37 protein-coding genes (2 of these 37 running past the window's edge) are annotated in these 57,671 nt (G+C 41.4%); 10 read left to right on the top strand and 27 right to left on the bottom strand.

All coding sequences use genetic code 11. The features are described from left to right. Positions 1 to 944, bottom strand: partial view of a SusD/RagB family nutrient-binding outer membrane lipoprotein gene (locus tag BLR84_RS17230; RefSeq protein ID WP_090470606.1) — the 5' portion only. The gene continues 442 nt to the left of window position 1, outside the view; the window shows 944 of its 1,386 coding nt (coding positions 1-944); its start codon is at positions 942 to 944; its stop codon lies off the left edge, out of view. Positions 945 to 970: 26 nt separating this feature from the next. Next, positions 971 to 4,006, bottom strand: coding sequence for a SusC/RagA family TonB-linked outer membrane protein (locus BLR84_RS17225; RefSeq protein WP_090470604.1), 3,036 nt, complete (start codon positions 4,004 to 4,006; stop codon positions 971 to 973). Positions 4,007 to 4,369: 363 nt separating this feature from the next. Here BLR84_RS17225 and BLR84_RS17220 point away from each other — a divergent pair, with 363 nt between their 5' ends. Further along, a complete protein-coding gene (locus BLR84_RS17220; RefSeq protein WP_090470602.1) occupies positions 4,370 to 6,721 on the top strand; it encodes a glycoside hydrolase family 127 protein in 2,352 nt (783 codons plus the stop codon). A gap of 26 nt (positions 6,722 to 6,747) precedes the next feature. After that, a complete protein-coding gene (locus BLR84_RS17215; RefSeq protein WP_090470599.1) occupies positions 6,748 to 9,150 on the top strand; it encodes a glycoside hydrolase family 127 protein in 2,403 nt (800 codons plus the stop codon). A gap of 43 nt (positions 9,151 to 9,193) precedes the next feature. On the opposite strand, the gene BLR84_RS17210 is transcribed toward BLR84_RS17215, so the two are convergent. Beyond that, positions 9,194 to 10,411 carry an amidase gene (locus BLR84_RS17210; protein WP_090470596.1) on the bottom strand — a complete coding sequence of 406 codons (1,218 nt, stop codon included), beginning with the start codon at positions 10,409 to 10,411 and terminating at the stop codon, positions 9,194 to 9,196. Positions 10,412 to 10,560: 149 nt separating this feature from the next. Between BLR84_RS17210 and BLR84_RS17205 the strand changes: the two genes are divergently transcribed. Further along, positions 10,561 to 12,117, top strand: coding sequence for an MFS transporter (locus BLR84_RS17205; RefSeq protein ID WP_090470594.1), 1,557 nt, complete (start codon positions 10,561 to 10,563; stop codon positions 12,115 to 12,117). A gap of 253 nt (positions 12,118 to 12,370) precedes the next feature. Here the strand turns inward: BLR84_RS17205 and BLR84_RS17200 are convergent, their stop codons facing one another. Next, the gene (locus BLR84_RS17200; RefSeq protein ID WP_090470592.1) at positions 12,371 to 14,938 is read right to left on the bottom strand and encodes a M1 family metallopeptidase; all 2,568 of its coding nucleotides are present in this window, start codon (positions 14,936 to 14,938) and stop codon (positions 12,371 to 12,373) included. A 64-nt stretch (positions 14,939 to 15,002) separates the two neighbouring features. Then, positions 15,003 to 15,857, bottom strand: a complete 855-nt coding sequence (locus BLR84_RS17195; RefSeq protein WP_090470590.1) for a LysR family transcriptional regulator — start codon at positions 15,855 to 15,857, stop codon at positions 15,003 to 15,005. 74 nt (positions 15,858 to 15,931) lie between these two features. Between BLR84_RS17195 and BLR84_RS17190 the strand changes: the two genes are divergently transcribed. Continuing rightward, positions 15,932 to 16,906 carry an alpha/beta fold hydrolase gene (locus BLR84_RS17190; protein WP_090470589.1) on the top strand — a complete coding sequence of 325 codons (975 nt, stop codon included), beginning with the start codon at positions 15,932 to 15,934 and terminating at the stop codon, positions 16,904 to 16,906. A gap of 61 nt (positions 16,907 to 16,967) precedes the next feature. Here the strand turns inward: BLR84_RS17190 and BLR84_RS17185 are convergent, their stop codons facing one another. Beyond that, a complete protein-coding gene (locus BLR84_RS17185) occupies positions 16,968 to 18,026 on the bottom strand; it encodes a proline iminopeptidase-family hydrolase (protein WP_090470587.1) in 1,059 nt (352 codons plus the stop codon). Between the two features lie 158 nt (positions 18,027 to 18,184). Here BLR84_RS17185 and BLR84_RS17180 point away from each other — a divergent pair, with 158 nt between their 5' ends. The 3 genes from BLR84_RS17180 to BLR84_RS17170 all read left to right on the top strand — a co-directional run bounded on the left by BLR84_RS17180 (position 18,185) and on the right by BLR84_RS17170 (position 19,714). Further along, complete coding sequence (locus BLR84_RS17180; protein ID WP_143013927.1) at positions 18,185 to 18,406, top strand: hypothetical protein; 222 nt, start codon at positions 18,185 to 18,187, stop codon at positions 18,404 to 18,406. A gap of 409 nt (positions 18,407 to 18,815) precedes the next feature. After that, on the top strand, positions 18,816 to 19,292 hold the full coding sequence (locus tag BLR84_RS17175) for a VOC family protein (RefSeq protein WP_090470583.1): 477 nt from the start codon (positions 18,816 to 18,818) through the stop codon (positions 19,290 to 19,292). Between the two features lie 29 nt (positions 19,293 to 19,321). Beyond that, positions 19,322 to 19,714: an iron chaperone gene (locus tag BLR84_RS17170; RefSeq protein ID WP_090470581.1), complete on the top strand. Its 393-nt coding sequence runs from the start codon at positions 19,322 to 19,324 to the stop codon at positions 19,712 to 19,714. 51 nt (positions 19,715 to 19,765) lie between these two features. Here BLR84_RS17170 and BLR84_RS17165 read toward each other — a convergent pair whose 3' ends face one another. Continuing rightward, positions 19,766 to 19,954 (bottom strand): hypothetical protein, encoded by a 189-nt coding sequence (locus BLR84_RS17165; RefSeq protein WP_090470579.1) that lies wholly within the window; start codon positions 19,952 to 19,954, stop codon positions 19,766 to 19,768. Between the two features lie 157 nt (positions 19,955 to 20,111). Then, the gene (locus BLR84_RS17160; RefSeq protein WP_218128372.1) at positions 20,112 to 21,827 is read right to left on the bottom strand and encodes a glycoside hydrolase family 9 protein; all 1,716 of its coding nucleotides are present in this window, start codon (positions 21,825 to 21,827) and stop codon (positions 20,112 to 20,114) included. Between the two features lie 452 nt (positions 21,828 to 22,279). Here BLR84_RS17160 and BLR84_RS17155 point away from each other — a divergent pair, with 452 nt between their 5' ends. Then, on the top strand, positions 22,280 to 22,621 hold the full coding sequence (locus BLR84_RS17155; RefSeq protein WP_076369346.1) for a hypothetical protein: 342 nt from the start codon (positions 22,280 to 22,282) through the stop codon (positions 22,619 to 22,621). Between the two features lie 34 nt (positions 22,622 to 22,655). On the opposite strand, the gene BLR84_RS17150 is transcribed toward BLR84_RS17155, so the two are convergent. From BLR84_RS17150 to BLR84_RS17110, 9 genes are all read right to left on the bottom strand, one after another. After that, positions 22,656 to 24,371 (bottom strand): beta-N-acetylhexosaminidase, encoded by a 1,716-nt coding sequence (locus tag BLR84_RS17150; protein ID WP_090470575.1) that lies wholly within the window; start codon positions 24,369 to 24,371, stop codon positions 22,656 to 22,658. A gap of 328 nt (positions 24,372 to 24,699) precedes the next feature. Next, complete coding sequence (locus BLR84_RS17145) at positions 24,700 to 26,118, bottom strand: efflux transporter outer membrane subunit (RefSeq protein WP_090470573.1); 1,419 nt, start codon at positions 26,116 to 26,118, stop codon at positions 24,700 to 24,702. 30 nt (positions 26,119 to 26,148) lie between these two features. Further along, positions 26,149 to 29,346: an efflux RND transporter permease subunit gene (locus tag BLR84_RS17140; protein ID WP_090470571.1), complete on the bottom strand. Its 3,198-nt coding sequence runs from the start codon at positions 29,344 to 29,346 to the stop codon at positions 26,149 to 26,151. 24 nt (positions 29,347 to 29,370) lie between these two features. After that, the gene (locus BLR84_RS17135; protein WP_090470569.1) at positions 29,371 to 30,510 is read right to left on the bottom strand and encodes an efflux RND transporter periplasmic adaptor subunit; all 1,140 of its coding nucleotides are present in this window, start codon (positions 30,508 to 30,510) and stop codon (positions 29,371 to 29,373) included. Positions 30,511 to 30,803: 293 nt separating this feature from the next. Next, positions 30,804 to 31,409, bottom strand: a complete 606-nt coding sequence (locus tag BLR84_RS17130) for a TetR/AcrR family transcriptional regulator (RefSeq protein ID WP_090470567.1) — start codon at positions 31,407 to 31,409, stop codon at positions 30,804 to 30,806. A 191-nt stretch (positions 31,410 to 31,600) separates the two neighbouring features. Then, a complete protein-coding gene (locus tag BLR84_RS17125; RefSeq protein ID WP_090470565.1) occupies positions 31,601 to 32,125 on the bottom strand; it encodes a DinB family protein in 525 nt (174 codons plus the stop codon). 62 nt (positions 32,126 to 32,187) lie between these two features. Further along, a complete protein-coding gene (locus BLR84_RS17120; RefSeq protein WP_090470563.1) occupies positions 32,188 to 33,051 on the bottom strand; it encodes an SDR family oxidoreductase in 864 nt (287 codons plus the stop codon). 97 nt (positions 33,052 to 33,148) lie between these two features. Continuing rightward, entirely contained in the window at positions 33,149 to 34,324 is a 1,176-nt protein-coding gene (locus BLR84_RS17115) for an MFS transporter (RefSeq protein WP_090470560.1), read from the bottom strand. A 50-nt stretch (positions 34,325 to 34,374) separates the two neighbouring features. Further along, the gene (locus BLR84_RS17110) at positions 34,375 to 34,959 is read right to left on the bottom strand and encodes a Crp/Fnr family transcriptional regulator (RefSeq protein WP_090470558.1); all 585 of its coding nucleotides are present in this window, start codon (positions 34,957 to 34,959) and stop codon (positions 34,375 to 34,377) included. Between the two features lie 164 nt (positions 34,960 to 35,123). Between BLR84_RS17110 and BLR84_RS17105 the strand changes: the two genes are divergently transcribed. Further along, positions 35,124 to 36,284: a putative sensor domain DACNV-containing protein gene (locus BLR84_RS17105; protein ID WP_255366970.1), complete on the top strand. Its 1,161-nt coding sequence runs from the start codon at positions 35,124 to 35,126 to the stop codon at positions 36,282 to 36,284. Positions 36,285 to 36,436: 152 nt separating this feature from the next. Here the strand turns inward: BLR84_RS17105 and BLR84_RS17100 are convergent, their stop codons facing one another. From BLR84_RS17100 to BLR84_RS17065, 8 genes are all read right to left on the bottom strand, one after another. Beyond that, positions 36,437 to 39,025 (bottom strand): BamA/TamA family outer membrane protein, encoded by a 2,589-nt coding sequence (locus BLR84_RS17100; RefSeq protein WP_090470556.1) that lies wholly within the window; start codon positions 39,023 to 39,025, stop codon positions 36,437 to 36,439. Positions 39,026 to 39,077: 52 nt separating this feature from the next. Then, positions 39,078 to 41,432: a hypothetical protein gene (locus tag BLR84_RS17095; RefSeq protein ID WP_090470554.1), complete on the bottom strand. Its 2,355-nt coding sequence runs from the start codon at positions 41,430 to 41,432 to the stop codon at positions 39,078 to 39,080. 218 nt (positions 41,433 to 41,650) lie between these two features. Further along, positions 41,651 to 42,274, bottom strand: a complete 624-nt coding sequence (locus BLR84_RS17090) for a phosphatase PAP2 family protein (protein WP_090470553.1) — start codon at positions 42,272 to 42,274, stop codon at positions 41,651 to 41,653. Between the two features lie 4 nt (positions 42,275 to 42,278). Beyond that, positions 42,279 to 43,172 carry an SdiA-regulated domain-containing protein gene (locus BLR84_RS17085; protein ID WP_090470551.1) on the bottom strand — a complete coding sequence of 298 codons (894 nt, stop codon included), beginning with the start codon at positions 43,170 to 43,172 and terminating at the stop codon, positions 42,279 to 42,281. Next, the gene (gene ppk1 / locus BLR84_RS17080) at positions 43,159 to 45,204 is read right to left on the bottom strand and encodes a polyphosphate kinase 1 (RefSeq protein ID WP_090470549.1); all 2,046 of its coding nucleotides are present in this window, start codon (positions 45,202 to 45,204) and stop codon (positions 43,159 to 43,161) included. The genes BLR84_RS17085 and ppk1 overlap by 14 nt, the downstream gene beginning before the upstream one ends. A gap of 25 nt (positions 45,205 to 45,229) precedes the next feature. After that, positions 45,230 to 46,465, bottom strand: coding sequence for a Pycsar system effector family protein (locus BLR84_RS17075; protein ID WP_090470548.1), 1,236 nt, complete (start codon positions 46,463 to 46,465; stop codon positions 45,230 to 45,232). Positions 46,466 to 46,916: 451 nt separating this feature from the next. After that, entirely contained in the window at positions 46,917 to 49,517 is a 2,601-nt protein-coding gene (locus BLR84_RS17070; protein WP_090470546.1) for a DUF3857 domain-containing protein, read from the bottom strand. A 120-nt stretch (positions 49,518 to 49,637) separates the two neighbouring features. After that, complete coding sequence (locus BLR84_RS17065) at positions 49,638 to 52,655, bottom strand: glycosyltransferase family 117 protein (RefSeq protein ID WP_090470545.1); 3,018 nt, start codon at positions 52,653 to 52,655, stop codon at positions 49,638 to 49,640. A 210-nt stretch (positions 52,656 to 52,865) separates the two neighbouring features. Here BLR84_RS17065 and BLR84_RS30265 point away from each other — a divergent pair, with 210 nt between their 5' ends. Continuing rightward, complete coding sequence (locus BLR84_RS30265) at positions 52,866 to 54,491, top strand: SGNH/GDSL hydrolase family protein (RefSeq protein ID WP_090470543.1); 1,626 nt, start codon at positions 52,866 to 52,868, stop codon at positions 54,489 to 54,491. 84 nt (positions 54,492 to 54,575) lie between these two features. Here BLR84_RS30265 and BLR84_RS17055 read toward each other — a convergent pair whose 3' ends face one another. Continuing rightward, complete coding sequence (locus BLR84_RS17055) at positions 54,576 to 56,705, bottom strand: hybrid sensor histidine kinase/response regulator (protein WP_090470542.1); 2,130 nt, start codon at positions 56,703 to 56,705, stop codon at positions 54,576 to 54,578. Between the two features lie 378 nt (positions 56,706 to 57,083). Then, positions 57,084 to 57,671: the 3' portion of an aquaporin Z gene (gene aqpZ / locus BLR84_RS17050; RefSeq protein ID WP_076369376.1), read on the bottom strand. It continues 120 nt past the right edge of the window; the window shows 588 of its 708 coding nt (coding positions 121-708); its start codon lies beyond the right edge, outside the window; it ends in the stop codon at positions 57,084 to 57,086.

Here is a 57,671-nt window from a genome sequence, read left to right as displayed (position 1 = left end):
GAGTATTCTTCCAGCTGGCCAATAGTACTCAAGCCTTGATCTAATCCCGTATATAAGCTCGTAGCAGTTGCCGGGGCCACCATGATGGTTAAACGTGGATCATTACGTGTTTTAAAACCATTAACCGCGGTGCTAGCCATTACAATAGTGCTAGCTGATATAAAATTCTGTTGCCACGGATTTTCTGCACCAGCAGCGCCGCCGTAGGCCATTTTCAAATCATCGTCATTTGATTGCATACCATTTGTAAGCGCTGTAAGTGCCAACTGCGCCTGTGCGGCAGCTGTATATCCAGGCGCTTTGGTCAGGTGCAGATAGTAACGGGCTTTTAAGGTATAAGCCAGCTTGGTCCATTTGCTCATATCGCCAGCGTAAAAGAAATCATCCCCACCCGGAGTTATAGTGCCGTTTTTGGCAATGTCGGCAATACCAGCATCCAGCAAGCTTTGTATTGTAGTATAAATATCTTTTTGGGCATCATATACTGGTGTAAAATTAGCAGTTCCCTTAAAAGCCTGCGAGTACGGAATATCACCCCAAAGATCTGTTCCGGTGCCCAGGCAATAGGCGGTCAGGATCTTGGCAATGCCGGCATAGTTTGTTTTCCCATCGGCAACGGCCTTTGCATTTAGCGTTACCAGGTTATTTAAGCAGTTTACATAAAGCGTCCTCCAGTCATCATTCATATCGGTATTATACATTAAATAAGTGCCTGCATTAGGCGCAACCTGATTTAGCGCCGCCACCTGCATATATTCCTGTACAATTACAGCTACGTTGCCTGCATATAGTTTTGATGATAGCGCTACTTCAACCGGGGCAAGTATCTGGGCTTCCGCCACATCAAGGGGCTGATTGGGGTTGGTATTTACGTCAATATATTTTTTACAACCTGAAACACTTATCAGGATACATGACATTAAAATCATTGATATTTTTTTCATGATATTTTTTAATTGATAAATGATGATTAAAGGGTAAGCTTCATGCTAAAATCGATAGACCTGGATGTGGGTACAGAAAAGGAATAAATACCCTGCGAGCCATTTGATGAACCGAACGAACTTACTTCTGGGTCGCCACCGGTAAAATGCGGAGCATAGATCCACAGGTTACGCCCGGTTACGCTAAAATTAACGGATTTGAAAGGACTACCCCTCAACCATGATGGTTTTACGGTATAACCCAGGCTTACATTTCGTAACTTAATGTAGGTACCATCCTGTATTACAGATTCGGTTACGCCGTTTATACGCTGATAATAAGCCTGTCCGTTAACAGCAACGGTATTAGCTTGTCCTGTTGCATCGCTCACTCCCGGAACTACCCTTAGCCCCCTATTTTCGGTTACTTTAGGTGTTCCGTAAAAATATCCGTACCCATCCACGTTATTCTGAATATCGCCGCCTTTTTTAACGTCAAAGAAGAAACTGAAATTAAACTGCTTATACCTGATATTATTGGCAATTCCACCCGTCCAATCGGGATTAATATTACCTATAACACCCTGATCGGCATCAGCATAAGGTAATCCGCTGGCATCAATACGTAACTGTCCTTGTGCGGTGCGTGCATAGCGTGTACCATATATGGTTCCGTAAGGCTGACCTACAATAATTGTAGTAAAGCCATTTCCGATCTGTTGCAGATCGCCATCAATTGCCAGAACCTTATTCCGGATACGGCTGTAGTTGATAGTCATGTTCCAGGTAAAGTCCTTTGTTTTCACTGGTACCACGTTCAATAATAGTTCAATACCCCGGTTTTGCATTATCCCGGTGTTTACCGTAGTACCGTCATAACCTGTTGATGGTGCAATACTCACACCCGGAATTAAGCCATCTGTCGTCTTTTTAGCAAAATAAGAAGCCTCTAAACTTATCCTGTTATTAAAAAACCCGGTTTCAAACCCTGCTTCAAATTCATTTATCCGCTCATTTTTCAAGTTAGGATTACCCAGTGTAGGGCTCAGTAAAAATCCTGCCTGGCCGTTGTAAGGGAATGAAATATTACGAATAATGTTATCTTTACTTTGAGTAAGATACGGAGTACTAAGTGAATAAGGAACCACATTACTACCGCCAACTGTAGCATAGGATATTCTGAATTTACCCAGGTTCATGATATCCTGAAATTCTTTGGAGAAAAACTCGGAGAATATAAAGCTGGTAGCTACAGACCCATAAGGATAAAAATTATGCGCTGTTGATAGTACAGAGCTTCCGTCATACCTGCCGGTTAGTGACAGGATCAGGAATTTTTTATACTCAATATTGGATTGCGCGTAAAAGCCGATCCTTCGTGTATTGTATTGATTTTCAATAAAAGTGACAGTCGAAGCCGAACTGATATTATTAAGATCCGCTACCGAAAGCCCAACACCATTGGCATAAGCAGTTTCTGAATATTGAGAATAAATATTGTTCCCAATAACGCCATCAATATTAAAATCACCAAACTGATGATTAGCACTTACAATCAAGTCGTTATTGAATTGCCTGAAATTGATATTGTTAACTACAATACGCCCGGTAGGGTTAGATACTGACTCGGCCGATTCATGATATCTATCCTGTTCGGTATATACATCAGCGCCAAATCTTTCAGTTACGGTAAGCCATTTTAATGGTTTATAATCGGCCGTAAAGGTTGGCAAAAAACGGTTTACGCCTGATTTATTGGAAATATTATCCAATACCCAGTAAGGATTGTTTCTGGAATAACGATACAAGCGCTGGGTGCCATCTGCATTTTCATAAGGTAGCAGGTTGTATGATATCGGGGCTGTAAAAATAGTCCATACAGGGCTCTCCAGTGCATAACCTTCGGGCAAGCGGTTGTTTTGTGAATTGGTATAATTTAACTGGAATGTTGTAGTTAAATTTGGAAGGATCTGAGCGCTGTATTTGGCAAATACCGCGTTTCGCAGAAACTTGGTATTTGGCACAGTACCTTGCTGATTAAAATTAGAATAAGATATATAATAGTTAGAAGCAGCCCCACCACCGTTTACACTAAACACATTATTATAAGTATGTCCGGTTTTAAAAAACAAGTCGGACTGGTTGTATTTTTTTGCCGGCTGACCATTTATTTTTAAGGTGTCCATCAATGGGCCCCAGGAAGTGCTGGTTTTCATATCATCACCATTATAATAAATACCATTTGTACCCTGGGCATATTTGCTTTGTATCTGCGGCAGCAACGGGTTTTCGAAGGAGAAATCAGAAGTAAAATTAATGGTCGGTTTTTTATTGGCTGATCCTGTTTTGGTAGTAATGATAATAACACCATTTGCACCCAACGAACCATATAAAGCCGTAGCCGCGGCACCTTTTAACACGTTGATATTTTCAATTATGGAAGGGTCAATGTCGGCTACCCTGCTGGAGCCAGGCCCTGAATTGAGGTTCCCGGTTTCACTGTTATCTATCGGGATACCGTCAACAACCATTAAAGCATCGTTATTTCCGTAAAACGATGATGCACCACGAACAACTATACGCGTTGAACTACCGGGGCTGCCTGATGAGCTGGTGATCTGTACACCGGATACTTTTCCGGCGATATCATTAACCAGGTTAGGGTCTTTACCCTGCACCAGGTCTGAGCCTTTGATTTCCTGGCTGCTGTAGGTTAATACTTTTTTGTCGCGCTTAATACCCAACGCAGTAACCACTACCTCGCTGAGTGTTTTGCTGTCTTCGGCTAAAATAATATTAACGTTGTTGGTATTGCTAACCTTAACTTCCTTCTCGGTATAACCAATAGCTGATACACTGAGACTAACAGGACCATTACATTCAATAGTAAATATACCTTCGGTATTGGTGATGGTGCCTTTACGTGTACCTTTTATCTTAACAGACGCGCCTGGTATAGACAGGCCTTTTTCGTCTGATACTTTCCCTTTTAATGTAATTATTTGTGCTTTGGCATAATAACCAAATACAAAAATGCCTAAAAAGAGCAAAACAAGCCTTTTGAGTAATCGTTTTAGCTTCATAAATTAATTTTTGGGGTTAAAAATTATTAATTAAGTCTGATTCTTCAGATCATGTAAAAATATTTACCACAATAGCTAATTTTTTAGCAAAAATTCACCACAACTACCCACATATTATCATTATTAAAATAAAACCCTATAAAAATCACAACATTTTAAATAGAACAACACCGGAAGATCAGTTTACAACCTTAAATACGGCGCTTATTATTAAATAGTCCGTTAACTAACAGTATAGTATCCCAAACCGGTTAAAATCCGGCTATCACCAGCAAAATATCATCAATAATTCTTCAGGATATCCGGGTAACTTTACTTTATATGTTTAATTGTTATAATCACACAAATTCTGCAGCTTTGTTAATGAAATGGAGTTTATCCTTTATCATTTGCTTTACAACTGCAATAAGCGTAAAGGCTCAATCATATGTGCCTGAGTGGAAGGATAGCCGGATAAAAATAAAACCCGTTGTAGCGATACAGGCTTATTCATTTGATTTAAAAGATGTTCAACTACTGGAAGGCCCCTTTAAACAGGCGATGCAAGTTGATGCCGCTTACCTGTTATCTATTGAGCCGGATCGTTTATTATCCGGATTTCGCTCTCATTCTGGCTTAAAACCTAAGGGTAAATTGTATGAAGGCTGGGAATCATCAGGTTTGGCAGGCCACACTTTGGGGCATTACCTGTCGGCCATTTCCATGCATTACGCGTCAACCCGCGACCCTCAATTTTTAAAGCGGATAAACTATATTGTTACCGAGCTTAATGAATGCCAAACCACACGTAAAACAGGTTACGTTGGCGCTATCCCGAAAGAAGACACGATATGGGCCGAAGTTGCCAAAGGCGATATCCGCTCCAGGGGCTTTGATCTGAATGGTGGCTGGTCGCCCTGGTATACGGTGCATAAAGTAATGGCCGGGCTTTTGGACGCCTATTTATATGGCCATAATGCCCAGGCCCTTAAAATATGCCAGGGCATGGCCGATTGGACTGGCGAAACCATTAAAAACCTGGACGATGATAAATTGCAGAAAATGTTATTGTGCGAATATGGAGGCATGGCAGAAACCCTTACCAATTTATATGCTATTACCGGCAATAAGAAATATCTTGATCTATCGTACAAATTTTATGACAAACGCATTTTAGATCCGTTGGCCCAACAGCAGGATGTTTTGCCGGGCAAGCACTCCAATACACAAATACCTAAGATAATTGCCAGTGCCAGGCGGTACGAGCTTACCGGCGATAAAAAAGACAAAACCATTGCCGATTTCTTTTGGGAAACGGTTACAGGCCATCACTCCTATGCCACCGGCGGAAACAGCAACTATGAGTACCTGAGCGATCCGGATAAGCTGAATGATAAACTGACAGATAATACCACTGAAACCTGTAATACCTATAATATGCTTAAGCTCACCCGTCATCTGTTCGCGGTTGCGCCATCGGCGGCATTGATGGATTATTATGAGAAGGCATTGTATAACCACATCCTTGCTTCGCAAAATCATGCTGATGGCATGATGTGCTATTTTGTACCGCTTAGAATGGGCGGAACAAAACACTACAGCACCCCCTTTGATGATTTTACCTGCTGTGTGGGCTCGGGTATGGAAAACCATGTAAAGTATAACGAAAGTATTTACTTCAGAGGCGCAGATGGTAGTCTTTATGTTAACTTGTTTATTCCATCGGTACTAAATTGGAAAGATAAAGGCTTATCAGTGAAACAGGAAAGCAATTTCCCTAACGATGATCATATCACTTTTACTGTTAATACCCAAAAGCCGGTTATCATGACCATCCGTATCCGCAAACCCAAATGGACCAGCAATGCTAGCATCAGCATCAATGGCAAACTACAGCAGCTTAGCCCCGATGCGCAAGGCTATTTTGTTTTAAGCCGTAAATGGAGTAATAACGATAAAATTAAATTTACAACACCCGAAAAACTTTATACCGAAGCCATGCCCGATAACGCTAACAGGCGTGCCGTATTTTATGGCCCGGTGTTGCTTGCAGGCGTTTTGGGCAATACTGAGCCCGATCCGTTGAAAGGTGTACCTGTTTTTGTAACCAGCGAGACGGATCCTAACCAGTGGTTGCAAATGGTTGATAAAAAACAGTTAAGCTTCCGTACGGTAAACATTTCAAAACCTGAAGAAGTTACTTTGATCCCTTTCAATCAAACCAAAAACGAATATTATTCGGTTTACTGGGATGTATTTACACCGCAAGCCTGGGTTGTACAACAAAAAGCTTACGACGAGCAAAAGAAAAAACAACAGGAACTGGAAGCCCGCACCACGGATATCTTACGTGTAGGCGAAATGCAGCCCGAGCGTGATCATAATTTCATCAGCGAGAATGCTACTACAGGCGAAGACCATCAGAAAAAATGGCGGTCGACCGAAAACGGCGGTTATCTTCAATATGAGATGAAAGTTGATGCCAATACCCAAAACACCTTGATTAATACCTATTGGGGAATGGACAACCGGGGCCGTACTTTTGACATATTGATTGATGGCGTGAAACTGACCACAGAAGATCTGAACCAGTATAAAGAAAGCCGTTTTTATGATATCAGCTATAACATTCCGATTGAGCTAACCAAAGGCAAACAAAAAATAACGATTAAATTATTGCCCAAAAAAGATAATAGCGCGGGCCCGGTTTATGGTAGCAGGATGGTAAAAAATTAAACTAACCAATTACAAGAACTAAGCACATGATCAATAAAAGAAAAGCAGCCTGCGTGCTATCATTATCCATGATGGCATTTACGGGTCAGCTATTTTCACAGCAAAAAGATTATCCTATACAGCCTGTGGCGTTTACCAGTGTTCACGTGAACGATAATTTCTGGCAACCTAAAATGGAGGTGAACGCCAATGTGACCATCCCTTATGTATTGGCACAATGTAAGGCAAATGGCCGCATGGATAACTTTTTAAGAGCCGCCAAAAAATTGGATGGTGATAAGCTAAGCGAATTTCCGTTTGATGATACCGATGTTTATAAAGCTATTGAAGGGGCCTCCTACTCTATGCAAAACAAGGCTAATCCTAAGCTGGATAAATATATTGATACGCTGATCAGTATCATTGGCGCCGCCCAGGAACCCGATGGTTACCTCTACACATTTCGTACCGTACATGCCAAAAAACCGCATGAATGGATAGGTGCCAAACGCTGGGAACAAGAAGAAGTGCTGAGCCATGAGCTGTACGATTGCGGCCATTTGTATGAAGCTGCCGTTGCCCATTACCAGGCTACAGGTAAACGTACCTTGCTTAACATCGCCATAAAAAATGCCGACCTGCTGGTTAAAGTTTTCGGTCCGGGTAAGCTGGAAGAGTATCCAGGTCATCAGATCGTGGAGATTGGCTTATCGAAAATGTACCGGGTTACAGGTAATAAGCAATACCTTGATCTGGCCAAATTTTTCCTGGATGTTCGTGGCCCTAAGGGCGACGCCTACAACCAGGCCAACAAAAAAGTAGTCGACCAGCACGAGGCCGAAGGGCACGCCGTAAGGGCGGCCTACATGTATACCGGCATGGCAGATATTGCCGCCTTAACCGGCGATACCAAATATTTAACCGCTATTGATGATATATGGGGCGATGTGGTTAACAAAAAACTCTACATCACGGGTGGTATAGGCGCAACCGGTAATGGCGAAGCTTTTGGGGATGCTTACCAGCTTCCGAATATGTCGGCCTATGCTGAAACCTGCGCGGCCATTGGTAATGTGTACTGGAACAACCGGATGTTTTTGCTGCATGGCGATTCAAAATATATCGACGTACTGGAGAGAACGCTTTATAATGGCCTGCTTTCGGGCGTTTCTTTAAGTGGTGACCGCTTCTTTTATCCCAATCCGCTGGCATCTATGTCACAGCATCAGCGTAGCGCGTGGATAAGCTGTGCCTGCTGTATCAGCAATATGACCCGTTTTTTACCATCGTTGCCGGGCTACGTTTATGCCAAAAATAAAAATGATCTGTATATCAACCTGTTCATGGGTAACTCCAGCAATATTAAATTGGCTTTGGGTAATGTGAACATTGTGCAAACCACCGATTATCCATGGAAAGGTAAAGTTGATATAACAGTTAATCCAGAGAAAAGCCTTGAATTTACCTTAAGGGTACGTATACCAGGCTGGGCCAAACAACAACCGGTACCGGGTAACCTATACACTTTTATGGATAAAAAAGCATTGCCGGTTATGTTATCCATCAATGGTCAGCCTCAATCATTTGTTACCGAAAAAGGCTATGCCGTATTAAAACGGACCTGGAAAAAAGGCGATCAGGTTTCCTTGCTGCTGCCAATGAAAACAGAAAAGGTATTAGCTAATCCGTTGGTAAAAGACGACAAAAGCCGTTTTGCTTTTGAACGCGGCCCGGTTGTATACTGTTTGGAAGGTCCTGATAATAAAGACAGCCTGGTACAAAATATCATGGTTGATACAAACGCCATTGCCAATGCAAATTATCATGCTGATCTGTTAAACGGTGTTGATGTGATAAGCGCTGAGGGTAAAAGCACCAAACGCCAGTTAAACAGCGACCAACTCATTGAGGCCAACCAACAGGTAAAAGCTATCCCTTACTATGCCTGGGCAAACCGCGGACCAAGTGAAATGACCGTATGGATCCCTTACGAGGCTTCGGCTGCGCGACCCAAACCTGCACCAACCATAGCAAGTACCAGCAAGGTAACATCATCCTTAAAAAACACCAGGATGTACGCAGCAATCAAAGATCAATATGAACCTGCCGACTCTAAGGATACCAACTACCCTTACCTGCATTGGTGGCCAGCCAAAAATACCAGCGAGTATGTTCAATACGATTTTGATACAACGCATACAGTCAGCGAATCAAAAGTTTATTGGTTTGATGATGGGCCATGGGGTGGCTGCCGCATACCGGCATCGTACAAAATATTGTATCTGAAAGATGGTCAATGGGTACCGGTAAAAAACACCATACCATACACCATCAGCAAAGACGGCTTTAATACCGTGACCTTTGAACCGGTTAACACCACAGCCTTAAGAATGGAAATTCAACTACCAGTTGATAATTCTTCCGGCATACATGAATGGGCGATTAAATAGCGAAAGCAAAAATCCCGTAGCATATGCTACGGGATTTTTGCTTTTATAATAATGGATGTTTTTCATTCCATTGAGCCGCTTGCTCATACACATGGGCAACTTTCAACACCTGATCATCTCCTCCCCATGGACCAGCTACCTGCAAGCCTTGCGGCATACCATTTCCATCAAAACCACAAGGGATACTGATAGCCGGTAAACCATAGTAATTAAAGAAAAAAGTATTGTCCGCCGAAAGAGTCATTGGCCCCTTTGCCTGTGCCGATTGAATATCCGGAACCTGACCGGTAAGTGTCGGCAAAACCACCACATCGACATTTTTAAATAGCTGCTCAGAAATAGTTTTACGATCCTGGTCAATTGTAGCTGTGCTAAATGAGGCTAATTCAAAAGGGAGCGATATATCAGCAATACGATAACCCAGCGAGCTAAACTTTTCCTTAGCCTGAAAGTATACTGCATTTACCCCATCACTTGCCTTGTAGTTTGATACAAATCCTATTGTTATCTTTTTGTGATCGCTTAAGTCTGTAGCCTGCTGCTGATCGGAAAAGATATCCAACAAAATGGCAGCGTCCTCCGCGTAGCGGGTAGTAATACCCACGTGGCTCAATTTAATAATGGTTTCGTCAGCTTGCTCACCTTCCAGGATCCCCTTGCCACTAATGAGACCGTAGGTTGACTTAAATCCGGTAACGCCACAGCACGCCGCCGGTAACCTGCATGAACCAACCGCGTCGGTATCAATGGTAGCATAACAAAACCCTGCCGCAACCGCTGCTGCCGAACCTCCAGATGATCCACCGGCAATAAATTCGGTATTCCAGGGATTGTGGACCGGACCAAAATAGCTCACCAGCGAGGTAGTACCCATACCCAGCTCATGCATGTTGGTTTTACCTATCAATATAGCGCCTGCTTCTTTGAGTTTCTGCACCACTTCCGCATCTTTTTCGGGTATACGGTCCTTAAAATGTACAAAACCTGCTGTTGTTCTGATACCCGCCGTATCGTAAAAATCTTTAACAGCTACCGGAATGCCGTGAAGTGGCCCTTTCCATTCGCCACGATTAATTTCCTCCTCTGTTATTTGAGCTTGTTTCCTGGCTTCGTCAGCCAAAACGGTTATAAAAGTATTCAGTTGGGTATCATACTCTTCTATTCGCTGCAAACAAGCGTCGACAAGATCCACCGGCGATACTTTTTTAGCCTTTATCAATTTACTTACGGCTGCAATGCTTGCATTATGGTAATTTTCCATATCCTTACTATTTAGCTATCTGTTCAGTAAAATTCCACATAAAAGCTATAACATACAGGGTGTCTTTGCGCCATAATTAGGGGCCGATTGCAACAATACGCAATCATTTTGTGGTTACTGTTTGTTACATTTACATATAACCTATTTCTATGACAACAGTAGCATTGGGCAGTTCTGCCGGCAAATGGATCATGGTTTCCTCCATCATGGCCTCGGCTATGGCTTTTATTGATAGCACGGCCCTTAATGTGGTGTTACCATCCTTGCAACAAAGCCTGAATGCCACTGGTACTGACTTATTTTGGATCCTGAATGCTTATCTGTTGATGCTGGCCGCCCTGATCATGATAGGCGGCGCCCTGGGTGACAAGCTCGGCCGGAAAAAGATCTTTATGGCCGGGATATTTATATTCATCGCAGGCTCCGCAACCTGCGGCTTTGCCCCCGATGTTAAAATACTCATTACCTGCCGGATGTTGCAGGGCATTGGAGGTGCCTTAATGATACCGGGTAGCTTATCATTGATCTCTTCTTCTATTAACGAAAAAGAACGGGGCAAAGCTATCGGCACCTGGTCGGCTTTTACCACGGTGGTTACTTTGGGCGGTCCTATTTTGGGTGGTGCCTTTGGCGATGCCGGATTATGGCGTTATATATTTTTTATTAATGTCCCGATAGGTGTCATCGCTCTTTTGATCCTTGGGTTTAAAGTGAAAGAGAGTCGCGATGAAGAAGCAGATCAGGCCCTTGATTTTCCGGGGGCTATCGCTATTGTATTAGGTCTTGCTGCACTTACGTTTGGTTTTTTACGAGCGCCTGCAATGGGTTTTGGTCACTGGCAGGTATATATTTCCTTAACATCTGGCATCACATTGCTGGCCGCTTTTATCCTTATTGAAAGTAAAAGCAAGCACCCTATGATGCCCTTAAAATTGTTTACTAACATGACTTTTAGTGGTGTTAACCTGCTTACTTTTTTCCTGTATGCCGGGCTTAGCGCAGGTATGCTGTTTCTTTCGCTCAACCTGGTGCAGGTACAGGGTTATAGCCAGTTACAATCTGGTCTTACCTTTCTGCCTTTTACTATACTGATGATCGGGATGGCGCGTTTTGCAGGAGGTCTCGCAGATAAACATGGACCGCGATTGTTATTAATAGGCGGCCCGGCAGCGGCCGGTGTTGGCTTGCTGATCCTATCCTTCGTCAAACAAACCAATGGCCCTTCTGATTACTGGACTACCTTTTTCCCGGGGATTATTGTTTTCGGTTCGGGTATGTCATTCACGGTGGCGCCGCTTACTGCCGCGGTTATGGGTTCGGTCAGTGATCATTTTTCGGGAACGGCTTCCGGCGTGAACAATGCCCTTACACGTATTGCCAATGTTTTCGCCAACGCTATTTTAGGCGCCTTAGCCGTTCTGTTTTTCACCGGGGCACTGCAACAGGAAATTCAACGCATCCCCTTAAATGAAAAACAAAAACAAGTGGTAATGGCGCAAGCCACTAACCTGGGTGATGCCAAAGTCCCGGCAGACTTCAATGCCCATGAGCAACAGGCTATTAAAAAGCTGTATCATTCCGGATTTATTGGTGTTTATGCCCGGGTGATGCAACTATCCGCTTCACTTGCTTTTTTAGGTGCATTGATGTCCTTTCTGTTTATCAGGAACAGTACTCTTAAAAAGGGTACCCCACCCGATCCGTAATAAGAGTAACACATCTAAGTAAATAACAAAGACGAATTTAGGAGGCTCCCCGGGAGCCAAAGTATATTTTTTACTTTTCTATAAACAGGATGCTCCTCCGGAGCTGAGGTAAGCAGAAGCTCCAGAGGAGCATTCTATTTATAGCCGATATAAGGCGTCTTTTGGGGCTCCGGAGGTGCCTCCTGCATCGCTATTTCAATTACAAAAGATTTAATTAATCCCAATAAATTTAGATGCATTTGCCGTAGATTCTTTATAACAACTTTTGCGCCCTAAGCAAGTTATCCGTATTCTGTAGTATTTTGGCTTTGAGCTTTGGATTGTAATGAGGATGAGCGCTTAAAAAATCATTAACAGTTTTAGCGGCCTGCTTGTCCTGGTAATAACCCAAAACAGCTTGTAACCATGATTGCGGGAAGAAGATATCTCCGGTTCTTTGTATCTCTTCAACCATTTCCAGGCTTTTGGCCAGGTATTTTTCTGATGTTTTTTGTCTTAATGGATGATGCAGGTAAACCAAAGCCGTGGTAACCCATGCTTCTTTTTGCCGGTTCTTCGCATCCTGAAGGCTGTTAAAAAACGCTTCACGCTCCTGTTCATTTGAAGATAAGGCGGGTATTAAAAACTCCAACCGCTTTTTACGATCTGCGTTGGTTATCCTTGTCTCTTGCATCTGTAATACGCCGGTCGGCGAGTCATCTTTTAGGGCTATACTCAGCGCCAGGGAGGTGTAATCATCCTCATTTAACTTTACACCCACCGGTGGTTTTTGCAACTGCCAGATGGTATAGATATTCTTTTTAGCAGCCTCTGTTAAATAAACATCCTGATAGGCCCGGAATAGTACTTTTTTATTATTGGGCTTCTCCTGCTGCTGTAATGCCGTCCATAAACTTTCCTCTAAGTCAGATGCTATCTTATTTCTATCCGCAGGTGTAATAAATTCCCAATAAATATTGCCGATATAGCCGGTTAATAACCTCAGGTTAGTTTCTTCTTTTTCTAAAGCTAATCCTTTCGAAAAAATGTTCAGCAGCTCCTGTGGTTTAAAATAACGCCCCTCTAACATATTTTCGTAAGCTGATATATAAAGTGAGGCCCTTTGTAATGGGTTATTGATCCGAAATAAACTATCTGTACTACCTTTATCTACCGGGAACAAGCCATAACCTATCCCGTTTGAATTAAATATCATGTACAAAGGTTTATCAAGGCCCACCGTTTCTTTCAGATCGATACTGGCGCCTTTCATATTCACCGCGATGTTTTTAGTATATAACGGGTAAACCATGGTTACGCTGAACGATTGTGGCCAAACACGCATGGCGCCAAACTCCGGGTGTTGCGTGATGGTAAAATCACTGATCTTACCACCGGTATAAATGATCTTTTCGTCAAATACCGGTCGACCGGGTTGGTTCACCCAAACTTTATTCCAGGCGTACAGGTCGGTAGTGGTATGTTTACTCAAAATAGCGATCAGATCATTCCAGGTAGCGTTGCCGTAGGCATATTTCTTTAGATACTCCTGTATCCCTTGTCTGAATTTTTCTTTCCCCATGAGCAGTTCCAGTTGTTGCATCATGATGGGTGCTTTGTGATAAATGATATTACCATAAAGCGAGCCCGCGTCTTTCAGATTATCCAAATCTTGTCGTATCGGATTGGCACCTTGGGTACGATCGATATTATAAGCCGCCGGGTAATGATCCTGCAGAAACTTCAGATCAAAGGTTTCGCTACCCATGAGTTTTTCGGTTATTTTATCGGCCATAAAATTGGCAAACACCTCTTTCATCCATACATCGTTGAACCATTGCATGGTTACCATATCGCCAAACCACATGTGCGCGGTTTCATGCGAAAACAGGTTCGACCGGGATATGATCATGTCTTTTGTAGCTCCATCATCCAAAAACACGGCTGAGGCCTTATACTGCACCTCGCCCGGGTGCTCCATACCGCCAAACTGAAAATCGGGTATGGCTATAAAACCTATTTTCTGAAAAGGAAACGGGATGCCTGTCCATTGTTGTAAAAAGTCAATCGCATCTTTATGAGCAGTAAAAGTTGGGTTAATACTTAATTTGATTTTGGTGGTATCTGTCTCGCGGTATAAAAACTCTGCCTTTCTATTACCTATAAGTTGTTTAACAGCATTGAATTTACCCGCCGCAAATGAAAACAGATAAGTGCTCAATTTATCCGACTTGTTAAATCTAAATGTTGTTCTCCCACCCTGGCTTAGGGAATCAATAATAACCCCATTGGCCAATGCCTTCCATCCTGCCGGTACGGTGAGCGTGAGCAGGTAATTAGCTTTCAGATCGGGCTGATCAAAGCAGGCAAAAACCGTTCGGGCCCTGTCAGGTACAAATAAAGCGTACAAATAATCGTCGTTGCGGTTCAATGATTGATCGCCGGTGGTAAACTGAAGGGAAATCATATTCTTACCCTTACGCAGGAATCCTGGCGCTATCAGTAAATGCTCCTGCTCCCATTTAACCGGGATCTGTTTGTTATTTACCTGTATAGCATGAACTTTACCCGGGCTTTGTTTCAGATCGAGCTGTAAAGGTTGATCGATATGCTTTAAAACCAGGCTGATCGATTCCCTGGCTTCAATACCTTTATTTTTATCGGCCGGGATATCAAAATTAAGGGTGTATTGAAGGTCACTAATCACCGAGCGGCGATAGCGGGCCAGCACCAGCGATACACCAGGTTCAACTGCAGGGGCACTTACCTGTGCATAAGCTGTTACCGCATTAAAAATTACAAGAAATAAGATGATACCGCGTGTATATATTTTAAAGATCATAGGAAAATGTAACAGCCTGATAACAGTGTCACCAAATTTATAAAAATGAACCCAGTGTTTACGATCAAAACAAGCTCATAAATACTTTCATAGCATTTGATTGGGGCAGATCATTACGATAGGCCATCAATGTAGTCAACATGCCTTGCTCCCCTTCAATGGGATATGTTTTTATTTTCCGGTTATAATACATCTGACTGAACAGATCCTCGGGCATGATGGTTATACCTATTCCTGCTTCTACAAAATTCACTATTCCCTCCAGCGTGTTCAACACGGTGCACTGGTAATTAAAGATCCCCTGGGTTTTTAACCATTCCTCCAGTTTGGGGCGATAGCTACAGCCCACATCAAAAACAACAATTTTAACCTGACCTTTTTTAATATACTCCGGCAGATCGGGATAATTTTCGGCGGTCGCGATAGCCAGTTTTTCTTCTTTTATCAGGTGTACGCCCAATTCCGCCGAGGTAATGGGTGCGGCTACAAAAGCGGCATCAAGCCTGTAATTCAACACATCATTGATCAAATTCATAGAATTATCAGCCCTGAAACTCAACATCACATCGGGATATTTATCCGTAAATTCCTGTATTACCCCAGGCACTTTAAGCGCCATAGTGGTTTCAATACAGCCAATTTTAAGTGAGCCGGATAGTTTATGAACATCTGATAACTCCTGTTTTAAAGTTTCGGTGAGGTAGTTTAGTTTTTTACAGTACTGGATAAATATCTCTCCTGCCGATGTGAGCTCTACCGCGCGTGATGTTCTTTTAAATAACTGTACATTCAATTCCTCTTCCAGATTTTTTATTCGCGCGGTCACGTTTGATTGCACGGTGAACATCGCCTCAGCGGCTTTGGTAAAATTACCATGAGCAGCCACTGCCTCAAATATTTTAAGATCATTACCATTCATAAATCACTTTTTATGATTACATATATTATTATTAATCGTTTTTAATAATCAAATATACAATATAGATTTGAACTATGAAATCAATCACAAAAACAAAATGGCAGATAATATTACTGCTTATCCTGGGTAGAGTTTTACCCCTGCATGCCCAACAAATCAATCCTACAAAAAACAATCAAATGAAAACTACAGCCATCCATTACAACAATATTAAAGTAAACGATCTGAATATTTTTTACCGCGAGGCAGGTCCTAAAGACGCCCCCGTTATCCTGCTGCTGCACGGATACCCAACATCATCATTTATGTTTCGTAAGCTGATACCTATATTGGCTACCCAATATCGCGTGATAGCTCCCGATCTTCCGGGCTTTGGTTTTTCAGACGCGCCCGATCATACCAAATACAGTTATACCTTTGATAACCTGGCCAAAGCTATGCAGGGCTTTATTGATAATTTAAAGCTCAAACGTTTCGCTGTTTACATTTTTGATTATGGCGCTCCTACGGGTCTTCGCCTGGCCCTGGCCAATCCTGAAAAAATAACCGGTATCATATCACAAAACGGCAATGCTTATGAGGAAGGATTAAGCACCGCCTGGAACCCAATCCAAAAAGCATGGAACGATCCTTCGCAGGAGAACAAGGATGCATTGAAAGCGTTTGTATCGTTGGATATGGTGAAGTTTCAGTATGAAACCGGTGTGACCGATAAATCATTGATCGAGCCGGAAGCTTATACATTTGACAAACATATTCTCGACTTGCCCGGTCACGCGGACATCCAGGTCGACCTGATGGTTGATTACAAAAGTAATGTGGTGTTGTACCCAAAATTCCAGGCTTATTTCCGGGATAAAAAGCCAAAACTACTGGCCGTATGGGGCAAAAATGACCCTTTCTTTTTACCAGCCGGAGCCGAAGCTTATAAAAGAGATAACCCAAATGCCAAAGTAAAATTTTATGACACCGGCCATTTTGCACTGGAAACCCATGCACAGGAAATTGGTGCCGATATCCTGGATTTCATGAAAGATCTGCCTAAATAAATGCCGCATCAAATAAAAAAGCCAGGTATCTTATACCTGGCTTTTTTGTTTGATTAAAAACTTACAACTTCACTTTCTTCTCGCCCTCATCCACACCTTTAATAAACTTTACTAAACCGTTCATATAAGTTTGCTGATCGTCGTACATGCTCATGTGACTGCCGTTAGCGCAATACAGATAACTGCCATTTTGAAACTGGGTAGCCATCCACTGCATATGCGCAGGATCCATCGTATCATATTTTCCGCCTATACTTAAGGCTGGAACAGAAATTTCAGGAAGATCAGCTTTACGATCCCAATGCGTTAATTTGCCAGCAATGCCAAATTCGCTTGGCCCCTGCATGGTTACATATAAGGATTGATTGATTTTGTTGAAAGCCCGCAAAAGAGGCTCAGGCCATTGCTCAAACGGGAAACGGCATATATGTTTTGAATAGAAATTGGGTATAAGCAATTGCATATATTCCGGGTTTTCGAAATCACCTTTTGCCTCAATTGCCCTGATGCGGGCCAATACCTTAGGATCAAATTGTTTAGCCAAAACGTTATCGGCATATTTACCATAATCCGGACAGCTTGCCATCATGTTGGAAATGATGAGTCCTTTTAAATGTTGCTGGTATTTAAGCGCATATTCCAAAGCCAGGATGCCACCCCATGAATGGCCCAACAGGTAAAAATTATCTTTATCTAATTTAAGTGCCTGCCTTACTTGCTCCACCTCTTCTACATAGCGGGGTAAGCTCCACATCGCTGTATCTTTAGGATTGTCGGAATTTCCTGTACCCAGTTGGTCGTAATAGATCAGCTCAATGCCCTCGGCCGGTAAAAAGCTTTCCATACACTCAAAATACTCATGAGTAGCACCCGGCCCTCCGTTCAGCAGCAACACTTTAATTTTAGGGTTATTACCAATTTTCTTTGTCCATACGTTAAACTTTCCCTTGGGCGTATTGATGCGAACCACCTGTACCCCTCCCGATTGTACTCCTTTTGTGGTATCTTTTAAAAAAGTATGTAAGCCCAATTCTGTTTTCTGCGTTGCACTGGGGTCTTTGCATGCGGCTAACCAGGTTAGCGCGATAAAAAAAGCGATCTTTAAATGTTTTATTTTCATATGTAGTGTTTGGTATAACAACAGGATATGACCAATTACATGGTTTGCTATATAAAGTCCTAATTTATCAACTTTAAGTTAGTTTTTTAAGCGAAGTGATGTTTGTTGATTGCATTAAAGTTTATACATTTGCTGCATTACAGTTTCACATCAAAAACATGAAAAGAATATTAGGGCTTTTAATCACAACAATAGGCATATTATTAATAGGTAGTTTTTTTATTTTCACGCCAAATCACGCGTTTAACCCGGCTGATTCTGTCAGCGGAGTTCAGGCATCTGCGGGAATCGTTTATGGCGGCTTTATTACTTTTGGTGTTGGCATGGTTATCTTTATATCAACCTTACCATTCGCCGGAGAGAAATCAAAAAACTCCTAAGTGATATAATCTTAAAGAAAATTTCATTTTCGATATACAAAGGGCGATCTGTTAACAGATCGCCCTTTGCTTTTTTTAAACATTTTGGCATGAAATACTTTGTGCTAAGCTGATCAATGTAAACCCAGTACATGATGGTTTACACAATTCATGGAATTAATCATATTAATCAATTGATTATGAGATAATTAACTCCATGTTAACCATAAATTGTGTAAACCATGTAAACCCACTTTTAGGTATTCGCCGTATACATGATTTCGGAGAAATATTTTGCCCCCCTACTACGCAATCGCCCCCTTATATTGTCATATTCACCCCCTTTTTAATAGGATAGCTTCGGGTAACTTTGGTATATCAAAACAAGTTGATAGCAAATCATATTAAAACAAATTAAGGAGAATACATTATGCAAAAGATCACCACATGCCTTTGGTTCAACGGTAAAGTTCAGGAGGCCCTCGATTTTTATACTTCGATATTCAAAAACTCAAAAATTTTAGATATTACCTATTATGGTGAAACACACCCACAGTTAGCCGGGGAGATCCTGGTAGCCCGGTTTGAACTGGACGGACAGGGGCTCATGATATTAAATGGCGGCCCGGGGTTTCCGTTCACTGAAGCGATATCACTATCGATTGATTGCAAAACGCAGGAAGAGATCGATTTTTACTGGAACGCCTTACTTGCCGACGGCGGGAAAGAGAACCAATGCGGCTGGCTGAAAGACAAATTTGGCCTGTCATGGCAGATAGCCACATCAGAATTAGAGCAAATGCTGAAAGACAAGGACACCAAAAAAGCAAACGCTGTAATGATGGCCATGATGCAAATGGTTAAAATTGATATTCACAAACTAAAGGATGCCTACGCCCAAGCCTGAGCATAATTAATTCGTTATATTTAGCTGATATGAGAGGCTCTGATTTTCCGCCACCACGCGATGCTGATGAATATATTGGGCAGCAACCTGTAGCATTCAGGCCTACGCTTGAAGAGCTAAGGCATATTATATTAACTACTGCTCCACAGGCAACAGAATTGATAAGCTACCAGTTGCCTTGTTACAAGTATCATTATATGCTGGTGGGGATTGGAGCGAATAAAAAGTTTTGCAGTTTTTATACTATGAGCCCCGGTCTGGTAAAATCAATGAAAGAAGATCTTAAAGACATCAGGGTGTCCGGATCTACACTACATTTTGCCCCCGGAGAACCATTGCCTATTGAACTCATCAAAAAGATCATATCAGAAAGGATGATCCAGAACGAAATTCTGGATCTATCCAAGAAAAGTAAAAAGTAATTTTCATCTCTCAAATTTTGAAAACAAAGTTTGAGAGATGTTTTTATTCTTTCAACCGGGTTGAATATGATCATCAGTTTCGATCACTTCTAAACCTCCACGTTCATTTACACCATACTTCGAAAAAACCTGGTTACTTTGAGGCTGATCTAGTGTGTTTTCCCGTCGCCTGGAAGGGCCCCGGAATGGTAATATCAGGATACATAGAAAAATACAGACCTTCATTATGGCTATCAGCATAATATTGATTTTGGTACGACTCAAACAGCCGCATTACAGCATAATAAAGCACATGATTGGTTGGGCTTTGCAGATATTTAGCCGCGGTTGATTAGTCCTGGCTAATGAATGCTAAGATAAAGAAATGATCAATAATTCTGAAATTTGAGCCTGAATGTTACTCCGGTTGGGCCGTAGCAGTAATAGCTTGCAGGAACCATGCGGCATGAGGCAGCCACTGTTCTGTCCAACGCCATTCGTTTCCCTTGTCCTCGGTCTTAAAATCAATACCGCTGCCGTCGGCGTTACCCTCTTTACCGGTGATACCGTTTGATATTCCCCCTTTGCCAGATCCATGTCCAAAGCTTGAACTCATGTAGGGTACATTATTTTTACCAAACTGATACATAAAACACATGGAGTATGGGTTACAGCCCAGGATCCAGGATAATTGATTGGATGCGTAAACAGCAAGATCTTTTTTTACTCCCCAGCCGCCCTTTTGCGGGTAGACCAGGCGACCGCCTACTATCGCGGCCGTAGCCAGTGATCCTAACCGGGCATTTTCGCCCTGCCACCACCAGCCGGTTTCATTTTCATGCGGTATAAAAAAGCCATCTTTTATCTGATCGCCCAGGCGAAAAGTTTGCCGGGCATAGCCAAAAGGATTACTGACCTTGTTGGTCACCCGCAGGTTATAATCAAGCGCTTTTTTAATAACGGTTAATGCTGCTGTTCTTTCCACCAGCTCTTTTTCTTTACTTAAATACCGGCATAAAGCAACAATGGGTAAACCGGCATCGGAGGCATGCCAGAATGGGCGTCCCTCATCATTACTGATAAAATAACCGGCAGGACTCATCCGCTTCTCGATATTTTTTGCCCGTTTACGGGCCTCTTCATGATAAAATGAGCTGTCGGTAGCTATCCAAAGTTCGGTAGCCGCCATCAAAGCACAATAATCGTCAATGATGTTTTCCTTACCATCATCATCGTACTTGGTATTATTTATGAGCAGATGAGCAAAAGCACGTTTGGCAGCGGCAAGATATTCGGCCGATTTAAAATCTCCATCTTTTTTCAAAGTGGAGATACGGGCCAATGCAGCTATACCCATCCCACCACCTTCGCGAAAAGCGCATTGATATTCATCGGTTGTTACACTGTTAGCCCTTAACCCTACTATCCGGCGTGCTTTGGGGTCTTTACTGAAGTAACTAAAAACGGTCATATAAAAATACCCCTCTTTTGATAGCGAACGCATGATGTAATCAGCACCCCATAAAGCCTCATTGGCCATACTCTCATCCGCATGCAGCTGATGAAGCAAGCCAGGTACGGCTTGCACCGCGTTCACCATTGACCAGGTAACCAGCGGAATTTGCTGCGGCGACATATAATTAGCATAAGCCAGGTGCGAAAAGTATTTACTTACGTCGCCCGAAGCATCACACCAGCCCCCATGTACATCTGCCGTTTTATTGCTACCATAAAGTATTACGACTTTATCAACTTCAAGCTCGGTAGGTGTATTAGCTCTTTGCTTATTATAATAACTAATGATAGACGGCAGCGTACTCACAGCAAGCGCGTTCTCGCTTACCTCAAAATCGTCAGAAAGATAAGATTTACCATTTATACTGATGCTCAGTTTATACTTACCGCTTTGTTTAAAGGATGAAAAATCTGCCTGATAAAAAAAGGCATTCTTAACCCAATCATTTATTTGTTCGGGTCCTTTTAGTGTACCCGTAAAAACAGATTTACCTGATGAATTGATCAATCTAAAAGATAAGTCGCCTAGTTTAATATCGTTACGAATAACCGCCGTTTTTGCTCCCCGAACATCAAAAGCAACCTGGTTAATGTAAATTATGGGTGCTGCTTGAGTCATAAAGGCAAGCATAATTAAAAAGCAGGTTAGGAAGATTTTGAATTTGGAGATGTGGTTCATTTTTCTGCTGGCAAAATTTGGTGAGTGCAAATTACTAATTAATATGCCCCTGATTTTTAAATGGGGCATCATTTGCCCCTATATTACCTCTACAGCACACGAATTAACACCGGCACAACTCATCAAATAACTGATCACCCTGAATTTTCTTAATGAGAAATATTGAGACGGAAGTTTATTGAATAATATAGTCCCTTTACACATTAATTTACTTAGCTTTGAAAAATCATGCGGTAACATCATGGAGAGCCTGCAGCTCACCGTTACCTTTAATTTAACAAACAATAATTTTCAATAAATAAGATCAGGAAATATCGCCGGTTCTTATAATCGTTTTAATGCCCTTGTAGAATAATACCTCACAAGGGCTTCATTTTTTATAGAAGCATAGTATGGAAGAAAGAAAGTTTTTAGCTACCTGGCAAAGGTATATGCCGGTTATTCGTTTGCATTTGAAAAAGAGCCTGAATGAAGATCAGCAATTTAAATTGAATATAACAGATTTTGAATCGGCGGGTGGCCGCAGCAAAACAGGATATACCTTTAACATCAGTATGGAAAATGGCAAGGTGACCAATAATATCAGCGGCTCGCCTGTAGCCCGTGACCTTTATGAAGCTATCAGAACCGACGAAGCTGTAAAAGCTTTGCTACTGGACAAAAACGTTAAAATAAGTGTAGGCAAATCATTTATGCTGACCATAAAAACAACCCATCTTTCTACTTACAGATAGGTTTAAAACATAAAAAAAGGAAATAACCAATTGGTTATTTCCTTTTTTTATGGGATCTTTTTGAGCTTTTGTGATCCTTTTTCGAGCTTGTATGTTTCCTGTTTATTTTCCCGTGTCCTCTTTTTGAAGCATGACGAACATACGACCTTGCTTTAACCAACTTAATTCGTGGTACAAAGTCAACAACCTCGGGATGAAAGGATGGATCGAACGGGTTATAATAATAAATACCGGCAGCATCGTAATTCTTAAAGTCAGCTTTTAATTTGTCGGTAAAAGCTATTTCATTTTTCAATTCAGGTGCAGTCCATGCAGCTTCAGCCAACCCGGCTATTCGCGGAAAAAGCATAAAATCAAGTCGTTTTTCTGATTCTATGGTTTCTGTCCAGATATTAGCCTGTACACCCACAATAAGCTTTGAGTTTAATTCATCAGCAGGCACTTGCCTGTCTGGAAAATTATAAACATCTGTCACCCGGTTAAATACCCCATTCCAATTCCTGCCGCCTACAAGCCCTGTATCCTGCAAAAAATCAAAATAAAGCGGTAAACGCGGGCAAAGCACCACCTGGTAGTTTTTCTGAAGTGCCAGGTGCAGCTGACCAGGGAGATTTTGTCTCCACCAAAAAATGATCGTTTTATCAGTAGGTAAATTTCCACCTGTAGCCTCATCCCAGGCCAGTATTTTGCTGTTCAAGCTGGTAACGGTGTCCGCCATCCGCTTAAAAAAGTACTGCTCCAATTGGTTTACACCATCAAAATTCTTTTTCTGCATCATACGTGCAATAGCTGTATCCAACGACCAGGCTTTAATACCAAAAGAAACTTCATCCCCCCCTAGGTGGATCATATGTGCCGGAAATAATGAATTTGTTTCTTTGATGATATCAGCCAGATATTGATACGTATTTTCATTGGCAGGGTTAAAGGTAAAATTAGGATATCCGGCAACACTTCCACCGGTAAATTCCGGATATGCCTTGTTGGCGGCGGTTGCATGACCGGGCATATCAATTTCAGGTATTACTATTATAAACCGTTGCGCTGCATAAGCTACAATTTCACGGATCTCATTCTGGGTATAATATTCAGCTTCGGCAGATGTATCACTGTAATTGCCCATGCCACCTATTGTAGCCAGCCTAGGATATTTTTTAATTTCGATGCGCCATCCCTGTACATCGGTCAGGTGCCAGTGAAACTTATTCAGCTTATAATAAGCCATCCAGTCAAGCAGTTGCTTTACTTTCTCTTTGCCAAAAAAATGTCTGGATTCATCAAGCATAAGGCCCCGCCATTGGTAACGGGGTGCATCTGCTATTTTACAAGCTTGTAAGCAGATGTTATTGTCATTGTCTGCCTGCTGATCTTTTACAAGCTGCAGCAATGACATTAATCCATAAAAAACTCCCTCTTTATTTGATGCTGAAACGGTAACACGCTCTGGTGTTATGTTTAATGTATAGGCACCTGGTATTGTTGACGTGTTAGTTAATACAAGGTCAATTAAGCTTTCAGAGCCGGTGCCGCTTTGTACAAGTGCAACACTTTTTGCTTTATATATCTCTTTCTGAGCGTAAGTCACTAGGGCCAATAAAGCGGTATCTTTTGTGCCGATGGTAGTGCGGTTATTTAAATAAAATTGTCCAGCCGCCTTAGTAACCGATTGTGGTTGCGGGATGATATTTAAGTTTTGGGCTTTTACGCAAACAGAAAATAAAAGAAATGCTGCTAATAGTTTAAATTTCATTCAATAAAAGTTCAAATCAATCCGGGTGCCGCTATGATAACAAAAATCCGGCTATTTCAAGGTAATTTATTTGCAATAAGTACAATTGGTGATTGGGTGGGTATATATTTCCAGGAACAGGGGTTGCTTACAATCAATACAATACGGCTAATTTAAAATCATTAAGAAAGATCAATCCTCCCCATGGTGTACCTAATGATAATACCTTTTTAGGATTTACAAGCCATACTCATTTCAACGTGTCCGGCTTTTAAAAACAATCTTTAATAAAAAAAGCGGCCCCGTAAACATAGGGCCGCTTTGCATATATATTGGGTGGAGTTATTTTTTATTTCCAACCACCGCCTACTGAGCGGTACAGATCTGATACAGCGTTTAAGCGTGCATTTTGTACAGTTGCCAGATCAAGCTCGCTTTGCAATACATTGCTTTGAGCAGTGATCACTTCCAGGTAAGTAGCCTGTCCGTTTCTGAACAACAAGTTGGCATTGCTGGTAGCTTTTTGTAAAGTGCTTACACGATCAGCAATAATGCCTTGCTGTGTTTTCAGTTTCTCGATCTTTACTAAAGCATCAGATACCTCACCAACAGCATTTAAAACAGACTGCCTGAACTGTAAAACAGTTTTTTCACGGTCAACCAGTGCAACTTTGTACTGAGTTTTCAACTGCCTGTGTTGTAATAATGGCTGAGCTACCGCGCCGGCCACCGTACCAAATAAAGAAGCCGGGATAGTAAACCAATTGCTTGCTTTAAAGGTATTCAAACCACCGCTTCCGGTGATAGTTAGTGACGGGTACATGTTAGCCTGTGCTATGCCTACGTTTGCATTGGCAATAGTTAAGGCTAATTCTGCACTTTTCACATCTGGTCTGCGACTTACCACAGCAGATGGTACACCAGCTGATAAGTTATCAGGTATAGCTACCTCTTCTAAACGGGCAGTACGTTCAATCCTATCAGGAAGTGAGCCAGTTAATATCTTTATGGCATTCTCCTGAATGGCGATATTCTGTTCAAATCCCGGAACTAACTGGGCCGCAGACAAGCGTTGTGCCTCGGCCTGTTGTACAGCTAATAAAGTGGTTTGACCTGCATCAAATTGTAAACGGATAATGCGCAAAGTGCTGTCATTAAGCTTTACATTTTTTTGTGCTATAGCCAGCTGGTCATCCAGCATCAACAGGTTATAATAACCTTGTGATACACTGGCCACAATATTAGTCTGAAGCAACTTTTTAGCTTCGGCCGTTTGTAGATACGATGCCAGCGCAGACCTGCTCTGATTGCGGATCTTGCCCCAGATATCAGCTTCCCAGGTTAAAGCCAGGTTAGCATTGTAATCTTCCACATGTTTGGTACCCAGAAACTGGCTTGTACTTAAACCATTCAAACTGTTATTAGATGGTCTGTTGGTATTAGCCGTTACGTTCAGGTTAAGCTCAGGAACATAGTTCCATTTTACCTGTTTAAACAATAACTGTGAAGCCTCGATGTTTTTAACAGCGATCTGCATATCGTAATTTTTCACGATAGCACTATCAATCAGTTTTTGCAACGTAGCATCGGTAAAGAAGCTCTTCCATTGAACATCGGCAATGCTGCTGGTATCGCTGGTGTTGGCTGCGTTTCTGAAATTAGCAGGCAGCTCTGCTTTTGGGGTAGCCACATCCTTTGATACTTTACAGGCGCTTATGAAGACAGCCAGCAGTATTAAAAAGGAGTATGGATTTATATATCGTTTCATTTTCTTTTAATTATTAGTAGCTATGCCTGATTAATTTTTAGCCAGTTCCAAGTTTGTTACATGAACATCTTTACCACTATTATTCGATGGCGCTTTTGGTGTTCCTGAAACTTTTTCCTGTAGGTATTGGAATATCACAAACAGTACCGGTATGATGAATAAACCCAGGATTACTCCTGAAAGCATACCACCTGCTGCACCTATACTTATAGAGTGGTTACCTTGTGCGGATGGACCTGTAGCAATACTCATCGGGAACAAACCGAACACGAATGCTAGTGATGTCATGATAATTGGTCTTATCCTTAACCGGGCTGCTTCTATAGCCGAATCAACCAGAGTATGGCCTGCTCTTCGTCGCTGTACCGCATATTCCACAATAAGGATGGCGTTTTTGGCTAACAGACCAATGAGCATGATCAAGGCTACCTGTACATAAATGTTGTTCTCGATACCGGTTAAACCTAATACCACAAACACACCAAATATACCTGTAGGGATTGAAAGTATTACCGCCAATGGCAGAATATAGCTTTCATACTGTGCTGATAATAAGAAGTATACAAATATCAAACAAAGCATAAATATCACAGCTGATTGTCCGCCTGAGGAAATTTCCTCACGTGTTTGGCCAGAAAACTCATAAGCATAACCATTTGGCAATTGTTCTTTAGCTGTTTCCTCTATTGCCTTAATGGCATCACCAGAGCTGTAGCCTGGTTTAGGGATGGCCTGAACCTCTATAGAGTTAAACAGATTGTAACGTGAAGCGGTTTCTGAACCATAAACACGGGTTAGTTTAACGAGCGTGTTAATAGGTACGGTTTCTCCTGCCTTGTTTTTAACAAACACACGATCAATAGATGCAGGGTCGGTTCTGTCGGCAATATCAGCCTGAACTACCACTCGGTAGTATTTACCAAAGCGGTTAAAGTCTGAAGCTTGCGCAGTACCAAAGTAAGCCTGCATAGTTGCCAAAATGTCTCTGACACTTACCCCTAATTGATTAGCCTTTTCATCATCAACTTCTAACTGTAATTGAGGATAATTGGCTTTATAGGAGGTAAAGGCATAAGCGACTGCCGGTTTTGCCATTAGCTTTCCTATAAAGTTATTGGCTACGCCGCTAAATTTATCCAATCTGCCATTGGTTCTATCCTGTAGCTGTACGTCCAAGGCTTCTACGTTACTAAATCCGGGAACTGTTGGAAAGCTGAACACGAAGAAGGTACCGCTCGGTATGCCGGCTAATTTCCCTCTTATTATATTTTGTATGTCATCAATATTCTTAACGCTCCCCCTGTCTTTATTAGGTTTTAACAACAGGAAGATCTGACCCGCTGATGGGCTGTTGGATAGCGTTAAAAAGTTAAAGCCAGACAACGCCATCACAAATCTTGCTGATGGCAAAGCTCTCAACTCCTTTTCGGCCTGGTTAATTATTTTACTGGTATTGGCTAATGAAGTTCCGGATGGTGTTGAAACAGCGATAGCCACAAAACCCTGATCCTCAGTTGGAATAAAGCCTGTTTTTGTTTTGTTTACCAGGTAAACTGTAGCAACAACTATTAATGCAAGCCCAGCCATACTGATCCATTTATTACGGATAAGAATTTTTAAGGCCCCAACGTACCTAGTGGTCATATAATTAAACCCGCCGTTAAAGCCTGCGTAAAATTTATCAACAAAGCTTTTCTTAGGTGCTTCGTGGCCATCTGCAGTATGCTTATTCTTTAAAAATAAAGCAGCCAGGGCAGGGCTTAAAGTTAAGGCGTTAACAGCCGAAATAATGATGGCTATAGACATTGTTAATGCAAACTGCCTGTAAAATATACCCGTTGAGCCTGTCATGAAACTAACCGGTAAAAACACCGCCGCCATAACCAACGTAATAGATATAATTGCACCGCTAATTTCGTGCATAGCCTCGGTAGTTGCCTCTTTCGGGGTAAGGTTCGGATTATCCTCCATTTTGGCATGCACCGCCTCCACCACCACAATCGCGTCATCCACCACAATACCAATGGCCAATACGAGGGCGAACAAGGTTAAAAGGTTAACCGAGAAACCGAAGAGGTTCATGAAGAAGAAGGTACCAATAATGGCCACCGGAACCGCTATAGCCGGGATCAGTGTTGACCTGAAATCTTGCAGGAATATAAATACTACGATAAATACCAATATAAAGGCCTCTACCAATGTATGCTCAACCTGATCAATTGATTCATCAAGGTCGGTTTTGGTACGATAAAACTGATTGTATTTGATACCTACAGGGAAATCCTTTGATAATTTTACCATCAGCTTATCAATGGCAATCTGGATCTCATTAGCGTTCGAGCCCGACAATTGTATAATACCAATAGTAATACCTTCATGTCCGTTTAAGCGGTTCACACTACTATAGCTATAAGCACCCAGTTCAACACGAGCTACATCTTTTAAACGTAACACAGAACCATCTGCATTCGCACGGATAGCTATGTTTTGATATTCCTCTGGCGTGGTAAGCTTGCCTTTATATTTAATTACATATTCAAATGCTTCATTACTTCGCTCCCCTAACCTACCAGGCGCTGCTTCCAGGTTTTTGTCCTGTATAGCGGCCATTACTTCGGCGGGTGTAATTTTGTAAGTTGCTAATTGAGTAGGGTTTAACCAAACGCGCATGGAGTAATCTTTAATACCACCAAATACACTGGCAGAACCTACACCCGGGATACGTTTGATCTCGGGAATGATATTGATCTGTGCATAGTTATTTATAAAGGTCGCATCGTATTTCTTGGTATCTTCTGAGTAAATACCCATAGCGCCAATAAAACTATTTTGCTGCTTGGTAGTAGTTATACCATATTGCACAACCTCTGCAGGTAACTGGCTTGTTGCTTGTGAAACACGGTTTTGAACGTTCACCGCTGCCTGATCTGGGTTGGTGCCTTGTTGAAAGTAAACCGTGATGCCTAATGTACCATCATTACTGGCAGTGGAGGTCATGTAGGTCATGTTTTCCACACCATTGATCGCTTCTTCCAATGACGGAGTCACGGAACGTAAAATAGTCTCGGCATTAGCGCCCGGGTACACAGCTGAAACCAATACCGACGGAGGCGCGATATTCGGGAACCGCTCTAAGGGCAGTTTTGTTAAACCAAGCACACCCACTATCACCAATAATATGGAGATAACAGTTGAGAGTACCGGTCTTTCTATAAATTTCTGAAACATGACTTTAAAGTTTAAGTGTATGTATTATTTTTTTGTTACAGCGGCGGCTACTTTATCTGTGGCCTTTTGAGGTTGGATAACCATACCTTCCTGTAATTTATCGACACCGCTTAACACAAGCTGGTCGCCTACTTTTACGCCGTCTTTAACCAGGTAATTGTCGCCATTTTTGCCAACAATATTAATTTCCTGTTTCTTCACCTTGCTGCTATCGCCTACGGTAAACACAAACACTTTATCCTGCATATCAACAGTAGCTGATTCAGGTATTATTAAAGCATCTTTATGTTCCAGGCTCAAACGAACTTTACCTGTGTTACCAGAACGTAACAAACCTTGCTGGTTAGCAAAACTTGCACGTACGGTGATGGCGCCGGTGTTTTTGTCGAACTGACCATCGATCATATCGATTTTACCTTGTTTGGCGTACTCAGTACCATCTGCCAATAATAAGGATACAGCTGGAAGTTGTTTTAATTTATCGCCCAGGGTTTGACCAGGATATTGTTCTTTAAAGTTTACAAAATCTTTCTCGCCCAATGAGAAATAAACGTGTACCTCATGTACGTCTGATAGTTGAGTAAGTGCATCAACATCTGTTGGGGCTACTAAACTTCCTTGTTTTTTAATTAGCCTGCCAATGTAACCACTTACTGGGGCTTTGATCAGAGTATAACCCAAATTGATCTGAGCGGTAGATATGTTTGCCTTAGCTTGTTCAATGTTTGCTTTTGCAACCTGATTGGTCGCTTTAGCGGTTTTTAACTGATACTCAGAAACTACTTTGTTTTCAACTAATGGTGTTAACTTATCAATTTCCAGTTGTGAATTAAGCTGGGTTGCCTCGGCAGCGTGTAAAGCGGCAATCGCATTATTTAAAGCTGCACGGTAAGGTTGTTCGTTAATTTTAAAGATAGGTTGACCAGCGCTTACAAAAGCACCTTCGTCAACAAATACTTTATCTAAAGCACCGCTCACCTGTGGACGGATCTCTACATTAACAGTACCTTCTATTGATGCGGGGTATTCCTGATAAGTAGTTTGTGTGCCTGCTGTAACAGCGGCTACAGGTAAGGATGGTGGAGGCGGAGCCTGCTGTGTTTGCGGCTTTGAAGAACAACCATATAATGAAAGTGCTAGAAGCGCTAAAATGAAACTTTTCATAAATAATTAATTTTTGATGATGATAAATGATAGAGATTGAAATGACCTTGCGGTCTGCATATATGTTGATTGAGTTATGTTCATGTGTATTATGATCTGATTGTATGCAGCTAACACTCCTGGTAAGCTGTGCTTGTTTTAACAGTTTTAAGCTTCTTAATGCTGTTAATGAGTAAAATGTAAAAATTGATGTCCATGATTGTATGTATTTATGTGTTTGATAGATAGATGTTTAAACTTTATATGTTTAACAGTGTTAAATGATTTAACATTGTTTTAATACGGACAAATTTTTAAGCCCGTTCTATTGATTTAATGATTGTTCCAATAGCATCTTTTAATACCTGTTGATTCATTTCATCAGAGTAGCCCCGGCGCAGGATATTGATCGAGATCAATCCGTGTACTACCGACCAAAAAGTATAGTATTTTAAACATACCATATCTTTGGTTGGATTTTCAATGTGCATGAGTTCAATGATAGCCTGACTGAATTCATTGTAAGGGCCTTCAGATTCTTCGAGCGTTGCCACCATATCACAGCAGCAATTCATTTCTACCCCAAACATCAGTTGATAAAGCTCCTTATTCTCCATCGCGAAATCCCAGTAAGCCAACCACATGGCCTCCAATTGTTTTGCCGGTGACTCATATTTAGCTCTCACCTCTTGTAAGTCCCTGGTAAGTATCAAATAACCTTTTCGGGTAAGCTCCAATAGGATAGCCTCTTTGTTAGCAAAGTATTCATATATAATGGGCGCGGTATATTCAATCACATCGGCAATTTTACGCATGCTTAAAGCCTGCCAACCCTCCTCTTTTACAATATGGAGAGAAGCATCCAGGATATTGATCCTGGTTTCTTCTTTTAAGCGTTGTATCCGTTCTTTGCTTGCCACTTTTTTACTTAATTAAATTATTTAACAGTGTTAAATGATTTTACAAAAACAACCGGGATTTATTTCAACTCCCGGTTTTTCTTAACGCCTGTTAATTCATTTAACAGCGTTAGGCAAAAGTATAAAGGATCTAAACTTTATTTACCATCCTTTTGTCAAATTCATTTCATTGAATTGTCAGGTAAAACGCTTTAAGCCTTTGTTTTACTCAATAGGTAAACCAATTGCCCTAAATGATAACCTTGATGAATCGTTCTGTTGATCAGAATATTCAATTTATTGCGGTGTGGTTCCTGCTCAAAGTCGGCTGTGGATATAGCGCTGTGTTTCGCAAACCAAGCTTCTGCTGGTAATGCTTCCATCCGTTGTTTGAGCTGTGTGTTTACGTTATTCCAGTAAGCTTTCAACTCTACTATTGATGGCCTTTCCAGTTCTGCTACTTCCGGATTTTTCACAAACAGGTTGTCCAGCTCAGGGTGAAGTCTTTCACCCAGCTCCAGGTAAGTGAACATGCCATCACTTATAGCAGTCAGGTGCCCCAGCAGATATATACCGCTATTGCGTCCGGGTGCGGTTTGCACTGCCAGTTGGTCGTCTGTTAGTTTATCCAATAGACTATTGAGGCGGGTATTTTGCAACTCCCAGTTGGATATGGCTATTTTAACTGCTGTGTTCAACAGTGATAGCGCGTTGGTTTCAGTTATAGTATTGCTCATTTTATGGTGGTTTTTGATGATTAAAAGTCCGGGATTTTTACCGGACTTTTAACTTGATGCAATTATAAGCTAACTCCGTAGTTTTTAGCCCATCTGCTCTTGATTTCAGCACGAGATTTTACAAACTCATGATCTGTACCCTGTGCAATGGCATCCAGCGGAAAGCGCAACGGACGAGTGCCCTTTTCTTTGTTGATCAGTTCCAGCACACCATCAGCTATGGTTTGCGGATCCATTTTAAATTCGGCCATCTTGCCAAACAAGGCTGTACCCACCGCGTTAAAGGCATCAACAGCAGCACTTCCGTAGGCTGCTACAATATCTTCCTTATCGGCATTTACCCCGGTCTTAACGCCGGTATTCATTTCCGTTGGGTATACGCCACTTTGAATGGATACGTTTTCAATCCCATAGTCCTTCAACTCTGCCTGAAAACCTTCGGTAAGCGACTCCATGGCAAATTTAGAAGCCATATAAGGCACCATGAAGGGCACAGTAAAACCGCTGGCACCGGTTGAAAGATTAATGATCAATCCGTCTTTACGGGCTCGCATAGATGGCAGTACCGCGTTGTAAGTACGCAGCACACCATAAAAATTCACTTCAAATAAGCGCCGTACCTGGTCAAGTGTATAGGCTTCGGCTACGCCAAAACCGGCTACACCTGCATTATTCACCAATACATCAATGTGGCCATATTTAGCAAGACTTTTTTCGAAGGCTTCCTGAACAGAGGTATCACTGGTTACATCAAGCTCCACTACATCAACACCTGGCCATTTGGACAATTCCTGGGCAACCGCCTGGTTTTTATCATTTACTCCACGCATGGCGGCTATTACGGTATGGCCTTCTTTTGATAACGTTTGGGTTATTAATTTGCCGAACCCGGTGCTGGTACCGGTCACTAAAACTATCTTTTTCATTATTGCTATGTTTTTATTTACATAACAAAGGTGAGATAAGCTCAAAAGCTGCTAAATGATATAAAGCAGAAAATTGCCTTGACATTTATCAAGAATTTTAATCTAAGGATGTAGCTACAGCTTCAGTTTGCGGTTTAAGTTTTGATACCATAACGATGATCAAGGCCCCGAAACCCGCCACAATGCCAAAAGCCCAGCGTAATCCTGCCGCCTGGGCTATAAAACCTACCGCTGGCGGGATGATCAAAAAACCAAGATAACCTACAGTTGATATAGCGGCCAATGCCTGCCCGGTATTCATACTTTGGGATTTACCTGCCATACTAAATACTAGTGGCACCACGCAGGATACCCCCATCCCCACCATAGCATAACCCACGTAAACGGTATAGTTGTAGGGCAAAAGAACAGAAAACAGCAATCCGGTCAATATTAATATACCACTGAAGCTAAGTACCTTTTTTATGCCTGCGGATGCTACCAGCCTATCGCCGGTAAAGCGTCCAATGGTCATGGCTACCATATATACCACAAATGCCGCCGTTGCCGCTGGTTTTGAGGCGTGTAGTACTTTCTGGAAGTAAATGCCACTCCAATCGTACATGGTATTCTCACAGGCCATAGATGCAAAGCAGATCAATGAAAACTTGATCAGGTGCTTATCAGGCAGGGTAAAAACCGACCGGTTGATCTTATTAACAGGCTTCTCGTAGTAAGCATGTGGATAAAAGATCAGTGTTATAATGATCATACTTATTCCCACAAATAATAAGTGGTAAGATGGGGCCACATTGAAAGATACCATCAAATATCCAACAGCGGCACCGGCAAACCCAGCCATGCTCCAAATACCATGAAAAGTAACCATGATAGACCGGTCATAAAAGCTTTGTACGCTCACAGCCTGTGCATTTACCGACAGGTTGAATATATTACGTGCCGAACCGAAGAAAAAGAGCAGCACCACCAATTGCCATATATAAGCTGCAAAACCAGGTAAGCATAGTAAAAGGTTAAAAGCAATGGCGCCTACCAGCATAATGCTCCGGCTGCTGAAATGCTTTAACATTTTTGCGGTTATGGGTATGGTAAGCATTAAACCGATGGGCAAAGCAAATAATACGGCCCCTAACTGCCCCTCATTGAGGTGTAACTGTTGCTGTATTGATGGTATACGTGAAGCCCACGACGAATACCCAAACCCCGAAATAAAAAAGAATACCCCGCAGGCAATTCGTAATTTCAATTTCCCGGGAGCTGTAACCTGATCCATACCTGTATTAAAGTGGCAAAAATATGGATAATTTACAAGTGCAGCTACTATTACTTCAAAGTCATCTGCTTGCGGATACGGCTTAAAGTTTCGGGAGAAATACCCAGGTATGAGGCGATCATATTTTGAGGAAAGCGCTGCATAAATTCAGGGTAAGTATTCATTAAATCGGTAAACCGCTCTTCAGCAGTTTGACTAATAGATGAATGTATACGTTTTTGATGGGATACATAGCTCCGCTGGTTCATTTTTGATATCATTGCGTCTACGGCAGGGACTTTCGACTTTAATTCGTCCAGATGTTCGCTGCTTATCTGCAAAAGCTCTGTATCTTCTATGGCATCAATATCGTAACTGCAAGGCGTTTTGGTGGTAAAACTTTCATAGTCGGCCATCCACCAGCGTTCAATACCAAACCTTACAATATGCTCCACACCTTTATCATCTACAGCATATTGTCGCATAGCACCCTTACAAACGAACGAAAGATATTTGCATACATCACCTTTCTGCAACAGGTATTGCCTTTTGCGCAGCTTTTTGGGTTTAAAAGCAGCCTGTATCATTTCAAATTCCTGATCTGATACCTCCATTAACGAGTAATCAATAATATATTGTAAGAGCGTTTGGTACATAGCAAACAAATATCAATATAAAGACAATGTGCCCCTATTATAAAATTAAGATATTACTTTACTAAAACAGAATTATCCGTTAATTGCAATTTTGAGCTATTTGTTTGTGCCAGCAGGTAAATAGCGTTATTTTTGGTAACACAACAAGCATTCTATTGAAAAAAATGAAAACCAGCAGCATGACCTCTGAACCTACGTATAAAGCTGCCCGGGTTGTAGCACCTTCGGTTGAAAGACATTTTAAATATTTTCATTCTTTGGTTAATGCCAACGCCGATGTAGATGTTGCCGCCCCCACTCCTGATGTTAGCATCATTGAAAACATAATTGATATAGCATTTTGGGCAAGTCTGCGCCGGGAAGAAGGGTATTCGCCAAAATTTACGCTAGCATTCCTGCCCCCTGAAAGTGCGGGACAGCCCCTGTTGTTTGGCCATAAAATACCGCTGGCACCTAATATCCTGACTAAGTTTGCTTCTGCTGTTCAGCAACCAGGTATACATTTAGGTGTATGGATTGAGGATGGCGAGCTTTATGTTTGGGGTACAACCCTGGCTATACCCGCTTATTGTTTTGTATTGGAAGTGATAGAACCCGGCCTTTTGGTGATCAAACATCGCCGGGTTGACGGTTTTGGTAAATTTGTGAACATCGCTATTTTAAAAGGTGATGATATTAAGGTGGTAGACGAACAAGGCTCAACCCTTTCTGATTGCCCTACCATACTTACTTCCATGCTTGATTTTACGCTGCCATCATCCTGGAATGACCCGGTGAATGTGTTGGTACAGCTGGCAGCGTCGATGCAGGCGCACCGTCGTGGTGGGATCTTGCTGGTAGTACCCTCTGAAAATGACGACTGGATGGAATCGATCATTACACCGATATCCTACCCCGTAGCTCCGGCTTTCTCGGGTCTTACAGACCTGATGATACACGAGGGGATCGAGAAATACCATACCTCCTGGCAGGAAAAATTGCGCAGGGCTGTGGATACCATTGGTGGACTAACCTCTATAGATGGTGCAACTGTAATCAACGACAAGCACGAATTACTAGCCTTTGGCGCCAAGATCGGCAGGTCGTCTAAAAGCGTTCGTGTTGAGGAAATCATTGTTACAGAGCCTGTAGTTGGCTGCTCTACCAAAATAATCCACCCGGCACAAAACGGCGGTACACGGCATTTATCGGCCGCTCAATTTGTATTTGACCAAAAGGATGCTATTGCCCTGGTAGCTTCACAGGATGGCCGTTTTACAGTTTTCGCCTGGTCGCCGGTAGTTAATATGGTTCATGCGCACCAGATAGATATTTTGTTACTGTAAGTATAAACAATCAAAGCGTCATTGCGAGGTACGAAGCAATCTCTACATAGGCAGATCAAGACTTGTTCTCTCTGTACAGCATAGAGATTGCTTCGTACCTCGCAATGACGCATTTTATTTTAATTCAGTTATTATACTATACAATGCTCTTCTTAAAACCTAAACCCTATCGATATATAAGGCAAAGCCCCCTCTTTAGAAAAACCAACTACACCCTCAATTAAAACCAGTTGTGCCGGTATCAAGTAGATGCCGCCTCCGTAGCCATCATGCCATTGATCAGATGATTCGCCTGGTTGCCAAACCCTCCCTACATCATTGAAACCAATAATACCCAGTGATCCCGGCAGCAGGTATGAACTAAAGTCAAGCACTTTCAACCGCAGTTCCAGGTTATTGTAAGCAATAGTTTTGCCCGTGAATCTGTTGGTATGAAAGCCTCTGAAATTTTGCGCTCCGCCCAGCTTCATCAGTTGAAAATAGGCTGCATCGCCTACCGTAGTACCCAGGCCGGTACGGTTAGCTATTACCAAAACAGAATCCCTGTCGGGGTTTAAATAGAAACTAAACTCCGACAATATCTGTCCATAGGTATTATGGCTGCCTGAGCCTCCACCGGAGAATCCACTGACGGTTGTATTCCACAAAACCCCTTGTGTGGGTATAATCAGCCTGTTACGGGTATCCAGCCGGGCATTGGCGGTTACCCCACCATAAACCTTGGTGCCAAACACTTTTTCATTGGAATATGCCTGGTTATAATCATTCAAAAAACGCTCGGTGTTGTTTGATGCCTGGCTATTATAAAACTGCCCGGCTAAACCGGCGCTTATACGCCAGTTACCATAGGTATGATGCAACGAAACATCACCTGTAATATAATCATACCGGTTACGATAATAGGAGATTTTATGATCGCCCTTATTTTCAAAAACGGTATTGTTTCCAATACCGAAGAAGTTACTGAGGTTATTTGGCCCTCTTGACAGTATGTTAATACCAAAATCATTGTTACCGATCAGCTTTTTCCACTCCGCCACATAAGTGAACAATAACGACTTCCGCTCGAGCGAGTAGTTGGTTAAAAATTCTTCCCTGAAAGAATAAGGTTCTTTGCGGAAACCGTGTTTCTCATAAGAAAAACCACCTATAAGTAATATCCCGATATCATTACTGTAATTGGCTAAAATAATAGGTTCAAACCGGTCGAATTTATAGCTGGTTTTATCATAACTGTTTACAGTAGTATCCGTGGATGTTTTATTTTTCGCCTGCGATGTTGGTGGCAATTTATTCTGCTGATCGGAGCGGTCGTAGATGTATAGGTTACGTTTATTGTGCAAACTATCGTTCACCGCAAAACTATCCATTCCGTCCCCACCAACCATGCGTACTTTGATGGGTGAAGGCTGGCTACCTGTAACTGAAAAAACGTCATCCCCAGCAAAACCGTAAAGCCTTACTTCTTTGGTTACTGTGGGTATAAATGTGCGGTGATAGGTTATCTTATCAATACTGCCATCTTTTTTGATCTTGTTAACTGTAACAGTTAAATCGCCATTCGATTCATTATGAACAGTGAATTGATCTGTTTTATCACTTGCCGGAATCTCTACTTCACGCGATATAAAGCGGTAATACTCCAGGGCTTGTTTGGCCAGTCCATTTCTGCGGGCTATCATTTTATTAGCTATTTCTTTACCCGAAAGCTGGTAAATGGTATCGGGCATCAATTTCATAGCCTTGTTGATCAGTTCATCTGTCAATTTGGATTTTACATAGCTGATCTGCTCTTTCCAGTCATCCTCGCTCAACTGGTTTAAAAAGTAGCGGTCAAAATAGCGGGCATTAAAGTTCCAGCCATTGATATCTCTGATCTCGTTGCTATAACCCTGAAATTTTGATTTTAACCACTGATGGGCCACTATCCAGGGTAATACCCCCGATGTTTTGTAATATACCTGGTCGCGGTCACGGGGTACGGGCTCATAAATGGTTTCGTGCTTGCCGTCTATTTTTTCCCAGCGCCATTGATCCTCATGCCTATCCCAGTCGCCCAGGAGCATATCCAGCAGGCGTGCCCTTAAAACAGTCTTTTCATTAACCCGGTTATCGTTGTCCTCCTGTAGTTTTCGCTGTACTTTTGCAGTATTATCTGTTTTATCGGCATCAAGAGGTTCGCGCTCCTCAAATAAAAAAACCTGGTTAGCAAAATCCTTCCGGTAATCGCCCAATGCAGGATCGTCAGGCACGTAAACTATTTTGGGGTTGGAATGCGGCACACCCAATGCCTGTGCCAGCGGCGGCACCGTAAGCGCCGAAAACGGATGCGCTGCTGATACCTGATCCTGCAATATATCCTTGGCAACAGTAGGCCTTAGATCAACCGGCAAACCCTTTTCTGGGTATTTTTGAATGGTACGCAAAACCCATTGTTGACCGGTAGAATCCTGGAGACGCAATGATTTGGTTTGCTGTCCCCCGCCTTTTTGCAGAATTTTTAAGCCGCCTTTTTCTGAAGCGATATGAAATATGGGTAACTTAACCGGTGCAGCCCAAAGCTTACGGTAACTTTCGCCAAGGAAAAACCTGTGCGTTTTGCTTACATCATTATAGGCAGGCTCAATAGCCAATTTTATGCTATCGCCTTTAACCTGTGCTTTTAAGCATTGCGAGCTTAACAGAAAAACTCCCGTTAAAAACAGGAATAATAATTTAAACACGTTTTTAGCAACCCGCATGATATGGTTTTTGTTTAGCAATAGTAGAACCACTGCATATTACAAAATAGTTTTATTTTTCTAAAGCTATTTCGTAATTAACACCAACCCTAAGCGCTTTTAAACCGGTAACACCCTGTAATTCTTCTAATTCAAGCTGTTCCAGATCATTCAGCAATATGTCTTCTTCCTGCAGATATTTTATATATTCCAGATATTCGGCTGCTTCTGTCTGGTTAAAATAAACCATGGCTATTTTACCGGGCTGGGTTAAACGTTCAATAGTTCCGGCTATTAAAACTTTGTCAATACGTTTTTTGACTACCTCGTATCGGATATTGTAAGCACCTTCCACATCAAAACGCCTTTCGTCATTTCTGAAACTGATATCTATTGGGTTTGAGTGTATAAATATCAGTTGTGTGGTTAGTAAAGGTCTCGAAAGTTGTTCGGTTAATCCATGTGTAAGCCTGGCAATTTCGGCCATTGATTTAAGCTGCCACAAACGGATGTTTTTTAAATACAATACATCAAACATCTTTTCTGGGGCTATGGACTGCCCAATATAAATATCGTATTCCACCCCATCTGTACGGAATTTTTCAAAATAACATGGGTATGATCCCTGTACTTCTTCCTGCACCTGTTCGAGGTAGTGATTGATAGAGGTATTGATGAGTTGCATGGAAGCCTCCAAGTTACGCCTGTTGGTAAACGAAACTCCGTTTTCCTCACCAAGGGAATCAAAGTAGCGGTCGATCACTTCTTTTTCATTGGGGTAATTCTTCCGGAAATGATCAAGAAAAGGGCTAACCTCATCGTGTAGAAACCCGTCGAGCATCAATTCGTCATTGGTAGTGATAAAGCCATTTACTTTTTCCAGCCACTCTTCACATTTAAATATGAGCCTGTCGGTAAGCGTAAGATGGATATGCTTTTTTAATATGGTCAGCGTTTCCATAATAATGGTCAGCAGGGCCTTTAGATCCTCCTGTAAAGCACTATTACGTTCGATAGTAGAGTTGCGGATATCAACAGCGCCAAATAAAGGGTATACATTATCAAAAACTACGGTTTCTATTTCCTGATTTTTCTTTTTCCGGTTGCTTTTCCGCAGATAATTCCAGGCTACCTCATTAAATTTCCATTGAACCGATGGTTGCAGGGAGGTAAATTTATCTTTGATAATGGTTTCTATACGAAAGGTAAATTGATCTATGCTGTTTTGCAGCAACTGAGCCACTAATGGAATAGCAGTCTGTAATTTCGACAACAACTTTTCATAAAACACGATCTCCTGGTAAGAATACACTTCCATGATACCCGCCATCTTTTTGTTGTAATAAACCGGGAAGATACCATACGATTTAATACCGGCCTGTTTTAAAACATTTAGGAAGGGATGCTTTGATATCTTTTCGTCGGTGAGTGATCTGAAAAATACGGGTTTCGGGTTCAGTTTGTAATCGTCGGTAATGGCATAAAATGTTTCTTCGGCCAAGCTAAACTCCTTTGCAGATGAGATCAGTACGCTTTGCGAGCATTCGTTGGTATCGAATATCAATTTATTATTGACCGTTAAAAAGGGCAATAAGCCAAATTCAATAGCCGGATTTTCAGAAAGCGTTTTTAATGAATCGATGATCTGATCGTACTGATCGGCTTCCTTATTGGAGTGGTTAACCAGCTCATTACGGATGTTTTCTATAGCGTGAGGCAGTGTTATATCTGTTAGAGTTATCACCGTAAAACCTTCAAACTTAAAATTGGAAAGCGGTAATATATCTTCTAAAATATCTATCCCCTCATAATTGTTAATATAGGGTTCAATGGTATCAAAATTGATCTCAGGTAAGTCGCCAACCAATTTTATATTAACAAACTGCGTGTTGGTCTGGATGTTATAATACCTTGAAAGCCCTGTTTCAGGATCGGCATTGGTAAACAGCATTTCATTTTTTGCTACCGCTGTAAAACCGTATAAGCGCTCCAGTATCAGGTTATATATAAACCGTTTTTGGCGCTGGCTAAACAAATCGCCCTGGCTCATATTTACGGCGTGCAAGCTGGATTGGTTGCTGGAATGGAAATCAAAAAAAGCGTCGGTACTAAAGAATATTTTTTCTGGTACGGGTGTACTCAGGGCCCAAAAAAACTCTTGTTCATTTAAAATAGGTGGTGTAAGTATGCTGTAGATCAATTCGAGCATTTCCCGGTACTTTTCAGCATCTTCGGGATGCATATCCAGATCAATACAAGTATCTTTTTCAAATTTATTTAATACATACCTGTAAAATTCACTTTTAAGTGTTTTTTCGGTTTTTATGCGTTCCTTTAAATGCTCCACGAACGGATTAAATGACAGGCAGGTATCTACCTGACATAAAAAACAGTCATCTTTATTTATATTTAAAATCTCTGTGTGCATTATTATATAAAATTACCCTGTTAAAATCTCATATTATTGAAAGGTACGGGTATTACCTTTCCCAGATTGGCCGGTTATTCTTTATTATCGCCGATTTGTTACTACGTCTATAAATACCTTTGCCTTATCAAAGGTATAACTATCAATGGCTTTTGTAAGTAACAGATTTGTAATTAAACAATAGGTATTGTGTTTAGTATCAAACTCATAGTATTAATTTAGTCATATTTCTTGGGTTTCTGATACTGTTTAAACAGCTTTTGGTTAAACCAATGCCCCGCATAGGCTGTACCAATGCCCACCGCCGCTCCAGCCAGCACGTCTGTAGGATAATGTTTGCCTAAATACATCCTGGAATAGGCTACAGAAGATGCCCATACGTAAGCTGGTACGGTGACATACCATTTTTTGTACTGCATGGACAATGTTGTTGCCGTAGCGAAAGCCAAACTGGTATGTCCTGATGGGAAAGACTGGTTATGCGTTGGGGTATTCACAAATATCTCATCAGGATATCGATCAGCCGGACGGGTACGGTTAACTGATATTTTAATCAGATCAGTAACCAAGATATTTGCTCCCAAACTGATCATAGTTTCAACGGCATTATGTTTCACAGTAGCATTATTACTTGCCAGGCCATAAATTAAGGTACCAAATGAAGCAGCACCTGCCACATAATATGCAGAATTACTGGTACCGCGCCAATATTGCGAAGTTGGATATCTTGGGTTAATACTTTTTAAAATATTAACATCTAGATTTTGTGCTAAGCTACGTCCGGGATTTATAAAGACAAGGAGCCATATTAAAAACAGGAAAAACCTTTTGCTTTTTATCATTAAATTACTTTGTATAGTTAAATTTTAATACGTTACCTGCGCTTACCAGATCACCTTCGTTTGAAATGTAAAGATTGCTATGATCATCAAACGCGATACCTTCGGGCTGGTTAAATTGTTTCGGGTTCAGGGGGTAAACATTTTTAACCTTCCAGGAAGCATCGGTAATCACCAGCACTTTATTAACCGATGAAAGAACATACCATTCATTAGTATTTAAGTTTTTGGCCAAAGCCGATGGGCGAAACGCACCCTTCTTTTTACCGGTCAGTTGCTGTTCTATTTCTTTAACATTTATACTAAAACCACCGGCAGGTTTAACCGTACCATCGCTTTGCAATTTTAAAATATACCCACTGCTCACCTTGCTCTTATCGTCATCACAATTTTTGCAGAGTATGTATAAACTATTTGTTTTTTCATCGGCGTACATGCCTTCGTATTCTCCGGTTGGTATCACATCCTTTACTTTTTTAACACCGGGGATCTCTTTATTTCTTATCTGGTTAAACGGAAAGGTAAAAAGGGTGCCATCGCTGCGTAATACGATCATGTAATTATTACAGATCGCGATATCTTCATAATCACCCGATTTGGCGAAACGACTTTCATTCACCTTTTTATCGCCCAATTTTAAATAATATACATTACCATTTTCATCCTCCTCCGCATACAAAGAATCACTTTTACCATGCCTGAAAGCAATGCCTGATATCTCCGTTAAATTGATGTGCATATTATATTTTACCGGTTTATTCAGATTGTAACCCTTAGGATTTACAATAGCCTCTGGTTTAGCGGTGCAGGATATGCCTAAAAGTACCGTGGTACCGGCAAACGCAATCATGATCAAGGCAGCAATCTTTCCCTTCATTTTATCGTTTTTAAACTTTCTCATCAATTTTGTGCTGTAAAAGTTCATATATACCCCGTTGTGAATGTACCAGGGGTTCGTGTTTTTCAATGCTAATGTTTTGCAGTTCCTGATTGAGCATTACAGCCTGTACATTATCATTTAACTGCAAATCGATAATCTGCATGATCTCGGCCCTGATACCTGGGTCATAAACCGGGAAACATACCTCAATACGCCGGTAAATATTACGATTCATCCAATCGGCCGAGCCCAGAAAAACCTCGGGTTCATTATTATTGTGAAAAATAAATATCCTTCCGTGTTCCAGGTAACGATCAACTATACGGCGTACAGTGATGTTCTCACTCATTCCTTTAACGCCCGGTATAATACAGCAAATACTGCGTACAATAAGTGATATTTTTACTCCAGCCTGCGATGCTTCGTATAATTTGGAGATCAATATACGCTCTTCCAGGTTATTTAGCTTGATAGTGATAGCACCCTGCAAGCCTTTTTTCACATGATCTATTTCGCGGTCAATCAGCTCAAGGAAACGTTGCCGTAAATTAAACTGGGCAACCAGCAGATGTTTAAAATCTATAGGATAGCCTTCGGATGTTTTTGCTTTTTTACCCAGGAACATGAACAACAGCTCCATTTCACGTAATAGAGTCGGGTTGGCTGTCATTAAAATATGATCGGTATAAAAAGCCGCGGTACTTTCATTAAAGTTACCCGTGGCCAGTAAACCGGCGTATTTAACCCGGCCATTCACCAATCTTTTTACCAAAGCAATTTTAGCATGTACCTTTAAGGCCTTATCGCTATAAATGATCTCGACACCGGCGGCCTTCATCTTTTTGGCCCATTTGATGTTGTTGGCTTCGTCAAATCTGGCTTTAAGCTCCACCATTACCCTCACCTTTTTGCCATTGCAAGCCGCGCTGATAAGGGCATTTACAATGCGGGAGTCGCTGGCTACCCGGTATAGGGTAACGGATATTTCCTGTACGTCCTTATCAATAGCTGCTTCGTTAAAAAATCGCAGTATGCTATTGTACGATTGATAAGGCGCATGAAAGATATGGTCATGGTCTGAAATATGATCAAACAACGATTCCTTATCGATCATACCCGTATTAACAATTGGGGGCCAGCGGGTATAACGTAAAGCAGGCAAACTAACAGGCAGTCCCATCAGATCTTTCAGGTTATGATACGCCCCCCCTTCTACCACGCTTGAGCCCTGCAGGCCCAGCTTTTCGGTTATAGAGTGCAGTGTACGTAGCGGGATACCTGGTTGGTGTAAAAACCGGGTGGCCATCCCCATATCTCTTTTAAGCAATTGTTTTTCGATCTGCTCAGACAGGTCGCCATGATACTCGTCCTTCAGGTCGAGCTCGGCATCACGGGTTATTTTAAAGCTATAACATCCGCTTACGGTTTCGCTGGCGAACAGCCTATCCAAATTATACCTGATAATATCATCCAAAAATATAATATACTGTTGGTCATTTGCCGATACGCTGTAAAAACGGGGCAACTGATTGGAGGGTATATTAAGCAGTACGGTTTTTTCCTTTTCACCTTTTACGTCAAGGATGATTAAGAAATACAGGCGATTGTTTTCCGGAAAGAACTTTTTTCCGGTCTCGGAAAGATCAATGGGCTGTAGAAAAGCCATCACCTGGCTAAAAAAGTAATCGGCCACCTTATCCCGAATGGCTTCCGGAAGGGATTCATTAAACAGCAGGTTTACCTTATTTTGTTTTAACAAAGGTATCAACCTGCTGGTAAATACCTTGCCAAATTTCCGTTGCTGCCGTTCAATAAGCTTTTGGGCCTCCAGTAAAACGTCTTCTTTTTCGTGTGCAGCACCTTTGGCCAGCTTGTTAACTGCCAGTATAACGGGCATCCTTACCCGGTAAAATTCATCAAGGTTAGAAGAAAATATCGAAAGAAAATTCACCCTTTCCATTACAGGCAGATCTTCCTTTTCGGCCTCCAGCAAAATACGCTCGTTAAATAGCAGCCAACTCAGGTCCCTGTCAAAAAATGAGTAATGATCCATAAAAGCAGATGTTTTGTTTAGCAGATTATATCAGTGATGAGATCAGGAAGGCCAATACCGAAATAATAAGGCCGAACATGAATACATTATAGGAAACCCGTAATAATCTGTATTTTTTACCCAACACAACACCTTGAGAATAGTTATCACGAATAAGGCTGCCATATAAAAAATCTTTATCATCCATCATTTTCACCATGCCATCGCTATAATCATTCAGCGACATGCGATAAAAATTACCAAAGAAGAGTAGATTCACCGTCTTCTTCTCGATATCCTCGGGTGAAAAAATACCCGGTGGAATTGACGGCCGTGTTGACAGGATAGAGAATATCATGGTGGTTAAACTTACCGTAAGCAGCATAAATGTGGGTATCAGCAGGTTGGAATGCTCATCAAGCTTGCGCAATACCAAACTGATAATGGCGGATAAGATGATGGAATTCACCGTGATCATGATATGGGCCTTATTGTCGGCCATATCGCTCAGGCGCTGGTGGTTTGCTGAACTTATACGAAACATAGTTTCGATACCCCTTTCTGGCTTATCACTTTTATGCTTCTTTTCGTGATGATCCTCCTCTTTAGCAAGAGCAGCTTCCACATGGTCTGTTTCCGTCACTTTTCCAGCTTCAGCTTTTTCCTTTTTTTCGGCTTTTTCTTCCACGTCGGTTTGTTTTTCCTTTAGCTTTTCCAGGTTCTTTTGCTTCTGGTCATTTAGTAGCAGCTGACAGTAATCAGTAAAGTAATGGTGCGATTCTAGTAGCGCAATATTACCCGCCCGCCAGGTTTCCTTATCAATTTCCACGTGTCTGCAAGCCTCCAGCTCTTTACGCATCAGCTTGCTTTTTTCCCTGAAATCATCCGTACCCAGGTGAAACAGATCGGCATCACACAAAATTTCTTCCAGCTGATTGGTTGGTTTCTGAGGCATTTCGGTAGCCATAATGCAGGCGTTTACCTTATCAATTACCGCGTTATCTACCTTTTGTTGTTTCAGGAAATGAGTTGCATTCTCCGTGCTTTTTACCTCATGATTGCTTTTATCAACAAAGTAGCCGGTGTCATGAAACCATGCTGCTGATAGTACTATAAAAAAATCCTCGTCAGATAATTGATAGTGGTTGGCGATCTGTGTAGCGGCGGCAACTACGTCTTTGGTATGTTTAAGGTTATGGTATGCAAGTTCGGGATCATCATGCACATCAAAATATGATATGACATAATGTTTTACCTCTTCTAACAACTGTTGAAATTTCATGATAGCTTTTTATGGTTAAAGTAATCAAATTTATTTTAAAAATTAATATTTCCAGCAGGCTGTTAAATGTTCGTTGGATATTATTTAATGTAGTGGTCTGAAAACTTTTTAAACCTCTAATTTTAACACTTTTCTGCTCGAAAACGGGGTAAAAACGTCCGAAAATTCACTCAAAACCATCGATTTTAACAAATTTTAACATGGTTTTGAGCAGTTTTTGAAACTTTAAAAAGTATTAAAATATTGATAATCAAATACATAAGTACAAAACCACCTATTTTTGTACTATTTTATCTCTTAACAGAACGGCCTTGTTTTCTATTCATATAGAAAACAAGGCCGTTGCTTATACAAATATACACAATACTGCGAAGAATACATAACCGCTATAAAAATCACTTTAGTCAACCTGCGGAAGATTTATGGTGAAGATTTATCACGGGAACGGAACCTACCCTTCCTGATGCGACTGTTGTTTTTCGGCCGGTGTTTCTGGCCCTTCATAGCTATAATTGTATGGCGGATAAGGTACAATGAATGTATCTTCTACCCGTTCTGATCTTTTAAAATAAGGTATCCATAAGACTGCCATTATTATTGAATAAATAAGCGCATAAGGATGAGGTTCTACAAACTTATTATGTTTTAATATGAACGTGCAAATAAAGTCGATTAAAAAAAATGCCACTGTAAACAAAAAATAAGCGGTGATTAATCGTGGAAATATGTCGCGTTTATTTATAAGCAAAATCAGGCAATAAATTGAATAACACATCAATAATGTAAAACAGATTACCTCCATTACTATAAATAATTTAAAACCACTATCCTGCTTGCCCGATGATTCTAAATTCCAGGTTATCGAGCTAAAGTAATCACTACTGATCAGTACAAGTGCAGAAAACAATGCAGTTAAAACTAATATTACCGCTACCAATACCAGCCAACCGCCGATAGGCTGAAAACCGGAACCATGAGCAAAAACAATGGCCGGTGTTTCACGCTGATATATCCGTATACCCACAAAAATAAGTCCCGCTATGAGGATGCCAACCAGTATGATCATCAAGTTATTAACGTCTGCTGCCGATGATTCAGAACCCGCGCCAAGATAGGAGAAGCTATAACTGAGGCCACTGTTATTAAGTTTTTTAATATCATCTTTAAACTCGGCGAGCTTATCAAGCGGTACATTATCCTTAAGGAACGTTAGCTTGTATCGCAAAAACAGGCTATCCCCTACTGCACTGTAATTTGAAGAAAAATGGTAATAATCGCGGTTAATGGCATTGGTTTCCGGTGTCATATCCCAACCGCCCGGTAATATCACTTGCTGTGTGTATTCCAGGTTATATGGATAACTTAATGATACAGGCGTTTTTGTTTGACCTGTAATACCTGGAAACATATCTGATATGCTGTAGGCGAAAAAACCTGCGGTTAAGCGGTTGGTTGTTGAGTCCTTTTTAAAGAAATTGCTGATCAGGTAGGTTTCTGTAGTTGTAATGATGTTCTTTTGTATGTTGTCCAATACAGTTATAGAGTCCTTCCGTTCAATTTTGGTATATATTTTTGCGTAGTAATCCAGGTAACTTTTTTCTGTTTCGGCCATGCTGTTGGATGCTAACCTATCCCGCTGATTATCGGCATGGTTGCCGGTATAGATAGTTTTAATGGTGAGCAATACCGGCGACTTTTCATCTTTAATGGTATAAATGTCCTTACCGGTGATCTTACCTGTTTTTGATGGCGGTATAGTGGTTAGGGAGTTATTACCGGCTTTTAATACCAGCCCCCTCCCATAATCAGGGAAATAAATATCGGTTCCTGCCCCGCCCTGGTAATCAATAGTAGCATCTACCCAAACTTGCTTGCCGTTAACGGTAGCGGTAACCACAGCATGATTAAAGGCATAATAGGTGGGTATATAATCGGCTATATGCTCATTACGGCTGGCATTTATCAAAACCATATGCGCGTCGATCCCATCCGCATTTAGCATAGATACCAGCAGCAGCGATTTATCTTTACAATCGCCATAGCGTTGTTTGAATACTTTTTGAGGATCATTGGCACGATGCGAGTACTGCCCTATCTCAATACCCATGTATCGAACCTCGTCCTGCACCGTCCTTACAGCCGCCCTGAAGTATTTCTCCTTGTCGTCACCGGCTTCGGTTTTAAGCTGCTTTATACGATCGGCCAATTCGCCTGTGATATGTATGGCGGTAGGATTAATACTCAACGCCCAGTCAACCACCTCGGCCCAACTGTTGTATTCGCTGACCTGCACGTGCCCCAGCGGATCGTACCAATCAGGCTGGTTATTATCATCCAGACCGGCAGGTACCTGAAAAGCTTCATAAGCATATTGTTTAAGTCCGCCGTTTTCAGATACCGTTACTTTTGGTGTGTTATTAAAATATTTAAAATTGAGTTTTCTTTGCGCCGAAGTGATGATAGCCGTATACTGATGGGCTATAGGCGTGTACCATTGAAAATAGATATTGTCGCAATACTTGCCCTTAAAAATAGGGTTACGACCGGTCAATGTATAAGAATATTCGATCCGGTCGCCTTTACGGATATCATCCAATATGCGTAAGGCCGAAAAAGTGCCCTGGTATAAAAAATCAGACAGGTTCTTTTCGTCGGCCAATACTTTAAAGGCAGGTATCTTTAGGCGGTTCAATGGTTTATTATCGCGCCAAACGGTGATATCATGAAAATCCAGGCGTTCAAAGGCCGGGTCAAAGCTGATGGATATCTGCGAGGCGTTTTGAATCCCAGTTTCGGATACGATCTCGCGGATCACATGATGATAATCAGCCTGTTTTTCTACCTGGATCTGTTCTTCAATGAGCGCGTAAAAAAAGCCTCTTTCAATGGTTCGTGCCGATGGCTTTTGATTATACGTTTTAAAACTGCTTAGCCATAAAGGTTTAGGAGATTGATGCACAACCGGGGTACCCGCTTTAGTTAATTGATTGTTAAACAACAGTAACAGCGGGCAAAAAATTAAGGTTAGGTATATTTTAAAAAACTTTGGCATACAGGCATTGAAAATAAAGAAAGAACCTGACTTTTCGATATTTATTTAAAATATCATAGAGCGTATAAAAAAAGCCATCCCACAAAACTGAGATGGCTTTTTGATATAGCTGAAAGTATACTATTGTCCGCTGCCTAAGATAGGGGCAAACTTTTTCATATAATCATTCAATTGTGCTGATACTTTTTTATTGATATCGGTTTGTTTATTTTCCTTTGTAAAATCGGCTATGCCGTTGAGCAATTGCAAACTGATCTGCACATCGCGTATGTTTACGCTGCTGGAATTATCAGATAGCAGGTGATAGTTGTAATCCAGCTGATCGATAACATAATCATCAATGCTGGTGGTAAGCCTTTTACCCAAAACCACATCATTAAGCTGAAATGCCAGTTGAGCCAGGAATAATTTACGACCCGCCACATCAATATATGGCGTAATATCGGGCATTTCCTGGTCGTATTTATGCAGTGCTTTCAAGGCCAGGTCATTATGACCTTCCTGCATCAGGTTTTGGATCAGATCAATAAATGTGGATGCCATTACCGGGTAGAACATTGATGTTGACTCATGATCCAGGTAACGGGCATTTTTAAAGTTCCCGAATTTAAACTTGTTCATGATGTTGTTGTACATCACCATGGTATTGGTTTTACCCAGCTGATCGCGTTTGGTGGTATCTTTTTCAAAAGGGATCAGGTGATAAGTAAAGCCTTCTTTATACAAATAGGGCTGCAAACCAATCAGGTTGTCATTACCAATGGTGGTGGTAAAGCAAATTGGCCTTTTCCAATGGTTGTGGGCCAAAATGTCCAGCATTGCCAGGTTATCTTTAGTAACATAGTTTGATGTGAATTTCCAGTCCATCACTTTAGTGATCTTGTCTTTTTGATCAGCAGTAACCACACCATTTTTTATTACCTCATCAGGATCAATGGTGATTTTAAAGTTCTTACTTGGTAAATAGTTACCCCAGTCGCCACTTTGATATTGTACCTGGGCGGCCCTGTCATCTGAAGAAATAAAATCAAATATCTCTTTTACTTCCACAGGTCCGGCTATTTTACGGTCGCTGTAATAAATAACATCCCTCACCCCTTCCTTATATTTATCATAAGGCATGGTGATAGGCAATGGTTCCGACTGATTCATTTTGCCTTGCATCTGGCGGATGTACCAATCACCGGTAAACAAGCTCAGGTTAACAATGCGCACATCTGGGCGTATGCCTTCTACTTCCTGATCATACCACAAAGAGTAAGTGTCATTATCGCCATAGGTAAACAATATGGCATTAGGCGGGCACGATATCAGGTAGTTATAAGCCATATCATGCGCGGTCCACTTAGTGGAGCGGTCATGGCTTTTCCACTCTTTGCTGGCCAGCAATACAGGAGCCAGCAATAAGCAGATCACGGTTGAACCGATTGCAGCTGTATTGGCATTGATGTATTTACGTGCGAATTCGGCAATAGCAATAACACCCAGACCTATCCAAATGGCAAAAGCGTAAAACGAGCCTACGTATGAATAATCACGTTCGCGTGGCTGTATAGATGGCTGATTAACGTATAACACAATAGCGAGCCCGGTAAAGAAGAATAACAATAACACGATAAGCGCATCCTTCTTTTTACGGTTAAGGTGATAAAAGGCACCTATTAGGCCAATGATGAGCGGAAGAGCATATAGCGGCGTATAGGTTGTTCCTTTAGTTACTGATTTTGGTAAGTTTTTATCAAAAAGCCCCGTAGTCCAGTTACCATCGATACCTACCATACTGGTTTGTCCGTCAGCATCATTGGTGCGGCCTACAAAATTCCAAAGGAAATAGCGCCAATACATCTGGTACATTTGCCAGGTGGCCATAAATTTCAGGTTATCGCCAAAACCAGGTGTCTGTCCATCAGGAATGCGCAACCACTCTTTGTAAAACTGAACATCGTTTGGTTCGGTACTGTACATACGCGGGAATGGCGTGGTATGACTGTATTCGGTTTCGATCTTTTTACCGGCATTTTCGTACTGTGTTTTTCCTTTACGGTAAATGATACTGCCTTCTTTTTGGTCGGTAACTGTAGCATCGTAGTACGGGCCGCTCAGTAAAGGAGTTTCGCCGTATTGAATACGGTTCAGGTAACCGTAAAGTGTAAAAGCGTTATCGGGGTGCGAGTTATTCAGATCGGGATTTGCAGTAGCCCTGATAGGTATATAGGCAAAAGCAGCATAACCAAAATAAATAAATGCAACGCATAATAAAGCCAGGTTAAGCGTTGGCTTTTTAGCGCGGATACTATATATAATACCACCTACAAGCGCAACAACAATTAATAATATAAAGAAAAACGCGCCGCTGCCAAAACCCATTCCCAGTGAGTTGACAAAGAAAAGATCAAAATAGGCAGCAAACTTTATGGTGTATCCCCTGATGCCGTATTGTACCAGCCCCAGGATAACAACGCCGGCTAAAAATGCCAGGATACCGTTTTTAACGGTAATATTTTTACTCCTGCGAAAGAAGTATACCATGGCGATAGCCGGGATAGTTAACAAATTAAGCAAATGGATACCGATAGATAAACCTATAACATAGGCAATAAAAACCAGCCATTTATCGGCCCCTTTTTCATCGGCATGGGCATCCCATTTTAATATGGCCCAAAACACAATAGCGGTACACAGGGATGATAAGGCAAATACTATGGTTTCAACCGCCGAAAACCAAAAGGTATCGGTATAGGTAAAAGCCAATGCGCCAACCAGGCCTGCTCCCATGATCAGGATGAGGTTTGATTGCTCCACCACATCATCGCGTTTATTTAAAAGCATCTTTTTGGCCAGGGCGGTTATTGTCCAAAACAAAAACATGATAGTTGCCCCGCTGGCTACAGCCGAGCCTAAGTTTGTAAAATAAGGTACTTTGGTATTATCGCCGAATGATAACAGCGAAAACAATTTGCCCAACATGGCAAAAACAGGGTACCCGGGTTGATGGGCTACCTGTAAACGGTAAGCACATGAAATAAATTCGCCGCAATCCCAAAAACTTACGGAGGGCTCAAGTGTTAAAATGTAGGTAACAGAAGCTATAACAAAGCAAAGCCAGCCTAAAAGGTTATTGATTTTTTTGTATTGCATTTAATATATCGTATGGTTTTATAGCGCGGGCAAATATCAGGATTTTTATAGCTTATTAAAAAAAAACAGTTTCGTGCCACCAAATTTAACATAAATTAACTTTTACAATCATTAATCTGTTATTTTGTAAAACAAATAAGGGTATTATTTCCTTAGGCAATAAGCTTATCCAATTTTCATGTTAATATAAATAATGCTTACTTTGTTGTGATGCAAAAACTCTACTTCGTTCGGTCTATAAAATTATTTTTGTTAGCGGGGATACTCCTCCTATCAGTTCAGATAAGCAATGCGCAATCTGTTTATTTACCACAGTCTTATCTGCTTTATCAAAAATTCAACGGTGATATATATAGTACAAAAAGTTCGTTTCACACGTCTTTACGGCCTTTTTTAATTGACAGCCTGATCAATGGCACCTATGATTCTGTTATGAATGTAGGGGTAAGTGACCAACGCAAAACATGGCTTAGCCGTAAGCTGTTTAACGAGCACCTGTTTGACGTACAGACTAAAGATTATACTTTTTACGGAGACGTTATTGCAGATTTACAGGTTGGAAGAGATTTTTCCGGTAAACGATCAACTTATTTAAATGCCCGTGGCTTTCAGTTTGGCGGTACGGTAGGCACCAAATTCTCGTTTTACACCAGCGGATTTGAAGATCAGGCCAAGTTTCCGGGTTACTATAACGATGTTGTAAACGCCAATGCTTTTATACCCGGCCAGGCTTATGCCCGCCATTATAACGGCCAGAAGCAAGATTCCCAGGATTGGTCGTACGTTACAGCTATTGCGTCTTATACGCCTATAAAACAGTTGAACATTACCCTGGGCCAGGATAAAATGTTTGTAGGCGATGGCTACAGATCACTGTTGTTATCAGACTATGCTGCGAACATGCCCTTACTACGGGTGACTGCAAATTTGGGCAGAGTGCAATACATGATGGCCTGGGCGTATCTGGAGGATCTCAAAGAACCCAAGTTTGACCAACTGGGAAGCAACAGGCGTAAATGGGCTATGTTTCATTATTTAGACTGGAACGTAAGCAACCGTGTATCATTAGGTTTCTTCAACGCGCTGATCACTCCGGAAGCCGATGCACAGGGAAACAGGCGTGGTTTTGATGTGAACTTTATCAATCCATTAGTATTCTCCAGCGGCTTAGGATCATCTGCATCACCTAAGGATAATGTATTTATGGGCTTTACAGGCAAGTATAAAATATTTGACAAAACAGCCATTTACGGTCAATTACTGCTTGATAGGTTTAAATTCAGCAACTTCTTTTCGGGCAATAACCTGGATAATACCAATGGTGTACAATTGGGTATACGCGGAGCCGATATATTTAAGGTTAATCGCTTAAATTATCTTTTTGAGTTTAATACCGTAAAACCATACACCTACTCCAGCACGCAAACGCTTAATAATTACACCTTTTTCGGCGACCCGCTTGCTCATCCTTTTGGTGCTAATTTCAGGGAGTTTTTGGGTATCATCAACTACTCGGTTGGCCGCTTTGATTTTCAGGGTCAACTTGATTATGGCAAATACGGGCTTGATGCTAACGCAATCGACAATAACGGAAAGTTACTGACCAAACCATATCCGGTTAATCCAAATCCAACCCCTGTTATTGGTCAGGGTATCAGCACACAGCTTTATTATGGCGAGGGTACTGTATCGTTCCTGGTAAATCCCAAAACCAATCTCCGCATTGAAATCGGTGGTCTTTACAGGCAGGAAAAGAATGCCCTAAGCGATAACAAAACAACCCTGATTACCTTTGGTGTAAAAAGCGGCTTCCGGAATTTATATCACGACTTTTAGTATCAAGTAGTTAGTATCAAGTATCACGACAAAACACCAGCAAGTCGAGAATCTTGATACTAGCTACTTGATACAAACTAAGACTTATAATTTCAACGCGCTGATGATCTGCCGTACCAATTCGGCCTCAGCAAATGGTTTGGTAACAAAGCCCGAAAATCCTTTTTTCGAAAGTTTTTCGGCATCTGATGGTTTTGAGGTACCGCTGATCGCGATAACAGGAACTTCGTTCAATGGGGCTTTTAATCGCCGGATAGCCGCGATAAGTTCATGACCATCCATGGTAGGCATCTGGATATCTGTTAATATAACAGTGATGGTTTCTTTAGTCAGGATATCTAATGCCGCCTCTCCGTTATGGGCCTGGTGAAATTTAATATTCCACTTACTGGTCATCATTTTCAGGAACATCAAACTTAGCTCATTATCATCCACAGCAAGGATACTGATACCGTTTAGTAATGATAACGGATCATCTATTTTTTGCTTATCAATAGCATGGCTGCCGGCTTCGTAAGGTATATAAAAACTAAAAGTGCTCCCTTTACTAACGATACTTTTTACACTGATCTGCCCTTTTTGCAGTTGAACCAGTTGCTTGCAGATATAAAGCCCAAGCCCTGTTCCGGTTTGACCTTTTGCTGAATTGGTTTGATAGTACTTAGAAAAAAGATTGGCCTGCTGCTCCGTACTGATACCGGCACCCGTATCGGTAATATCAACCACCAGCCTGCTTTCCTTATTTACTGATACCAGGGAAGCTTTTACAGTAACACCGCCTGTGTTGGTATATTTAATGGCGTTGCTTAGCAAGTTAACCATCACCTGTTTAAGTCTGAAACTATCACCTAAAACCAGGGCGCTCTTATCGCCTTCAAAATGATATTCCAAGCTGAGTTTCTTTTTAGTGGCGCTAAATTCCATGCTTTCTATCACCTCTTTTAATACAAAATCGGCATTGAAAGGATCGCGGTTGATCTTAAACTCGCTATTCTCCATTTTGGCGGCATCAAGCGTATCATTCAATGTGCGTAACAACATATCAGACGAAAGCCTGATAGAGCCAAGCATATCTGCTTGCCGTGGCGACAGATTGGTTTGACTGAATATATACAGAAAGCCCTTTATTGCTGTAAGCGGGTTGCGTATTTCATGGCTCATGTGTTGCAACAGATCCATTTTTTGCTGGGCAATAGTTACCGACCGTTGATTTTCCTGCCGTAACAGGGTTTCAGATACGCCAAGTTTAAGTATAAATACAATGAGTAATGCGGCAAATATCAGTACCAGGAAAAGCGCGGCCAGGTAAAAATTATTTATTAGCCGGGTGGTTTCCTGGTAGCTTTTAAAGGTCATCCCTTTAAACTCGTTAGCGATATTGTAATTGATATCCTTTACACCATTTATAATGTTTTCCAGCTCATTGCGGATATGGATGTTGAGTGTTGTTAGGTCTTTTTGTGTAGCCAGAAGTTTGACATTTCGATCCTGTAGTAGTTTTAATTTCTGATTGTAATTCTTTTTCTCCTGATAAGCCACTTTGCGGGTGGCCGAGTCAACCAACAAGTTTGTCCGGCTATGGTTAACCACAATAATACTGGAGGAAGGGTTGCCATTTTTATTAACGATAGCATCTTTTAGTCGCCCGAAGAGGCCTTTCTTTTTGCCTAAAATATCTTTCTTTATAGTGTCTGCTTTATTTTCAATATTCTTTTTCCGGGTTCCGTTTGTCATGCTGATGTTGACTGGATTTTTACCGGCAGCTTCATTAAAATCGGCATAAACGGTAAGCAGGGAATCAAAATTGTGTTTAAGCTCATATAGCTTACCCGATAATTCTAATTTTTTAACGTGCCAATACAGCACTTTTTGATGTTGTTCTTCGGTTAGGCCCGGCATATTGGCGTGATCCTTCAGTAGCGTATCAATCAGGTTAAATGCCTGTGACAGCTTAGCTTTATAAGCTTTACTTTTTTCATCGCCGGTACTTAATAGCGATTCCTGGAAATCATCTTCGGCCTCATGTAATAGCAATAGGGCCTGCTGCGGCCTTGCTTGATCATATTCAACATCATGAGCTAGTTTGGAAAGATCCTGTAATTTATTGGAGATAGAATTACGTACAAAAAGCGCGATTATAGCGAGGATAATAATCAATGCTAAAAACGCCAGCATAATTGTCCTCGAGATTTTTTGAGTATATGTAGATTTCATTAAGGCGGTAAGCTAAACAAGTATCATGCCGATATTTAACTGGCAAAATCAAGGGCAATAATAACATTTATTAAAGCCCGGGGAGATATATTTTTAACTCAATGTAAGAATAAGTTTAAAATATAAACAATTAAATAAAAATACAGATCATAAACGAAATTTCAGCGGGTTAAAAAAGGATGTCCTATGTGGTGGGAATATAGTATTACTTAACAATTTTTGCCGGTAATTAGTTATTGGGGTAATAACAGGAGAATGGATAAGGGCTTGATCCTTATTAAAAACAGCCGGTAAAAGTAGTTTGTTTTTGTGTTAGCTTTTAGATACAACCAGATCAGACAGGAATAACCATGCCGACCTGGTTGTGTATTTTGTCTTTTATTTTCTCTCTAATAAAAGACGCCATACTGCGGCGCTTAATACGGCACCTAATATTGGGGCCACAATAAATAGCCATAACTGGCTGATGGCTGCTCCACCTACCAGTAATGCGGGGCCAATACTACGTGCCGGATTTACCGATACACCTGTAACCATAATACCTACTATATGGATAAGCACCAGACTTAATCCTATTGACAGACCCGCGAAACCACCATGTATATTTTTAGTAGAAGTTGAACCAAAAATCACCAACAGGAAGATGAAGGTAAAAACTGTTTCGGCAATAAAGCCGGATACCAAATTGTAATGACCGGGCGAAAAGGCATCATAACCATTTTGCCCTAAACCATTAGCCGCAACACTATACCCGTCTTTTCCGGATGCTATGAGCAACAAGATGCCTGCACCGGCAATAGCGCCCAATACCTGGGCTATAATATAAATAACTGCTTCATTTGCTTTCATACGGCCGGCAACAACCATACCTATAGAAATGGCCGGATTAATATGGCAACCTGATATATGGCCAATAGCATAAGCCATTGCCACAACCGATAAACCAAAAGCAAAAGAGATACCCAA

The sequence above is a fragment of the Mucilaginibacter sp. OK268 genome (genome assembly GCF_900103125.1).
Lineage (GTDB): Bacteria > Bacteroidota > Bacteroidia > Sphingobacteriales > Sphingobacteriaceae > Mucilaginibacter.
The sequence above is the reverse complement of the archived record's forward strand: the minus strand, read 5'-3'. Positions and strand labels throughout refer to the sequence as shown.

Coding starts and splice junctions, on each gene's coding strand:
- BLR84_RS17160 (WP_218128372.1), bottom strand. CDS start 21,827: ATGACTCAAGCAGCACCCATAATTTACATTAACCAGGTTGCTTTTGAT.
- BLR84_RS17055 (WP_090470542.1), bottom strand. CDS start 56,705: ATGAAATCTACATATACTCAAAAAATCTCGAGGACAATTATGCTGGCG.
- BLR84_RS17205 (WP_090470594.1), top strand. CDS start 10,561: ATGACAACAGTAGCATTGGGCAGTTCTGCCGGCAAATGGATCATGGTT.
- BLR84_RS17115 (WP_090470560.1), bottom strand. CDS start 34,324: ATGGATCAGGTTACAGCTCCCGGGAAATTGAAATTACGAATTGCCTGC.
- BLR84_RS17170 (WP_090470581.1), top strand. CDS start 19,322: ATGAGAGGCTCTGATTTTCCGCCACCACGCGATGCTGATGAATATATT.
- BLR84_RS17165 (WP_090470579.1), bottom strand. CDS start 19,954: ATGCTGATAGCCATAATGAAGGTCTGTATTTTTCTATGTATCCTGATA.
- BLR84_RS17125 (WP_090470565.1), bottom strand. CDS start 32,125: ATGAGCAATACTATAACTGAAACCAACGCGCTATCACTGTTGAACACA.
- BLR84_RS17200 (WP_090470592.1), bottom strand. CDS start 14,938: ATGATCTTTAAAATATATACACGCGGTATCATCTTATTTCTTGTAATT.
- BLR84_RS17210 (WP_090470596.1), bottom strand. CDS start 10,411: ATGGAAAATTACCATAATGCAAGCATTGCAGCCGTAAGTAAATTGATA.
- BLR84_RS17090 (WP_090470553.1), bottom strand. CDS start 42,274: ATGATAAAAAGCAAAAGGTTTTTCCTGTTTTTAATATGGCTCCTTGTC.
- BLR84_RS17095 (WP_090470554.1), bottom strand. CDS start 41,432: ATGCACACAGAGATTTTAAATATAAATAAAGATGACTGTTTTTTATGT.
- BLR84_RS17085 (WP_090470551.1), bottom strand. CDS start 43,172: ATGAGAAAGTTTAAAAACGATAAAATGAAGGGAAAGATTGCTGCCTTG.
- BLR84_RS30265 (WP_090470543.1), top strand. CDS start 52,866: ATGCAAAAACTCTACTTCGTTCGGTCTATAAAATTATTTTTGTTAGCG.
- BLR84_RS17185 (WP_090470587.1), bottom strand. CDS start 18,026: ATGAAAATAAAACATTTAAAGATCGCTTTTTTTATCGCGCTAACCTGG.
- BLR84_RS17190 (WP_090470589.1), top strand. CDS start 15,932: ATGAAATCAATCACAAAAACAAAATGGCAGATAATATTACTGCTTATC.
- BLR84_RS17220 (WP_090470602.1), top strand. CDS start 4,370: ATGAAATGGAGTTTATCCTTTATCATTTGCTTTACAACTGCAATAAGC.
- BLR84_RS17075 (WP_090470548.1), bottom strand. CDS start 46,465: ATGAAATTTCAACAGTTGTTAGAAGAGGTAAAACATTATGTCATATCA.
- BLR84_RS17140 (WP_090470571.1), bottom strand. CDS start 29,346: ATGTTTCAGAAATTTATAGAAAGACCGGTACTCTCAACTGTTATCTCC.
- BLR84_RS17175 (WP_090470583.1), top strand. CDS start 18,816: ATGCAAAAGATCACCACATGCCTTTGGTTCAACGGTAAAGTTCAGGAG.
- BLR84_RS17155 (WP_076369346.1), top strand. CDS start 22,280: ATGGAAGAAAGAAAGTTTTTAGCTACCTGGCAAAGGTATATGCCGGTT.
- BLR84_RS17195 (WP_090470590.1), bottom strand. CDS start 15,857: ATGAATGGTAATGATCTTAAAATATTTGAGGCAGTGGCTGCTCATGGT.
- BLR84_RS17070 (WP_090470546.1), bottom strand. CDS start 49,517: ATGCCAAAGTTTTTTAAAATATACCTAACCTTAATTTTTTGCCCGCTG.
- BLR84_RS17120 (WP_090470563.1), bottom strand. CDS start 33,051: ATGAAAAAGATAGTTTTAGTGACCGGTACCAGCACCGGGTTCGGCAAA.
- BLR84_RS17150 (WP_090470575.1), bottom strand. CDS start 24,371: ATGAAATTTAAACTATTAGCAGCATTTCTTTTATTTTCTGTTTGCGTA.
- BLR84_RS17105 (WP_255366970.1), top strand. CDS start 35,124: ATGAAAACCAGCAGCATGACCTCTGAACCTACGTATAAAGCTGCCCGG.
- BLR84_RS17110 (WP_090470558.1), bottom strand. CDS start 34,959: ATGTACCAAACGCTCTTACAATATATTATTGATTACTCGTTAATGGAG.
- BLR84_RS17145 (WP_090470573.1), bottom strand. CDS start 26,118: ATGAAACGATATATAAATCCATACTCCTTTTTAATACTGCTGGCTGTC.
- BLR84_RS17135 (WP_090470569.1), bottom strand. CDS start 30,510: ATGAAAAGTTTCATTTTAGCGCTTCTAGCACTTTCATTATATGGTTGT.
- ppk1 (WP_090470549.1), bottom strand. CDS start 45,204: ATGGATCATTACTCATTTTTTGACAGGGACCTGAGTTGGCTGCTATTT.
- BLR84_RS17065 (WP_090470545.1), bottom strand. CDS start 52,655: ATGCAATACAAAAAAATCAATAACCTTTTAGGCTGGCTTTGCTTTGTT.
- BLR84_RS17215 (WP_090470599.1), top strand. CDS start 6,748: ATGATCAATAAAAGAAAAGCAGCCTGCGTGCTATCATTATCCATGATG.
- BLR84_RS17225 (WP_090470604.1), bottom strand. CDS start 4,006: ATGAAGCTAAAACGATTACTCAAAAGGCTTGTTTTGCTCTTTTTAGGC.
- BLR84_RS17180 (WP_143013927.1), top strand. CDS start 18,185: ATGAAAAGAATATTAGGGCTTTTAATCACAACAATAGGCATATTATTA.
- BLR84_RS17100 (WP_090470556.1), bottom strand. CDS start 39,025: ATGCGGGTTGCTAAAAACGTGTTTAAATTATTATTCCTGTTTTTAACG.